At 43.6% G+C, this 57,671-nt stretch carries 56 protein-coding genes, 1 tRNA gene, 2 pseudogenes and 2 riboswitches; of the genes and pseudogenes, 40 read left to right on the top strand and 19 right to left on the bottom strand.

The features are described from left to right. Positions 1-114: 114 nt before the first annotated feature. The 3 genes from BFW96_RS18315 to BFW96_RS18305 form a co-directional block, all read right to left on the bottom strand. Positions 115-528 carry a thiol-disulfide oxidoreductase DCC family protein gene (locus tag BFW96_RS18315; protein WP_069840234.1) on the bottom strand — a complete coding sequence of 138 codons (414 nt, stop codon included), beginning with the start codon at positions 526-528 and terminating at the stop codon, positions 115-117. 20 nt (positions 529-548) lie between these two features. After that, entirely contained in the window at positions 549-2,423 is a 1,875-nt protein-coding gene (locus tag BFW96_RS18310; RefSeq protein WP_080478269.1) for a transglycosylase domain-containing protein, read from the bottom strand. Between the two features lie 92 nt (positions 2,424-2,515). Next, a complete protein-coding gene (locus BFW96_RS18305) occupies positions 2,516-3,724 on the bottom strand; it encodes a multidrug efflux MFS transporter (RefSeq protein WP_080488053.1) in 1,209 nt (402 codons plus the stop codon). Between BFW96_RS18305 and BFW96_RS21980 the strand changes: the two genes are divergently transcribed. Together BFW96_RS21980 and kapD are read left to right on the top strand one after the other, a co-directional pair. Further along, entirely contained in the window at positions 3,627-3,830 is a 204-nt protein-coding gene (locus BFW96_RS21980; protein ID WP_069840233.1) for a hypothetical protein, read from the top strand. The genes BFW96_RS18305 and BFW96_RS21980 overlap by 98 nt on opposite strands. Positions 3,831-3,905: 75 nt before the next feature. After that, entirely contained in the window at positions 3,906-4,523 is a 618-nt protein-coding gene (gene kapD / locus BFW96_RS18295) for a 3'-5' exonuclease KapD (protein ID WP_014665171.1), read from the top strand. A gap of 26 nt (positions 4,524-4,549) precedes the next feature. On the opposite strand, the gene kapB is transcribed toward kapD, so the two are convergent. From kapB to patB, 3 genes are all read right to left on the bottom strand, one after another. Beyond that, positions 4,550-4,936 carry a kinase-associated lipoprotein KapB gene (kapB, locus tag BFW96_RS18290; protein WP_069840232.1) on the bottom strand — a complete coding sequence of 129 codons (387 nt, stop codon included), beginning with the start codon at positions 4,934-4,936 and terminating at the stop codon, positions 4,550-4,552. Positions 4,937-4,981: 45 nt separating this feature from the next. Beyond that, positions 4,982-6,268, bottom strand: coding sequence for a sporulation sensor histidine kinase KinB (gene kinB, locus BFW96_RS18285; protein ID WP_069840231.1), 1,287 nt, complete (start codon positions 6,266-6,268; stop codon positions 4,982-4,984). Positions 6,269-6,394: 126 nt separating this feature from the next. Beyond that, a complete protein-coding gene (gene patB, locus BFW96_RS18280; protein ID WP_069840230.1) occupies positions 6,395-7,558 on the bottom strand; it encodes a cystathionine beta-lyase PatB in 1,164 nt (387 codons plus the stop codon). An 86-nt stretch (positions 7,559-7,644) separates the two neighbouring features. Here patB and BFW96_RS18275 point away from each other — a divergent pair, with 86 nt between their 5' ends. Continuing rightward, positions 7,645-7,905 (top strand): YugE family protein, encoded by a 261-nt coding sequence (locus tag BFW96_RS18275; protein ID WP_014665167.1) that lies wholly within the window; start codon positions 7,645-7,647, stop codon positions 7,903-7,905. 26 nt (positions 7,906-7,931) lie between these two features. Here BFW96_RS18275 and BFW96_RS18270 read toward each other — a convergent pair whose 3' ends face one another. Then, positions 7,932-8,753: an alpha/beta fold hydrolase gene (locus BFW96_RS18270; protein ID WP_040081982.1), complete on the bottom strand. Its 822-nt coding sequence runs from the start codon at positions 8,751-8,753 to the stop codon at positions 7,932-7,934. A gap of 147 nt (positions 8,754-8,900) precedes the next feature. Between BFW96_RS18270 and BFW96_RS18265 the strand changes: the two genes are divergently transcribed. The 3 genes from BFW96_RS18265 to yugI all read left to right on the top strand — a co-directional run bounded on the left by BFW96_RS18265 (position 8,901) and on the right by yugI (position 11,167). Next, entirely contained in the window at positions 8,901-9,401 is a 501-nt protein-coding gene (locus tag BFW96_RS18265; RefSeq protein ID WP_009968070.1) for an Lrp/AsnC family transcriptional regulator, read from the top strand. Then, the gene (locus BFW96_RS18260) at positions 9,402-10,562 is read left to right on the top strand and encodes an aminotransferase (RefSeq protein WP_014665165.1); all 1,161 of its coding nucleotides are present in this window, start codon (positions 9,402-9,404) and stop codon (positions 10,560-10,562) included. A 212-nt stretch (positions 10,563-10,774) separates the two neighbouring features. Beyond that, a complete protein-coding gene (gene yugI / locus BFW96_RS18255; protein WP_003228864.1) occupies positions 10,775-11,167 on the top strand; it encodes a S1 domain-containing post-transcriptional regulator GSP13 in 393 nt (130 codons plus the stop codon). A 76-nt stretch (positions 11,168-11,243) separates the two neighbouring features. Here the strand turns inward: yugI and BFW96_RS18250 are convergent, their stop codons facing one another. Next, positions 11,244-11,480, bottom strand: coding sequence for a DUF378 domain-containing protein (locus BFW96_RS18250; RefSeq protein WP_003220771.1), 237 nt, complete (start codon positions 11,478-11,480; stop codon positions 11,244-11,246). Between the two features lie 230 nt (positions 11,481-11,710). Between BFW96_RS18250 and BFW96_RS18245 the strand changes: the two genes are divergently transcribed. The 5 genes from BFW96_RS18245 to BFW96_RS18225 all read left to right on the top strand — a co-directional run bounded on the left by BFW96_RS18245 (position 11,711) and on the right by BFW96_RS18225 (position 16,507). Continuing rightward, the gene (locus BFW96_RS18245) at positions 11,711-12,874 is read left to right on the top strand and encodes an iron-containing alcohol dehydrogenase (protein ID WP_014665164.1); all 1,164 of its coding nucleotides are present in this window, start codon (positions 11,711-11,713) and stop codon (positions 12,872-12,874) included. Positions 12,875-12,978: 104 nt separating this feature from the next. Continuing rightward, positions 12,979-14,151 carry an iron-containing alcohol dehydrogenase gene (locus tag BFW96_RS18240; protein ID WP_014665163.1) on the top strand — a complete coding sequence of 391 codons (1,173 nt, stop codon included), beginning with the start codon at positions 12,979-12,981 and terminating at the stop codon, positions 14,149-14,151. A gap of 110 nt (positions 14,152-14,261) precedes the next feature. Continuing rightward, positions 14,262-15,614: a glucose-6-phosphate isomerase gene (locus BFW96_RS18235; RefSeq protein WP_069840229.1), complete on the top strand. Its 1,353-nt coding sequence runs from the start codon at positions 14,262-14,264 to the stop codon at positions 15,612-15,614. Positions 15,615-15,672: 58 nt separating this feature from the next. Next, positions 15,673-16,044: a hypothetical protein gene (locus BFW96_RS18230; RefSeq protein ID WP_014665161.1), complete on the top strand. Its 372-nt coding sequence runs from the start codon at positions 15,673-15,675 to the stop codon at positions 16,042-16,044. Positions 16,045-16,102: 58 nt separating this feature from the next. Beyond that, positions 16,103-16,507 (top strand): YugN-like family protein, encoded by a 405-nt coding sequence (locus BFW96_RS18225; protein ID WP_069840227.1) that lies wholly within the window; start codon positions 16,103-16,105, stop codon positions 16,505-16,507. On the opposite strand, the gene kbfO is transcribed toward BFW96_RS18225, so the two are convergent. Together kbfO and mstX are read right to left on the bottom strand one after the other, a co-directional pair. Next, a complete protein-coding gene (gene kbfO / locus BFW96_RS18220) occupies positions 16,504-17,490 on the bottom strand; it encodes a potassium channel protein KbfO (protein ID WP_040081990.1) in 987 nt (328 codons plus the stop codon). The genes BFW96_RS18225 and kbfO overlap by 4 nt on opposite strands. After that, on the bottom strand, positions 17,487-17,819 hold the full coding sequence (mstX, locus tag BFW96_RS18215) for a biofilm formation protein MstX (protein ID WP_014665158.1): 333 nt from the start codon (positions 17,817-17,819) through the stop codon (positions 17,487-17,489). Before mstX ends, kbfO begins: the two co-directional genes overlap by 4 nt. Before the next feature lie 46 nt (positions 17,820-17,865). Here mstX and BFW96_RS18210 point away from each other — a divergent pair, with 46 nt between their 5' ends. The 7 genes and pseudogenes from BFW96_RS18210 (at position 17,866) to BFW96_RS18185 (ending at position 22,975) form a co-directional block, all read left to right on the top strand. Continuing rightward, the gene (locus tag BFW96_RS18210) at positions 17,866-18,129 is read left to right on the top strand and encodes a YuzI family membrane protein (protein WP_014665157.1); all 264 of its coding nucleotides are present in this window, start codon (positions 17,866-17,868) and stop codon (positions 18,127-18,129) included. A gap of 40 nt (positions 18,130-18,169) precedes the next feature. Then, entirely contained in the window at positions 18,170-18,847 is a 678-nt protein-coding gene (locus BFW96_RS18205; RefSeq protein WP_014477803.1) for a zinc metallopeptidase, read from the top strand. 43 nt (positions 18,848-18,890) lie between these two features. Then, positions 18,891-20,180, top strand: coding sequence for a hemolysin family protein (locus BFW96_RS18200; RefSeq protein WP_069840226.1), 1,290 nt, complete (start codon positions 18,891-18,893; stop codon positions 20,178-20,180). 125 nt (positions 20,181-20,305) lie between these two features. Beyond that, entirely contained in the window at positions 20,306-21,970 is a 1,665-nt protein-coding gene (locus BFW96_RS18195; protein WP_069840225.1) for a glycoside hydrolase family 13 protein, read from the top strand. Between the two features lie 24 nt (positions 21,971-21,994). Further along, positions 21,995-22,128, top strand: a pseudogene (locus BFW96_RS21595) (hypothetical protein). Further along, complete coding sequence (locus tag BFW96_RS18190; protein WP_014665154.1) at positions 22,088-22,486, top strand: secondary thiamine-phosphate synthase enzyme YjbQ; 399 nt, start codon at positions 22,088-22,090, stop codon at positions 22,484-22,486. The pseudogene BFW96_RS21595 and the gene BFW96_RS18190 overlap by 41 nt, the downstream one beginning before the upstream one ends. Positions 22,487-22,720: 234 nt before the next feature. Further along, positions 22,721-22,975, top strand: coding sequence for a hypothetical protein (locus BFW96_RS18185; protein ID WP_069840224.1), 255 nt, complete (start codon positions 22,721-22,723; stop codon positions 22,973-22,975). 13 nt (positions 22,976-22,988) lie between these two features. On the opposite strand, the gene BFW96_RS18180 is transcribed toward BFW96_RS18185, so the two are convergent. Further along, entirely contained in the window at positions 22,989-23,726 is a 738-nt protein-coding gene (locus BFW96_RS18180; RefSeq protein ID WP_014665152.1) for a protein-glutamine gamma-glutamyltransferase, read from the bottom strand. A gap of 158 nt (positions 23,727-23,884) precedes the next feature. On the opposite strand from BFW96_RS18180, the gene mcpB reads away from it, so the two are divergent. The 10 genes and pseudogenes from mcpB to rhaA all read left to right on the top strand — a co-directional run bounded on the left by mcpB (position 23,885) and on the right by rhaA (position 38,393). Further along, positions 23,885-25,873, top strand: a complete 1,989-nt coding sequence (gene mcpB / locus BFW96_RS18175; RefSeq protein ID WP_014665151.1) for a methyl-accepting chemotaxis protein McpB — start codon at positions 23,885-23,887, stop codon at positions 25,871-25,873. A 177-nt stretch (positions 25,874-26,050) separates the two neighbouring features. Next, a complete protein-coding gene (gene tlpA, locus BFW96_RS18170; RefSeq protein WP_069840223.1) occupies positions 26,051-28,048 on the top strand; it encodes a methyl-accepting chemotaxis protein TlpA in 1,998 nt (665 codons plus the stop codon). Positions 28,049-28,167: 119 nt separating this feature from the next. Next, positions 28,168-29,211, top strand: a pseudogene (mcpA, locus tag BFW96_RS22135) (methyl-accepting chemotaxis protein); the annotation flags it as partial. Next, positions 29,206-30,156, top strand: coding sequence for a methyl-accepting chemotaxis protein (locus tag BFW96_RS22130; protein WP_370881213.1), 951 nt, complete (start codon positions 29,206-29,208; stop codon positions 30,154-30,156). The pseudogene mcpA and the gene BFW96_RS22130, both read left to right, overlap by 6 nt. Positions 30,157-30,268: 112 nt before the next feature. Next, positions 30,269-32,257, top strand: coding sequence for a methyl-accepting chemotaxis protein (locus tag BFW96_RS18160; protein WP_069840221.1), 1,989 nt, complete (start codon positions 30,269-30,271; stop codon positions 32,255-32,257). A gap of 137 nt (positions 32,258-32,394) precedes the next feature. Next, entirely contained in the window at positions 32,395-34,464 is a 2,070-nt protein-coding gene (locus BFW96_RS18155) for a bifunctional aldolase/short-chain dehydrogenase (protein WP_069840220.1), read from the top strand. 57 nt (positions 34,465-34,521) lie between these two features. After that, the gene (gene rhaR / locus BFW96_RS18150) at positions 34,522-35,298 is read left to right on the top strand and encodes a rhamnose catabolism operon transcriptional regulator RhaR (RefSeq protein ID WP_069840219.1); all 777 of its coding nucleotides are present in this window, start codon (positions 34,522-34,524) and stop codon (positions 35,296-35,298) included. Positions 35,299-35,302: 4 nt separating this feature from the next. Beyond that, entirely contained in the window at positions 35,303-36,760 is a 1,458-nt protein-coding gene (rhaB, locus tag BFW96_RS18145; RefSeq protein ID WP_069840218.1) for a rhamnulokinase, read from the top strand. Between the two features lie 17 nt (positions 36,761-36,777). Continuing rightward, positions 36,778-37,092: an L-rhamnose mutarotase gene (rhaM, locus tag BFW96_RS18140; RefSeq protein WP_069840217.1), complete on the top strand. Its 315-nt coding sequence runs from the start codon at positions 36,778-36,780 to the stop codon at positions 37,090-37,092. Positions 37,093-37,118: 26 nt separating this feature from the next. Then, positions 37,119-38,393 carry an L-rhamnose isomerase gene (rhaA, locus tag BFW96_RS18135; protein WP_069840216.1) on the top strand — a complete coding sequence of 425 codons (1,275 nt, stop codon included), beginning with the start codon at positions 37,119-37,121 and terminating at the stop codon, positions 38,391-38,393. Positions 38,394-38,433: 40 nt separating this feature from the next. On the opposite strand, the gene iolU is transcribed toward rhaA, so the two are convergent. Continuing rightward, positions 38,434-39,420, bottom strand: coding sequence for a scyllo-inositol 2-dehydrogenase (gene iolU / locus BFW96_RS18130; protein ID WP_069840215.1), 987 nt, complete (start codon positions 39,418-39,420; stop codon positions 38,434-38,436). A 181-nt stretch (positions 39,421-39,601) separates the two neighbouring features. On the opposite strand from iolU, the gene BFW96_RS18125 reads away from it, so the two are divergent. From BFW96_RS18125 to BFW96_RS18115, 3 genes are all read left to right on the top strand, one after another. After that, the gene (locus tag BFW96_RS18125) at positions 39,602-40,768 is read left to right on the top strand and encodes an AI-2E family transporter (protein WP_040082005.1); all 1,167 of its coding nucleotides are present in this window, start codon (positions 39,602-39,604) and stop codon (positions 40,766-40,768) included. Positions 40,769-40,860: 92 nt separating this feature from the next. Further along, positions 40,861-41,691: an undecaprenyl-diphosphate phosphatase gene (locus BFW96_RS18120; protein ID WP_014665140.1), complete on the top strand. Its 831-nt coding sequence runs from the start codon at positions 40,861-40,863 to the stop codon at positions 41,689-41,691. Positions 41,692-41,797: 106 nt separating this feature from the next. Continuing rightward, positions 41,798-41,870: transfer RNA gene (locus BFW96_RS18115), tRNA-Ala, on the top strand. Positions 41,871-41,951: 81 nt separating this feature from the next. Here the strand turns inward: BFW96_RS18115 and cdoA are convergent. Beyond that, on the bottom strand, positions 41,952-42,437 hold the full coding sequence (cdoA, locus tag BFW96_RS18110; protein ID WP_041521410.1) for a cysteine dioxygenase: 486 nt from the start codon (positions 42,435-42,437) through the stop codon (positions 41,952-41,954). 493 nt (positions 42,438-42,930) lie between these two features. Here cdoA and BFW96_RS18105 point away from each other — a divergent pair, with 493 nt between their 5' ends. From BFW96_RS18105 to BFW96_RS18095, 3 genes are all read left to right on the top strand, one after another. Next, a complete protein-coding gene (locus BFW96_RS18105; protein WP_069840302.1) occupies positions 42,931-44,463 on the top strand; it encodes an MFS transporter in 1,533 nt (510 codons plus the stop codon). Between the two features lie 160 nt (positions 44,464-44,623). Then, the gene (lytG, locus tag BFW96_RS18100; RefSeq protein ID WP_069840214.1) at positions 44,624-45,472 is read left to right on the top strand and encodes an exo-glucosaminidase LytG; all 849 of its coding nucleotides are present in this window, start codon (positions 44,624-44,626) and stop codon (positions 45,470-45,472) included. 108 nt (positions 45,473-45,580) lie between these two features. After that, positions 45,581-45,844: a YiaA/YiaB family inner membrane protein gene (locus BFW96_RS18095; RefSeq protein WP_003222348.1), complete on the top strand. Its 264-nt coding sequence runs from the start codon at positions 45,581-45,583 to the stop codon at positions 45,842-45,844. Positions 45,845-45,880: 36 nt separating this feature from the next. Here BFW96_RS18095 and ktrB read toward each other — a convergent pair whose 3' ends face one another. The 4 genes from ktrB to gbsR all read right to left on the bottom strand — a co-directional run bounded on the left by ktrB (position 45,881) and on the right by gbsR (position 49,547). Next, on the bottom strand, positions 45,881-47,218 hold the full coding sequence (ktrB, locus tag BFW96_RS18090; protein WP_069840213.1) for a Ktr system potassium transporter KtrB: 1,338 nt from the start codon (positions 47,216-47,218) through the stop codon (positions 45,881-45,883). A 6-nt stretch (positions 47,219-47,224) separates the two neighbouring features. Continuing rightward, positions 47,225-47,893 (bottom strand): potassium uptake protein KtrA, encoded by a 669-nt coding sequence (ktrA, locus tag BFW96_RS18085; RefSeq protein WP_014665134.1) that lies wholly within the window; start codon positions 47,891-47,893, stop codon positions 47,225-47,227. A gap of 73 nt (positions 47,894-47,966) precedes the next feature. After that, a riboswitch (cyclic di-AMP (ydaO/yuaA leader) is annotated at positions 47,967-48,115 on the bottom strand. A gap of 146 nt (positions 48,116-48,261) precedes the next feature. Beyond that, the gene (bslA, locus tag BFW96_RS18080) at positions 48,262-48,807 is read right to left on the bottom strand and encodes a biofilm surface layer hydrophobin BslA (protein ID WP_014665133.1); all 546 of its coding nucleotides are present in this window, start codon (positions 48,805-48,807) and stop codon (positions 48,262-48,264) included. Positions 48,808-49,004: 197 nt separating this feature from the next. Further along, positions 49,005-49,547 carry a transcriptional regulator GbsR gene (gene gbsR, locus BFW96_RS18075; protein ID WP_069840212.1) on the bottom strand — a complete coding sequence of 181 codons (543 nt, stop codon included), beginning with the start codon at positions 49,545-49,547 and terminating at the stop codon, positions 49,005-49,007. A 198-nt stretch (positions 49,548-49,745) separates the two neighbouring features. Between gbsR and betB the strand changes: the two genes are divergently transcribed. The 3 genes from betB (at position 49,746) to BFW96_RS18060 (ending at position 53,109) form a co-directional block, all read left to right on the top strand. Continuing rightward, positions 49,746-51,218, top strand: coding sequence for a betaine-aldehyde dehydrogenase (gene betB, locus BFW96_RS18070; protein ID WP_069840211.1), 1,473 nt, complete (start codon positions 49,746-49,748; stop codon positions 51,216-51,218). 16 nt (positions 51,219-51,234) lie between these two features. Then, positions 51,235-52,443 (top strand): choline dehydrogenase, encoded by a 1,209-nt coding sequence (gbsB, locus tag BFW96_RS18065; RefSeq protein ID WP_041521528.1) that lies wholly within the window; start codon positions 51,235-51,237, stop codon positions 52,441-52,443. Between the two features lie 87 nt (positions 52,444-52,530). Further along, a complete protein-coding gene (locus tag BFW96_RS18060; protein WP_069840210.1) occupies positions 52,531-53,109 on the top strand; it encodes an MOSC domain-containing protein in 579 nt (192 codons plus the stop codon). A 5-nt stretch (positions 53,110-53,114) separates the two neighbouring features. On the opposite strand, the gene BFW96_RS18055 is transcribed toward BFW96_RS18060, so the two are convergent. Next, positions 53,115-53,603, bottom strand: a complete 489-nt coding sequence (locus tag BFW96_RS18055; RefSeq protein ID WP_069840209.1) for a DinB family protein — start codon at positions 53,601-53,603, stop codon at positions 53,115-53,117. Between the two features lie 168 nt (positions 53,604-53,771). Here BFW96_RS18055 and BFW96_RS18050 point away from each other — a divergent pair, with 168 nt between their 5' ends. From BFW96_RS18050 to BFW96_RS18040, 3 genes are read left to right on the top strand one after another with little or no spacing between them, the layout of a single operon-like run. After that, positions 53,772-54,296: an NfeD family protein gene (locus tag BFW96_RS18050; RefSeq protein ID WP_083252923.1), complete on the top strand. Its 525-nt coding sequence runs from the start codon at positions 53,772-53,774 to the stop codon at positions 54,294-54,296. A gap of 20 nt (positions 54,297-54,316) precedes the next feature. Further along, entirely contained in the window at positions 54,317-55,846 is a 1,530-nt protein-coding gene (gene floT, locus BFW96_RS18045) for a flotillin lipid rafts scaffold protein FloT (protein WP_014665126.1), read from the top strand. 17 nt (positions 55,847-55,863) lie between these two features. Beyond that, positions 55,864-56,385 (top strand): GNAT family N-acetyltransferase, encoded by a 522-nt coding sequence (locus BFW96_RS18040; RefSeq protein ID WP_069840207.1) that lies wholly within the window; start codon positions 55,864-55,866, stop codon positions 56,383-56,385. A gap of 40 nt (positions 56,386-56,425) precedes the next feature. Here BFW96_RS18040 and thiT read toward each other — a convergent pair whose 3' ends face one another. After that, positions 56,426-57,004: an energy-coupled thiamine transporter ThiT gene (gene thiT / locus BFW96_RS18035; protein ID WP_069840206.1), complete on the bottom strand. Its 579-nt coding sequence runs from the start codon at positions 57,002-57,004 to the stop codon at positions 56,426-56,428. A 99-nt stretch (positions 57,005-57,103) separates the two neighbouring features. Further along, positions 57,104-57,205, bottom strand: a riboswitch (TPP riboswitch). Positions 57,206-57,671: the final 466 nt, after the last annotated feature.

Genomic DNA, 57,671 nt, shown 5'->3' with positions numbered 1-57,671 from the left:
CATCCTGTGAAAATCTGCTCCGATCTCGCTGATAAGATGACAAAAACCTAAAACGAACCGTTTTAGGTTTTTGTCGACAATCTGTGATGGCTAGCTTCCTAGCCATTTTTTTATTTACGGTAAAAATCTTTTTTTAATAGAAGGGGAGGGGAGCATACATTCATTTTTTTTGCCAAACCACTTATAGCGGTTTTTGGCAATGAAAGAATAGACCATATCTCTGACAGGCTTCGGCACGGCGAAAAACAGGACGAAGAGCCGCCATGTGCCCCGCAGATGCCTGAAAACCTTAATGGCTGCAGTTGATTTTGTGTACACTTGGCCATCTTCAATAAAGACAAAGCTGTCAAACCGATCAGTCGGAAGCCCGCTTTTTTTCAGCAGGTTTTGTCCTGTTTCCGACTGCAGCGATGTGAAAGAAATCAATCCGTCCGGATCACGTTTAATGATAAATTGCACGGCGCCATTGCATAAATTGCAGACGCCGTCAAACAGCAAAACGCGATTTGGAATTTGTTCTGAAGTCACCCGAGATCCCCTCCGATCCTTTAATATGCCGCTTGCAGCGTTCCTTTCCAGATGGAAAGCTGAGGGCTGATGCTGTGAAGATATTCAACGCTGGTCGGTGTATCCTTTCCGACCCAAACCCCCATTGTATACGTATCTGTCAGGCCGACAAACCACATATCGTGATAATCATTTGACGTACCGGTTTTACCGCCGATGTAAGGCGCATTGAAATATGCTTTTTTCCCTGTTCCGCTTTTCACAACGGAAGACATCAGTTTTTTCAGCTGCATGTTCGTGCGTACGCTGAATATTTGAGTCGCTTTATCATTCCATTTATAAAGCGTTTTTCCTTTAAGGTCTGTCACCTTTGTAATCGCATGGCTCGGCGTATAGCTTCCGCTGTTGCCAAATGTCGTATAAGCCTTTGTCATCTCAAGAGGCGTCATGCCGTTTGTAAATCCGCCAAGCGCCGCCGGAAGAAGATAGTCGCTGTTGACAAGTTTGGCAAAATGATACGGCTCAATATAACTGAATGCCTTTTGGATGCCGACGCGGTCGAGCATTCTAATGGCCGGTGTATTATAAGAATTTTTAAACGCCGTATCAAGCGTTACTGTGCCGTACGTGCGGTTATTGTAGTTTTGCGGACAGTAATCTTTGCTGCAAAACTTGCTGGCATCAATGGTGCTGCTTGCTGTCGCTCCGGTCTGTTCAATATAAGGGCCGTAATCAAGAAGCGGCTTAATGGATGAACCCGGCTGTCTGTATGCCTGGTAGGCACGGTTAAAATCATATTTTTGATAGTTTTTCCCGCCGGACAGAGCAATGATTTGATGCGTCTGGTGATTAATCACAGCCGCTCCGCCCTGCACGCCCGCATACGGGAGCTTAGAATTCATTTGTGCCACAACTTGATTTTGCATGTACGGATTAAGTGCAGTATAAATTTTCACGCCGTCTTTCATCAGAGTGCTGACTCTTGCGGACAGCTCATTCTCGATTTTTTCTTTTTGTTTTCCTGACGCTTTCTGAAGGCGTTTATCAAAGCCTTCTGATTCAGACACCAGCTGAGTGAATTCATCGTTAACGTAGGAAACGTAGTCAGGATATTTGTCTTCTCTTTTTTCAACATCCAGTTTGATTTTTTGTTTGACGGCTTTTTTCAGCTCTTTGTCTGTAATGACCCCGGCATCTTTTAGCCCTTTAAGCAAACGTTCTTGACGGCTTTTCGTGTAGTCAAAATGCTTGAGAGGATCATATAATGTAGGGTTATTAGGTATAGCACAGATAAAAGCCATTTCTCCCACTGTGAGAGATTTCAACGGTTTGCTGAAATAGAATTGAGCCGCTGAACCGACGCCGTAAACACCATTGTTGAAATAAATAGTATTTAAGTAAGCTTCAAGAATTTCATTTTTCGTGTACTTTTTCTCAAGCTGATAGGAATACGCGAGCTCTGTCAGCTTGCGGCTGAAGGAGCGTTCGTGGCTCAAATACAAGTTTCTTGAAAGCTGCTGTGTAATGGTGCTGGCACCCTGGTCAATTTTCTTGTCTTTTACGTTAGAAGCAGTTGCCCGCACCATTCCCATAAAGTCAAAGCCTTTATGCTCGTAAAAATGTTTGTCCTCAGATGTTAAGAAAATCTGTTTGACTTCCTCGGGAATCTTGTCAAATGGAACGAGCACGCGGTTTTCGTGGTCGCTGACGATTTCCGAGACAAGGGAGCCGTCCCTGTCATACATGTAGCTGTTCTGAACAAGGCTGATATCTTTCAGATTAATATTTTTATCAAGCACCTGATCCAGGGACTTCATTTGTTTGACTTCTTTTCCGGAAGCGATAACTGTAAATGCAAACAATGGGATTATGCAAAGGAGCAAAATCCATCCGATTATTTTTCGTAACATGGTCACTCTCTTTTCTCCTAAATTCTAGCCATATCGTACCATTCTTTTGAGATTACGAGAAGGTTAAATTTAGAAGATTCCTCAGTTTTTTATCGGAATCAGCTTGCTTTGGCATAGGAATCCTTCTGGAGTTTCGGCATGATCCAAAGCATACAGGCGCCGGCGAAAAAGAGAAACGCTGTGACATAAAAGGTGGCTGATATCGTAAAATGGCTCGATATGATTCCGCCGAGAAGAGGCCCGAGCACGTTTCCTAAAAAGCGAAAGCTGACATTGTAGCCGAGAACTTCTCCTTGAATGCTGCCGGGGGCCTGAACGCGGATCGCTGCCGTGATGCATGGCAGCAAACCGCCCATCGCCATTCCAAACAAAAATCTGAAAACAAGGAGAACGCTGAGTGAGGACGCGAGCGCCTGCGGAATAAAAAAGAAAGAAGCGGCAAGCAAGAGTCCGATTAAAATGCGGCGGTGGCCGTAGCGGTCGCCAAGATCACCCCATTTTCTAGCCAGAAGCAAACTTCCGAGTCCCGTTGCTGAAAATGCCATGCCGGAGAAAAAGGCAAGATTGACAGGCCCGTGCAGCTCATTTACATATAAAGCGAGCAGCGGCTGGATACTGAAATTGCCAGTTTGGATCAGCATGGTTAACAGCATCATGACCCACAGCGCCGGCTGGTGAAAAATATAGGAGAGCACTTCTTTTCTCGAGTAAGACGTACGTTTGGCTGTTTTCTCTGCAAGAGGTTTTTCTTTGACGCCAAATAATACGAGAAGAACAGATGAGAAAATCACAAAGGATGTGATAAAAAAGGTATACGTAAAGCCGAAACGATCAGCAAGCATGCCTCCCAAAAGCGGGCCGAACAAGCTTCCGGACACTTGCCCCATTTGCAGCGTGCCAAGTGTTTTGCCGGCTGAGCTCTTCGGAGTCTGTGCCGAAATCATCGCAAGAGATGTCGGGATGAATCCGGTTACAAGACCCATTGCCATACGCAGAAAAAACAATTGGTACACCGATGTAACAAAGCCCATTAAGAAAATGCTGAGGGCAATGCCTGTTCCGGTTGCCATAAGGATTTTCTTGTATCCGCGTTTGTCTCCGAACCGTCCCCAAAACGGGGATACCAAAAACGCCATGAGAAATGTAATGCCGAACACATAGCCGCTCCATCTTTGCACAAAGCCGTTTGAAAAAGAGCTGAGCGACTCAATGTATAAGGAGAGAAAAGGAACGATCATCGTAGTGCTAGCGGAAACAAAAAAGTTCGCCAGCCACACAATGACAAAGTTTTTCTTACGGGTAGAAATAACATCACCTTCTTATTATTTCGGGTTCCTTACTAATTATAAAGAAACGATTCATATTTTAAAAGAAACAAAGCGGCTGGGAAAATTCATTATTTTTAGAAAATGAAGAAATGTCGAGAAGGGGAATTGATATACTATAAAGATAGCATTTTCTGATCGGAGGAAAGGCAGGTGTAAAAAGGTGACGACAAACAGCTTACTCATTATTGACTTCGAATTTACAATGCCCGACGGAAAGTACAGTCCGCAAAACTTCTTCCCGGAAATCATTGAAGCCGGAATTGTAAAGTCGATTGATGATGAAGTAGTTGAGACGTTTTCTAGCTATGTGAGACCGAAAAAGTTCCCGAAGCTTACGAAACGCTGCAAGACATTTTTAAAAATCACCCAAAAACAGGTAGACGAAGGAATAAGATTCGAGGATCTCATCCGTAAACTAAACGAGCTTGATCCTGAGAAAAACAGCACAATTATTACGTGGGGAAACATGGATATGAAAGTGCTGAAGCAAAACTGTATGTTTAACCATATCCCATTCCCGTTTAAGGGAGAAATGAGAGATTTATCGCTTGAATACAAAAACTTTTTTGGAGACCGAACATTGACGGGTTTATGGAAAGCTGCTGAAGAGTATGGAGATTCCGGAACCGGCACCCATCATAAAGCGCTTGATGATGCTCTCACAGCATATAAACTTTTTAAGCTTGTTGAGCAGGATAAGCAGTATCTCGAAAAGCCAAAACCGCCCACAATTGGCGAAAGAATCGATTTAACCGAACTGTTCAAGCGCGCGACGTAAAAAACCCAATCTTTTGTCAGACTGGGTTATGGCCGATTGAAATATTCTTTTTCTAAAGTGTCCAGATTATGTAGGGAGCGCTTTGCCCACTCCGAACCATCCTCATTCAATTTGGCTCTCAGCTGTGCTGTCGCCTCCCGCAGAGATTTTGTATAATCCGGCACTTCACCATCATATGGCTTCACCATATGGTGGGGGATATTGGTCTGTTCACCATTTGCGAGCGCTTTTCTCTCATGAAAAAACGGCACATCCGCCTGTTTTGGATGATGAAGGTCTCCTTGGGCGGGGTGGGTAAGAACCGCTTTTACTTTCACTAAATAATGCTGCGGCCTGCAAGCCGTAATTTCTCCTATGTATACACCTGTTTTGTAAAATCCTTTAACAATAGAGCCTGTCTCAAACGTGCTCATCTGTCATCACCTCGCATTTATTCTATTAAAGTTCCAAGCGATTTGCTAGTGAGGAAGATCAGCGGGAAGCTTAATTGTCACCGTAGTGCCTTTTTGAAAGCTGCTGTTAAATGAAATGGTCCCGTGATGATGTTCAATAATGGAAAAGGTTACGGTAAGGCCGAGTCCCGTTCCGTTTGTTTTTAAGGAATAATAAGGTTCGCCGAGTTTTTGCATTTGATGGTCTGTCATCCCGACCCCATTATCTGTGATGTTAATCATGATCGTATGGCCGTTTCTTTTGGCCGATATGCGGATCATCCCCTTCCCGTGAGGAACCGCTTCAATACTGTTTTTCATCAGGTTGATGACAGCTTGCTTTAGCTTTGTTGCGTCCCCGTATATCAAAAGGTCCGGTTCTGTTTCAGCCTCGACGGTTACTGACTTGTAATTGGCATACGACACCATAAGGTTGCTTGTCTCTTTAATAAGGGCAGATAAATCAAAAACCTCTTTTTCATATAATTGCTGTTTCGCCATATCGAGATAGTTTGTGATAATGCCTTGTGCCCGGTCAAGCTCTGACAGTACAAGCTGTTTGTAATCCGCACTCGACTTGTTTTGCAGGGTTTCGTCATTAAAAAGCAGCTGGATAAACCCGCGGACAACTGTCAAAGGATTCCTGACCTCATGAGCGACGCTCGCTGCCAGTTCGCTCACAATCGTCATTTTTTCAGAATGGATAAGCTGTGAGCGCAAGGCGATATTTTCGGCGATGCTTTCGATAATATAGATGCTTAATAGAAGAACACTGGAGCGGAAAAGCCCTGAGACTACCGCCTCGTAAACGAAAATTCCTGATTTTTGAAAATTTAAAATATTTAAGGCGGAAAGAATCCAGCTGGAGGCGAAAAATAGGAAAATCTCCAAGCAGCTGATCAATAAAGACAGCAGTAGTTTTTTCGCTTTGGACATAAATGGCCATTTTTTCTGAAATAGGATTGGGATAATGATAAGAAAAGGCAGCAAAGTGAAAACAAATATTGCGGAAGGTTCGTAAAAAAGCAGTTCAAAACATAGGACAGATGCGGCGACTGTGAGTCCGGAAGCGGTGCTAATGTAAAATAAACAAATGATAACGGGAATCATCTGAAGGCCGTATTGTATGTAGTCCATTTCATGAATCGGGAAAAGAATGCATAAAACGGAGGCGCCGCAGGCGAAGAGCGTGACCAAACCGCTGTTTATTTTTGGCACAAGAATCGCAGGTTTTCCAAGCCAAAACACTTGGTAAAGAAGAATAGGAAACAAAATAAAGCAGATATGCAGGAGATAGTCTTTTAGAATTTCCATTCGTGTGAAATCCTTTCGTATAAAATATGAATCTATTATAACACTAAATATTAGAAGTAAAATATAAAATTCCTTTATTAAGAACGCCTTTACGAATGAAGACGTAAAGGCGTTTCAGAGCTATATTTATGATAATGCGGTTTTGATGCGGCGCAGGCCGTCCTGCAGGGTTGCGAGAGAACATCCCGCGTTTAGGCGCATAAATCCTTCTCCGCCAGGCCCGTATTTCGTCCCGGGCTCTAGAATAACCTTTCCCTTTTTTAGCATTCTTTGCTGAAGGTCTGTGTCGGACAAGCCGTAAGCGCTAAAGTCGAGCCAGATCAGGTATGATGCATCCGGTTTCATCATTTTGACCTTCGGCATCTCGGAGCTCAAAAAGGCTTCCGCTTCGGTCATGTTTTTCTCAAGGTAAGAGATCAATTCATCAAGCCACGGCCCGCCTTTTGAGTATGCGGCTTCGATTGCAGTGACGGCAAACGCGTTTAATCCGCCTAAACCATTGCGCTGCAGGCTTGCAGAAAACTTGGCGCGCTTCAGGCGATCGGGAATCATGATTGCCGAAGCCTGCAATCCGGCGATATTGAATGTTTTGCTTGGCGCAACACATGTCACGGAAAGATCAGCGAAATCGTCAGAGAGCGAAGCAAACGGCGTGTGTTTGTGTCCGTACAGCATTAAATCGGAATGGATTTCATCGGATACAACTGTGACGCCATGCTTAAGACACAATTCGCCCAGCTTCAGCAAATCTTCACGGCCCCATGAACGACCTGAAGGGTTATGAGGATTGCATAAAATAAACAATGTAACGCTTGGGTCACTAAGCTTCGTTTCCAAATCGTCAAAATCCATTGCATATGAGCCGTCTTTTTCTAGCAAAGGATTATGTAAAATGTGCCGGCCGTTTTTCTCAACCATATGGTAAAAAGGCGTATAAACTGGAGGCTGTACAACGACTTGATCGCCAGGCTCCGTGAAAGCTTGTACCGCCATGCTCAAAGCCGTTACAATGCCCGGGCTGAATGTGATGCTTTCCGGATTCACCTTCCAGCCGTGCCTGTTTTGCATCCATGCGCACACCGCATCCTTCGTTTTTTGATCCGGAGCTGTATAACCGAAAATTCCGTGTTCAAGGCGCTCTTTTAATGCTTCAGTTATCGCTTCCGGCGCGCGAAAATCCATATCCGCCACCCACATCGGGAGTGCGTCTGTCACGCCGAATAATTCGCCTGTTTTGTCCCATTTGACCGATTGGGTGCCAAGGCGTTCTTCTCGTTTATCAAAGTTCATTCTGTTACCTCCTCATGTATGTTTATTTTTCTAAGCTTCACTATGATAAGATAGAACTGCAAATTTTATTATAAGCGGTGATGAATATGGAAGAAAGTCAAGCGGTGGGGGAAATGATCAAGATCATTGCCAAATGGGACCCGTTTAAATATGGTGAAGAGTTTTACGAAACGGAGGCAGTTGATGTCGTGCAGGCGGTCTATGATGAAGACGACCCCGCCCTGCTGGCGAAACGCATTCAGCATATATTTGAAACTTCTTTTGAACAAACGCTGCCGATCGACAGCTGCCGGGAAGTGGCTGGCCAGCTTTTATACATTAAAAACAGCAGCTCCTGCACACTTTAAAAAACCGGTTCAGCACCGGTTTTTTTCTATTTGATAAAATCAGCAATGTGTTCGGAAACAAGCTCAGGCCGTTCTTCAGGCACCAGATGTCCGGTTTGGCTAAATGAGTATAGCACGGAATTAGGCAAATCCGCGTGCAGCCGTTTACCGATCTCCATTGGGACAATTCGATCCTCCTCGCCCCAAATCAATAATGCAGGCTTGTTCATTCTCTTCAATTGTTCGGGTTCTAAATCTCCTTCTCTGTGGCGGATAAACCTTGTCATGGCTTTGAAAATCTGCTCGTCCTGAAACGGTCTGCCATAGCCGTCAATCATCTCCTCATCAATCAGCGATTTGTCATGCACAACATTTAATAAATTTTTCATCACGCCTTCTTTCGAGAGCCAGCGCTTGATATATAGATGAAAATACGGAATATGGGTCCCGAAAATGATCGTTGGATGTGAGCGTTTTAAATATCCTGAACTGCAAAGCAGCACAACCTTTGAAAAAAGCTCCGGCTTTTGGAGAGCAGCAGACAATGATATTTGTCCGCCCATAGAATGTCCGATAAGCACAGCTTGTTTCACTTGCAAGTGCTCCAAAATCCCAATGACAAGCTTTGCGAGGTTTTGATAGGTATAGATAAACGTTCTTGATTTTTCAGATTGGCCGAAAGGAGGCAAATCAAGCGCGATGATATCGTACTTGTCCCGAAGGAGAGGGATTACTTTTCTGAAGCTGAAAGCAGACGATAAAAAACCGTGTACGCAGACCAGCGTTTGCCTGCCAGGATTTTGATAATGTTCGTAGTATACATTGACTCCATCGACCGTAAACCGCCTTATTGGTGAAACCGCCTCCATTCTGTGTCACTCCCTTTTTTTGATGTTTGTATTGTGCCCTGAAATTGTCAATTCTAGAGGAAGTTTCTCCTCGTTTTTTCTTAGCATTCGTCAAAAAACGTGATATAATGTCATGAGATTTCTTGACATTGCAAAGGTGTGAATCAAATGAAGTTGACAGAAAAAGAAACAGAAATATTAGAAATTTTAGACGAAAACAGCCGCGCCGATTTAGAAACCATTGCGAAGATGGCGGGCATCCCTGTAAATGAAGTAAAAACGATTATTGACAAACTGGAGAAAGAAAAGGTTATTATCGATTATTCCGCTATGATTGACTGGCGAAAAGTAGACGGACATGAGGGCGTAACGGCCATGATTGACGTCAAAGTAACGCCGAAGCGGGGAGTCGGTTTTGATGAAGTGGCGGAACGTATTTACCGATTCCAAGAGGTTGAATCAGTTTACCTGATGTCAGGCGTGTACGATTTGTCTGTCGTGATTCGCGGCAATTCGATGTCTGACGTAGCGCGTTTTGTTTCAGATAAACTGTCAACGCTTGATTCCGTTGTATCTACGACAACCCATTTTATCCTGAAAAAATACAAGCATGACGGCAAAGTGTTTGAAACAGGAGACGACGACAAAAGAATCGTGGTGTCCCCGTAAATGACTTCGTATTTATCAGACTATGTACAACAAATAAAACCATCAGGCATCCGCAAATTCTTTGATTTGGCGGCAACGATGGAAGGCGTCATTTCTTTAGGTGTCGGAGAGCCTGATTTTGTTACCGCGTGGAATGTCCGTGAAGCAAGCATTCTCTCTCTTGAACAAGGATATACGTCATACACGGCCAATGCCGGTTTATACTCATTGCGAGAGGAAATCAGCCGTTATTTGAGCAACAGGTTTGACCTTAGCTACTCGCCAGATAATGAGCTGATTGTGACAGTAGGGGCAAGTCAGGCTTTGGATATTGCGATCCGTGCCCTTGTGAATCCAGGTGAGGAAGTCATCATACCTGAGCCATGTTTTGTGGCGTACGATGCGCTTGTTTCTTTGGCAGGCGGTATCCCGGTTCATGTTCATACAACAGCAGACAAAGGGTTTAAAGCAACGGCCGCTGATTTTGAAGCGGCAGTCACTGAAAAAACAAAGGCCATTCTCATCTGCTCACCATCGAATCCGACAGGTTCGGTTTATTCGAAGGAAGAGCTGAATGCGATTGCTGAGTTTGCCAAAAAACATGATGTCATTGTCTTAGCCGACGAGATCTACGCGGAGCTGACATATGATGAGGAATTTACAAGTATAGCGGCATTACCGGGAATGAAGGAACGGACGGTAGTCATTTCAGGCTTTTCAAAAGCATTTGCGATGACGGGCTGGAGGCTTGGTTTTGCTGCAGCACCATCCATGCTTCGGGATGCAATGCTTAAAATTCATCAATATGCGATGATGTGCGCGCCCGCAATGGCGCAGTTTGCCGCCCTTGAAGGCCTGAAGAACGGCATGGAAGACGTAGAAAAAATGAAAAAAAGCTATCGAAGAAGACGGAATCTGTTTGTAGAATCTCTCAATGAAATTGGTCTCAGCTGCCATCACCCGGGCGGCGCTTTCTATGCTTTTCCATCCATTAAAAGCACGGGAATGAGCTCAGAACAGTTTGCAGAAGAGCTTCTGACGCAGGAAAAAGTGGCAGTTGTTCCGGGAAGCGTGTTTGGCCCGAGCGGTGAAGGATATATCCGCTGTTCATACGCAACCTCGATTGAACAGCTTCAAGAAGCGTTAGTCAGAATGAAACGCTTCCTCCACAAAACAACATAAAAACAACATAAAAAAAGATACGAACCTTTTGTTCGCATCCAATAAAAGGGGGGAATACTAGAAAGCCTTTGGTATTTTCAGTTTACCCCCTTTTTGCAGTGCGCAAACCTGATTTTTTATAAAAAAGATTTCTTTGCGAAAATAAGACATGTGTGATATAATTTTAAATTGCGTATAAACAGATATTTAATTTAACTTAGGAGTTGTTATGAATGGCAGCAAAATTTGAAGTGGGCAGTGTTTACACTGGTAAAGTTACAGGATTACAAGCGTATGGTGCGTTTGTTGCATTAGATGAAGAAACTCAAGGTTTAGTACACATTTCTGAAGTGACTCACGGTTTCGTAAAAGATATCAACGAGCACCTTTCAGTTGGCGACGAAGTACAAGTAAAAGTACTTGCTGTTGATGAAGAAAAAGGCAAAATCAGCCTTTCAATTCGTGCGACACAAGCTGCGCCTGAGAAAAAAGAAAGCAAACCAAGAAAACCTAAAGCTGCGCAAGTAAGCGAAGAAGCTTCTACACCACAAGGTTTCAACACATTAAAAGATAAGCTTGAAGAGTGGATCGAAATGTCCAACCGCAAAGACCTTATCAAAAAATAAGTATGAAAAAAGCACCGGACAGGAATGTTCGGTGCTTTTGCTTTCATGCAAAATCCTATTTCAGCGTATTGATATCCTATCGCATTTCAGGATTTGCTGCTTCTTCACGTGATCTTTCCTCGTTTGGCTTAAATAGCAGACCGAGGTTGATTAAGCCGGCGATTCCGACAAGTCCGTAAATGATTCGGGAAAGGGCTGACCCTTGGCCGCCGAAAATAGCCGCTACTAAGTCAAATTGGAAAAATCCGATCAGTCCCCAGTTAATAGCGCCAATGATGGTTAATACAAGACAAATTCTCTGAATGGTACTCATGTTTTGCAACCTCCTCCATGAATTATTAAAACAGTTATAGATTGTGACATATTGGAGAATCTATACATGCATTCTCCATATGAGGGGAAACTGGCCTGCCCTCGCTTATATCAGCTTCTTTCCCAGCGTCTTGCAAGATAAAACCATCAGATATGCTGGGCGGTGAGAGCTGATTGCTTTACATGTGGTGAGGACATTCTGCATAATAAAAAATCTAAGGAGGAGATGTCATGCAAAACTTTACATACTGGAATCCGACCAAATTAATTTTCGGGCGCGGCGAAGTGGAAAGACTTCCGGAGGAACTCAAACCTTACGGGAAAAACGTATTGCTTGTGTACGGAGGCGGCAGCATTAAACGCAGCGGCCTGTATGATCAAGTGATCGAACAGCTGAATAAAGCCGGAGCGACCGTGCATGAACTAGCAGGTGTGGAACCGAATCCGCGTGTGTCGACTGTTAATAAGGGTGTTGCCATCTGTAAAGAACACAACATTGATTTCTTACTGGCTGTCGGAGGCGGAAGCGTCATCGACTGTACAAAAGCGATTGCCGCAGGAGCAAAGTATGATGGTGATGCGTGGGATATCGTCACGAAAAAACATCAGCCAAAAGATGCTTTGCCATTCGGAACGGTATTGACTCTCGCTGCGACTGGTTCTGAAATGAACTCAGGCTCTGTTATTACAAACTGGGAAACAAAAGAAAAATACGGCTGGGGAAGCCCGCTCGTATTCCCTAAATTCTCGATTCTTGATCCGGTGAATACATTCACTGTACCTAAAAACCACACGATCTACGGGATGGTTGACATGATGAGCCATGTATTCGAACAATACTTCCATCATGTATCAAACACGCCGTATCAAGACCGCATGTGTGAATCACTTCTTCGTACAGTGATTGAAACAGCGCCTAAGCTGATCAATGACCTCGAAAATTACGAATTGCGTGAGACGATTCTGTACACAGGAACAATCGCATTAAACGGCATGCTTTCTATGGGTGCAAGAGGGGATTGGGCTACTCATAATATTGAACATGCAGTATCAGCCGTTTATGATATTCCGCATGCCGGGGGACTGGCAATTCTGTTCCCGAACTGGATGAGACACACATTGTCTGAAAACCCTGCCCGCATGAAACAGCTTGCAGTTCGTGTGTTTGGTGTTGAAGAAGCAGGTAAAACAGATGAAGAAATCGCACGTGAAGGTATCGATAAACTGTCTGCGTTCTGGACAAGCCTTGGCGCTCCGAACCGTCTTGCTGATTATGATATTAATGATGAGCAGCTTGACACAATCGCTGACAAGGCAATGGCTAACGGTACATTCGGCCAATTTAAATCACTCAACAAAGAAGATGTGCTGTCAATTCTGAAGGCATCTCTATAAAAAAAGGGGAAATAGCCGTTTGGCTGCTTCCCTTTTTCTTTTTGTCAAACTTATGTTACAATGGGAAATCTGTTTTTTAAGCCAGCATTATTGGAGGTTTTACTATGGAAAATTTCACTTATTATAATCCGACAAAGCTGATTTTTGGAAAAGGTCAGCTTGAACAGTTAAGAAAAGAATTAAAACGATACGGCAAAAATGTCCTGCTTGTTTATGGGGGTGGCAGCATTAAGCGCAACGGCCTTTATGATCAAGTCACAGGCATTTTAAAAGAAGAGGGCGCTGTTGTTCATGAGCTGTCAGGTGTTGAGCCGAACCCGCGACTTGCGACAGTGGAAAAAGGCATAGGCCTTTGCAGAGAACATAGCATTGATTTTCTGCTTGCTGTCGGCGGAGGCAGTGTCATTGACTGTACAAAAGCAATTGCAGCGGGCGTCAAATATGACGGTGACGCTTGGGATATTTTCAGCAAAAAAGTAACAGCGGAGGATGCACTGCCATTTGGCACTGTTTTAACGCTTGCTGCAACAGGCTCTGAAATGAACCCTGACTCCGTGATTACAAACTGGGAAACAAACGAGAAATATGTGTGGGGCAGCAATGTGACTCATCCGCGTTTCTCAATTTTAGATCCTGAAAATACGTTCACGGTTCCTGAAAATCAAACAGTATACGGCATGGTTGACATGATGAGCCATGTATTCGAACAATACTTCCACAATGTTGAAAACACGCCGCTTCAGGATAGAATGTGCTTTGCTGTTTTGCAGACGGTCATCGAAACAGCTCCTAAGCTTCTTGAAGATCTGGAAAACTACGAGCTTCGTGAAACGATTTTGTATGCTGGTACAATCGCTTTAAACGGCACGCTCCAAATGGGCTACTTTGGTGACTGGGCTTCTCATACAATGGAACACGCCGTTTCAGCTGTGTATGATATTCCGCATGCGGGCGGTTTGGCGATACTGTTCCCGAACTGGATGAGATATACACTTGATACAAACGTAGGCCGCTTCAAAAACCTCATGCTCAACATGTTTGACATTGATACGGAAGGCAAAACAGATAAAGAAATTGCGCTTGAAGGAATCGATAAACTGTCTGCTTTCTGGACAAGCCTTGGCGCGCCTTCCCGTCTTGCTGATTACAATATCGGAGAAGAAAAGCTTGAGCTGATTGCTGATATCGCAGCCAAGGAAATGGAACACGGCGGCTTCGGCAACTTCCAAAAACTGAACAAAGATGACGTGCTTGCCATCCTTCGCGCGTCTCTATAACCCCAAAGGGCGGAATCCAGTCATTCCGCCTTTCTTCTTGACTTGATTTCACAGATAAGTTCATATAAAGTGAAAGATGAAAACATTATACCGTTATGGAGGGACAAGCAATGACGCATGTACGCTTTGACTACTCAAAAGCGTTGACTTTCTTCAACGAACATGAACTTACATACCTGCGGGACTTTGTAAAAACTGCACACCATAATATCCATGAAAAAACAGGCGCGGGCAGCGATTTTCTAGGCTGGGTGGACCTCCCTGAACATTATGATAAAGAAGAATTCGGGCGCATTAAAAAAAGCGCGGAAAAAATCAAATCTGACTCTGATGTATTGCTTGTTGTCGGCATCGGCGGTTCTTACCTTGGGGCGCGGGCAGCGATTGAAGCCCTGAATCACGCGTTTTATAACACTTTGCCAAAAGCAAAACGCGGCAATCCGCAAGTCATTTTTATCGGAAACAACATTAGTTCATCTTATATGAGAGACGTCATGGATCTTCTTGAAGATGTTGACTTCTCTATTAATGTCATTTCTAAATCAGGTACGACAACTGAACCTGCAATCGCTTTCCGTATTTTCCGCAAGCTTCTTGAAGAGAAATACGGTAAAGAAGAAGCGAAAGCGCGGATTTATGCAACAACTGATAAAGAGCGCGGCGCATTAAAAACGCTTTCTAACGAAGAAGGCTTCGAATCATTCGTTATCCCTGACGATGTCGGCGGCCGTTACTCAGTCTTAACAGCTGTAGGCCTCTTGCCGATTGCTGTCAGCGGCGTCAACATTGACGACATGATGAAAGGCGCCTTGGATGCGAGCAAAGATTTTGCAACATCTGAACTGGAAGATAACCCTGCATACCAATATGCGGTTGTTCGCAATGTCCTTTATAACAAGGGCAAAACGATCGAAATGCTCATCAACTACGAACCAGCGCTTCAATATTTTGCGGAATGGTGGAAGCAGCTGTTCGGAGAAAGTGAAGGGAAAGATGAGAAGGGCATTTATCCTTCTTCAGCCAACTATTCAACAGACCTTCATTCTTTAGGCCAGTATGTACAAGAAGGCCGCAGAGATTTATTCGAAACGGTGCTGAACGTAGAGAAACCTAAACATGAACTGACAATCGAGGAAGCGGATAACGATCTTGACGGCTTGAACTATTTAGCCGGTAAAACGGTTGATTTCGTTAACAAGAAAGCATTCCAAGGCACAATGCTTGCCCATACTGACGGAAATGTTCCGAACTTAATCGTTAACATTCCTGAGCTGAATGCATATACTTTTGGATACCTTGTATATTTCTTCGAAAAAGCCTGCGCGATGAGCGGGTATCTCCTTGGCGTCAATCCGTTTGACCAGCCTGGTGTAGAAGCGTACAAAGTCAATATGTTTGCATTGCTTGGCAAACCTGGCTTTGAAGAGAAAAAAGCAGAGCTTGAAAAACGTCTGGAAGATTAATGTGAGAAAGCTGACTGGCAATTGCCGGTCGGCTTTTTATAAAATCAGAAAGGTGCTGATGTTCATGAAACAAGTGGTTAAACATCTCATCATTGCCGGCTTTTCTGCAGCTCTTTTAAGTATCCTTATCTCCTTTGATGCTGTGTATACAGATGTTTCTTCAAGCTTTGGCGGCACGCTGTCACATTTTTTCATCCACGCCTTTCTTCTCATTGGTTTGCCGCTTGCGCTTTTTACCGATGCGGTACATCGGATTTTGCATTTGAAACGAACCCATACTCTTTTCACTAAATTAGGACTCTATGCAACGGTTGTTTATGTGTCTTGGGATTCAGCTGCAGGGCTTGCTGCGGCAATGGCTGTTTACTTCTTAATTGAATGCGCTTTCTTTTTTGTTGGACGCGCGAAAGAAACAACGATTTCCATGTAGGTGCCTCTGAATGAAGTCTTGTTCGGCAGGACAGGATAAGTGAAAAAGGGGCATTTTGATGATACCGATACCTTCAGCGATAGATGGGCAGTCTTTTCAGCTTCAAGAACTGGAACAAGTGATGAAGCCGCTCGGTTATGTGATAAACGGCGGCTGGGAATACGATCATGGCTACTTTGATTATAAGATTGATGATAGAGACGGCTATTTATTTTTGAGAATTCCTGTCAATGCGGTACAGGGCAGTCTCGATGAACGCGGGGCGGCCGTCCGGATCGGAACGCCGTTTATGCTGAGACAGGTGTTTCAGACGGATGTTGATGATCAAGCCGAGGGAGGGCCTTTCCAATCACTGTTTAATCAATTTTCCGAACCGGAAAGGCGGGACGCGGAAATTGATCCGGCATTTTTGGATATCGGCGCCTCTCTCGTAAAAGAATTGGAGGATGTTCTGCTGCATTAGATGGCAAGGAATTGGTCTGTTTCGAGTACCGTGTATGTAAGAGGAGGGGAAATCATCGGCCCCTCCTCTTTTTGTACACCTATAATTGTTTTGTTATGATCCAGGAAATAGAGAACGCAGGTTTTGTAAGCCGCTCCCTTTAGTTCGTCAGGAACAGCAAGAAGCTCTACATGCTGGTCAAGTGGCAGCTTAATTCCGTTCTGCTGTTTCGACGGCCGTAATTTGACTTGGTAATGCTGCAGCATCGCCCGGCTGATAAATTCTGACGTTCCGATGATTTGGTTTGCGCCTGCCCGCTCCGCATTGGTGACAAAACGGTCAGTCAAAATCTCGACGATGCAGTAAGCAAGGGGATTAAGCCCTTTCACAGATAAAAGAGTCAGCACTGACAGCATATCTGCTTCAGTTTCACTTTTATACTGGTCGGCTGTAATCATCACTGATTCCGCTTCGGTAATATTGGCCCGTTTCAGTGTCTCATCATCGGCAGCGTGCCCGCGTATGAAGTGGACGTTTTCGATCAGCGGGCCTTCTGTTAAAGATTCATCGATTAGCACGACTGTTTTGGAAGGGGCCGCAAGCTGAAGGTCCTTCAAAAGCCGGTTTGTTTTTTCATTCCACCCGATCAGAATGATATGGTCCCGGCCTTTGTAAGCAACTTTTCCTTCGATATAGCGGTGCTGTCTGCTGAATGCGGCCGCTGATAACGTTGCGAAATATGCAGTGACAAAGCTTGCGCCGCTCAAAATCAGCAGAATTCCAGCTGCCTGACCCAGCGGCGTGTGCGGCACATAGTCTCCATAACCGACTGTCGAAACCGTAACGACAGCCCACCAAATGCCTTCAAATACCGAAGTAAACTGCTTCGGCTCAAGTATATAAATGATTTGGCCGAACAAAAGAATCAGACATAAAATAATAACCCCGATTCGGATAAATAACGGCCATCTAAGCCATGAAATAAATATCCGATTTGATTTCATTCTTTTTCTCCTTCTTCAGATACTGAAATGGATAAAATTTGTTTAATGATTGTATTTAATTTCTCATTTAGCTTTTCCTGGCCGTACATATCTCGGGCCTGCTTCATTAACTCGGCTGTATCGTCATCAAGCTGAATAAGCGGCTCATCAATTTCTGATTCATTATAAAGCTGAATAAACGCGTCCAATCCTTCATTCATCCGGTCGATTGCTGTGCTCAGCTGTTCCTTTTCCTCACTCGTCACTTTCATAGCTTCCATCACACCCGTGCTTTTTTCTAACAGTATGTCCCACTTACGATGATGTTTTTCAAAAAATGAACAAAACATATAAAAACGGATTTCTCCATAAACTAAAACAAAAAGGATGAAAAAGATGACGATCTTTCAAAGAACGATCGTGGTTTTGATCGGTACGCAGCTTGCGGCATCCGCGGTGATTTTGTTTATTTTCGATTTAAACTCATATAATCACTTTTCCGGCAGCTTCTCCTGGCTTCATTTTCTGAAAGAACTGGCCGGCAGTTTCGCCTTGTATTTGTTTTCAGCAGGTCTGTTCTTTTTGCTGATTGGATTGTGTGCTCCGAGCCGGAAGAAAAAGCGCATTTCTGTACACGGGAAAGAAAACTCATTAAAATAATCGTAATAGAGAAATGATCATGGAAAAAGGATGATGAAAAATGCTGTTTATATTTTTAACAATAGCCGCATTGGGATTGTCGTTTTGGGCACAATTTAAAGTGAAGAGCAACTTTGAAAAATATTCAAAAGTGGAAGCCTCAAGCGGACGTACAGGGGCAGAAACAGCAAGACGGATTTTAGATATAAACGGTCTTTACGACGTGCCGGTCGAACCGGTAAGAGGCACTTTAACAGACCATTACGACCCGACAAGACGGGTGGTGCGTTTATCTGAGCCGGTCTATTACGGCCGCTCAATTTCCGCCATATCCGTAGCTTCCCATGAAGTCGGACATGCCTTGCAGCATCAGGAGTCATATGGTGCGCTTGTGATAAGACATAAAATCTTCCCAGTCGTGAATTTTGCATCCGGTGTAGCCCCTTTGCTTTTCTTAGGAGGCATGCTTCTCGGAAGCCTGAATTTGATCGGGCTTGGCATCATATTATTTTCAGCGGCTGTCTTTTTCCAGCTGATTACATTGCCTGTCGAATTCAATGCAAGCTCACGCGCGAAGCAGATTATTGTGTCAGAAGGATTCATCCGAAACAATGAAGAAAATGGGGTAAATAAAGTGCTGAGCGCTGCTGCCTTAACGTATGTGGCCGCGGCCCTGGTTTCCCTGTTTGAACTTCTTCGTTTTGTGATGATCTTCTTAAACGGTCGTGATGAGAATTAACGTTAAGGAGGTGGCCCCTTACCATTTATGGTAAGGGCTTTTTTTGCTTATTTTACAATTGATCGCCATTTTTGTTTTGATTGGCATTACGGCTGTTTTCGTTGCAGCGGAATTTGCGATCGTCAAAATCAGAGGTTCAAAAATCAATCAGCTCATCGAAAGCGGTGACAGCCGGGCGCTGGCCGCACATAAAATCATCTCCAATCTTGACGAGTATTTATCAGCCTGCCAGCTCGGGATTACGATTACAGCACTCGGCCTTGGATGGCTAGGTGAACCTACATTTGAACGTTTTCTTCATCCCTTATTTACAATGACAGGCATGCCGGAACCGTTTAATCACATTGTCACATTTGTAGTTGCATTTATTATCGTCACTTTTTTGCATGTGGTGATGGGGGAGCTTGCCCCGAAAACGGTTTCTATTCAAAAAGCTGAAGCTGTAAGCTTATGGATTGCAAAGCCGCTCATCTGGTTTTATAAAATCACGTACCCGTTTATTAAGGCATTAAACGGCTCTGCAAGCTTTCTTGTGAAGTTGTTTGGCTTTCATTCAGTAAAGGAGCATGAGGTTGTCATCAGCGAAGAGGAACTAAGGCTGATTCTTTCAGAAAGCTATGAAAAGGGAGAAATCAATCAGTCTGAATTCCGCTATGTAAATAAAATTTTTGAATTCGACAACCGGGTAGCGAGAGAGATTATGATTCCGCGGACAGAAATCGCCGTCATCTCTCTTGAGCAGTCGCTTGAAGAGGCGATTCATCACATTATTAATGAACGATATACACGCTACCCTGTCATCAAAGATGACAAGGATCATATTTTAGGGATCATCAACAGCAAAGATATGTTTAAAGCTTATTTTCTCGGTCAGCCGATAAAGCTGGAGCAAATCATGAGGCCCGTTATCAGGGTCATTGAAAGCATTCCTGTTCAGCAGCTGTTAATCCGCATGCAGAAGGAGCGGATTCACATGGCGATTCTCGTAGATGAATATGGGGGAACGGCGGGGCTTGTCACTGTCGAGGATATTATCGAGGAAATCGTCGGGGAAATTCGCGATGAGTATGATCAGGATGAAACACCGCACATCCTGAAAAAGGGCGAGCATCATTATGTGATGGATGGAAAGGCGTTAATAGACGAAGTAAATGACCTGCTCGACATTGCGATTGAAAATGAAGAGATTGATACGATTGCAGGCTGGCTCTTAACGCAAAAAATGGAGCTGAAAGCAGGAGACGTCATACACGCGGAAGGCTGTGAATTTACAATCCTCGACGCCGAAGATCATCACATCCGTTTTGTCGAGATAAAAAAAACCGATTTTTGATAAAAAACAGCCGGGAACGAACGGCTGTTTTTTGTGTGATCAAGTCATTTCTTAAAAAGCAATGCTGTGAAGCCTTTTTTCTACATAGGATATATAAGACCGGTACACTGGGAAGGAGTGGCTGTATGAAAAAGGCTTGGTGGAAGGAAGCGGTTGTTTACCAAATTTACCCCCGCAGTTTTAAAGATTCAAATGGCGACGGAATCGGGGATATTCAAGGAATCAGATCTAAACTTTCTTACATAAAAGAGCTGGGCGCTGACGTCCTTTGGATTTGCCCGCTGTATGATTCACCGAATGCCGATAATGGCTATGATATTAGGGATTATCAAAACATATTAAACGATTTTGGCACCATGACAGATTTTGACGAGCTTCTTGGTGACATTCATGATCTGGGCATGAAGCTGATTATGGATCTCGTTGTGAACCATACAAGCGACGAACATCCATGGTTCATAGAATCCCGTTCATCTATACACTCGGAAAAGCGCGACTGGTATATTTGGAAAGACGGCAAAAACGGAAAAGCACCGAACAATTGGGAAAGCATTTTCGGCGGGCCGGCTTGGGAGTATGATCAAAAGACAGGCCAGTACTATCTTCACCTTTTTGATAAAAAACAGCCTGATTTGAATTGGGAAAATGAAAAGGTGAGGAATGCCGTTTATGACATGATCAATTGGTGGCTTGATAAAGGAATTGACGGATTTCGGGTGGATGCCATTACGCATATTAAGAAAAAAGAAGGGCTTCCCAACATGCCGAATCCAAAGGGACTGGACTATGTTCCTTCCTTTCCTTATCATATGAATGCTGACGGCATTATGGATTTGTTAACAGAGCTGAAGGAAAACACATTTTCCCGCTATCCGATTATGACGGTCGGCGAGGCAAACGGCGTCTCTGCAAAGGAAGCTGCTGATTGGGCTGGAGAAAAAAACGGCATATTCAACATGATTTTTCAATTTGAGCATCTTGGCCTGTGGGATGTAGAGATCGATGAAAGCATTGATATTGCCTCATTTAAACGAATTTTAACTGACTGGCAGGACAGTCTTGAAGGAATTGGCTGGAATGCTTTGTTTATGGAGAATCACGACCAGCCCCGTTCAGTTTCTGTCTGGGGAGACGACGGAGTGTACCTGAAAGAAAGTGCAAAAGCGCTGGCTGCTGTTTACTTTCTTATGAAAGGCACGCCGTTTATTTATCAAGGACAGGAACTCGGAATGACGAACGTGGCATTTCCGTCTATTGAGGACTATGATGATGTCGCAATGAAACGCCTCTATGAAACAAAAATAGCGAAAGGCGCATCACACGAGGACGCGATGAAGGTTGTCTGGAAAAAGGGAAGAGACAATTCACGAACACCTATGCAATGGAACGCAGATCCATACGCCGGATTTTCTGAGGCCAAGCCGTGGATCGGAGTCAATGAGAATTACAAATGGCTGAATGCTGAGGCGCAAAAAAACGATAATACATCCGTTTACCATTTTTACAAAAGCTTGATCAAGCTGCGCCAAACATATGATGTTTTTATCAACGGGACATACGAGCTCATTTTACCGGAAGATCAGCAAATCTTTGCATATCTTCGAAATAACGAGAGCCATACTGCACTGATTGCAGCCAACCTGACAAGAACACCGGCGTTATTCAAGCACTCTGGATTGCCATTGTCATCAGATGCCCTTGCCTTGTCAAATATTGAAACAGAGCCGCACAAGCATATGACATCAATACTCTTAAAGCCGTATGAGGCAAGAATATATCTATGGCGCTAAACTCCAGCCTTAGACTGGAGTTTTTTGTTTTATCAGGTTTATGAGAGCGGTTTAACAGGAAAAAAAGAACACAGAACGAATTAAGCAAATAGAGCGGACAAACGAAAGGAGAAACAAATGCTGAAAACACTGCAAATCAAGACTTCCAAACGAGATGAAATGATTGATATCACCCGTGAGGTGGATGCGTTTCTTCAAGAAACAGGTGTAACGAGCGGCGCAGCGCTGATTTACTGTCCACATACGACGGCGGGCATTACAATTAATGAAAATGCCGACCCGGACGTCAAAAAAGATATGCTCAGAAGGTTTGATGAGGTATATCCGTGGGAACATGAGCTGGACCGCCACATGGAGGGCAATACAGCTGCACACATGAAGTCGAGTACGGTCGGCGCTTCACAGCATGTCATTGTGGAAAACGGCCGGCTCATTCTTGGAACGTGGCAGGGCATTTATTTCTGCGAATTTGACGGCCCTCGCACCCGGACATGTTATATCAAAATCATGGGGTAGCAGGTTGTTTTTTATGACGAAACATTTTCGCTGACATAAGCGCTGAAAGCCGGAGGGCTTGTCTCACGTAATGAAGGCGCGCTTGACATTCGAATATCTCAGTCCCGACATCTCAAAAAGCAAATCCAGATGTAGATTTAAAAATTGAAGGGAGCAGACACGGATGCTTTACGGGCCTGCTGACGTGAAGACACTGTTTTGCGAATGTAACTTGATAAAACTGAGGTGACAGATATGAACATTCTTCAATACTCTTATAAAAAAAGAGGGAAAATTGAGTTTGTATTTGAAGATTGGCCTCACTCAAAAGTTACAATGGCTCCTATCAAAGGCTACTATTTTGTCCGCTTTATCAAATGGAGCAGCCTAGATCCAATCGTGACAAGAAATGACCTTGAAAAAATGGAGTGGGCTGCGAACCAATATTTAGGCACAGCCCCTTTCTATCGAAAACGGAAGGCATTTGAAACCCCATCGTCCCGAAAATAGGAGATGGGGCTTTTTAGCGGACGATGCGGAAAAGAGACGGAACATCCAGTCTGGTCGCCTGAGACAGAAGATAGGCTGACTGTAAGGCTCCTCTTCTCCTAAATGAATTCAGCTTATCAATAATTTGCTGTCCGTTTAAGATTCCAAGACCATGGGCAAAATATTTATCCTCCCCCAGTAAAATCACATTTTCGCCTCTCCATTGGGCTTTTTGCGGATCAAATTCAGGATTCTTAAAATACAAACAATCGCCAAGGAAAAAATGATGTCCTGTTTCTGTATATATCGGCAGTTTCTCATAATGCCAATCATATAAAATAATTCTGTCAAAGCTGGCATCGAATTTGTCTTCCCCGATTGTATCGATTAAGGCCAAGTAATAAATAACAACGATTGCGGTTGCGCATTCAAATGCGTAAAAAGGGCCGTTCTCTGCAATGTCCCGAATCGCTTTTGAAGGCGGCATTCTGTATTTCAGCTCTAAGGCACCCTCTGGTGAAACCCTCCAATACGCTGTATTCCCATATGTTTTCAAAAAAGTGGCAAACTTCGCCCCGCTTTTGTGCAGTGTCTTTGCCGCTGCGACAATATTCATCCGCAGTTTCAGCTCAAACATCAGTTCAGCAATTGAATGATAATCAAACTGAACAGGCGTCTCAATCATCTCTTTTAAGAGCGGATTCAGATTTTGATCAATCTGCCAATTTTCAATATCCTGGGGACGGAGCAATTGTCCTGATACAATAATCATGTTTAGCCCCCCTTGTTTTTTATAAGATATGCAAAGGGCTTGGGCAATGAAAGCTAAAAAGACTGAAGACTGCCAAAAAGAACTTCTTCCATTTTTTATTTTAAAACTTTTTTAAGCAGCCGATATATACTGTATCAAACCTGAAGGAGCAAGTAGACATGAAGACTTTTATCAATTGGCTGAAGAAACCGTCTATTTCAAAGAAATTAATCGTCTCATTTATTGCGATTCTCATTATCCCTATTCTGATATTAGAATTTAGTTCTTACCGAAGCGCCAGCGGAAAGCTGGATGAGGAAATGATGGGGAATGCGAAAAACAGTGTCGATACATTTAATACAACCGTTACAAATGATCTGGGAGAAAAAGCGAAAGCAGTTACCTTTTTCAGTGAATCTCTTAAAAGATCCGCATTCAAAGGAAAATCGAATCAAGAAGAGATCAAAGCTAAATTTTCACAATACGTATCTATTAATCAAGGCGTAGCCAGAATTTATGGAGGCGCAGATAACGGCACTTACGTACAAGCGCCAAAAGAGACATTGCCGGACGGATACGACCCTAGACAACGCCCTTGGTACCAGGATGCGATGAAGGCCGGCGGTGAAATTGTCGTGACAGATCCTTACGTGGCTGCGAGTGACGGAAGCATGGTCATTACCATTGCACAAGAGCTGAAGGACGGATCAGGCGTTGTCGCCATGGATATTACCATTGATAAATTGTTAGAACAGATGAAACAAATCAAGGTCGGAAAAGAAGGCTATGCTTTCATTGCAACAAAAAACAAAACCTACGTCGCACACAAGAACCATAAGGCTGGAGAAAAGCTGTCAGGCGACTGGGTAGCCAAAATGTATGCGAATGACAGCGGTGAGCTCAAGTACACTCTGAATAACGAAGATAAAAAGCTGACCTATACTACAAATGAACTGACTGGTTGGAAAATAGCCGGCACTATGTATATGGATGAAATTAAGGATGCCTCAAAGTCTGTGCTGGTAACGGGCATGATCGTGCTGATTGCCTCCATTGTGGCAGGCGGGATTTTAATTCTGTTTATTGTTCGTTCGATTACAAAACCGTTAAAACGTCTTGTTCAATCATCGAAAACGATCAGCAGAGGGGATTTGACCGAAACGATCGAAATTCATTCAAAGGATGAGCTAGGGGAGCTAGGAGAAAGCTTCAACGAAATGGGACAATCCCTCCGCTCTCTAATCAGCGCAATTCAGGACTCGGTGAACAATGTGGCCGCATCTTCCGAACAGCTTACCGCATCTGCCGGACAGACGAGTAAAGCCACCGAGCATATTACGATGGCGATTGAGCAGTTCTCAAACGGAAACGAAGAGCAAAGCGAAAAGGTTGAATCCAGCTCTCATCAGTTGAACTTAATGAATGAAGGACTCCAGCAAGTCTCGCAAACATCGTCAGATATTACAAAGGCGTCTATCCAATCAACGGAAATCGCCGGAACAGGTGAAAAGTTTGTGCAGCAGACAGTCGGCCAAATGAACTCGATTAATCAATCTGTTCAGCAGGCTGAAGCTGTAGTCAAAGGCTTAGAAGGAAAATCAAAAGACATTACAAGCATTTTGAGAGTCATCAACGGCATCGCTGACCAAACAAATTTGCTTGCACTAAACGCTGCTATTGAAGCGGCGCGTGCAGGAGAATCAGGCCGCGGTTTCTCTGTCGTAGCGGAGGAAGTGCGCAAGCTGGCTGTTCAATCAGCCGATTCAGCAAAAGAAATCGAAAAGCTGATCCAAGAAATCGTCGCAGAGATTGAAACCTCCCTTCACATGTTTAAAGAGGTTAATCAGGAAGTGCAATCGGGACTTGTTGTCACAGACAATACAAAAGAAAGCTTCCAGAGCATTTTCAGCATGACAAACGAAATCGCGGGCAAGCTGCAGACGATGAATTCCACCGTCGAGCAGCTGTCAGGCCGTTCACAGCATGTTTCAGCAGCAGTCAGCGGCATTGCAGACGTGTCGAAAGAAAGCTCGGCAAGCATCCAGGACATTGCCGCATCAGCTGAGGAACAGCTTGCTTCCATGGAAGAAATCAGTTCATCAGCGACCACTCTTGCGCAGATGGCAGAAGAGCTTCGCGATCTGACGAAACAATTTAAAATCGAGTAAAAACCGAAAAACAGCGCTGATCAAGGCGCTGTTTTTTCATGTGGTAAACATTAACAAAGTCCTAGTCTATACGGTGAGTTTTGAACTATTTTTCATTTTTACCTCTATTTTCAATGTAATTTAAAGGAAGTTCTGTCGATATAATTTGTAAATTATTGAAAGAAGGTTCAAAAGGAAATGAAAAAAACACTTACCACTATTCGCAGATCATCAATTGCAAGGAGACTTATCATTTCTTTCCTGCTGATCTTAATTGTCCCGATAACCGCCCTTTCGGTAAGCGCTTATCAATCAGCAGTTTCCTCACTTGATGTACAGATGACGCAAAGCGCCAAGGAAAACATTCAAATATTAGATCACATTATTGATGATAAAATCAGAACGACTGAAAAAAACCTCGCGTATTTTAGCGATTGGGCGACAGCAGATAAGTTTCAGGATAAAAAGAAAACAGAGCTGAAACAGGAATTTAAACAATTTATCCAAATGAATGATAATGTCGCTGCGGTATTTTCCAGCAGCAAAGACGGGGAATTCACACGTTATCCGTACGCTGACATGCCAAGTGACTTTAATGCTTTGGAAAGAGATTGGTACAAAGAAGCAATGGCTAATAAAGGCAAAACAATTGTCACTGAGCCTTATGAATCGATTTCATCAGGAAAAATGGTCGTCACCATCGCCCGTCAAACAGTGGATGGATCAGGCGTTGTCGCCATTGATATGAAAATTGACGACTTAGTCACTACCGCGAAAGGAATCAATATTGGAAAAGAAGGCTATGCTTTTATCTTGAGCCAAAACAAGAAAGTCATCGCCTACTCTGGAGAAAAAGCAGGAACAGAGCTAAAAGGGGACTGGGTTGATAAGCTTTACAAGGATAAAAGCGGAGACTTTGAATATTCGTACAAAGGCAAAAAGAAAAAAATGGCGTTTGCCACTAGCGAAACAACAGGCTGGAAAATCAGCGGCACGATGTATGCAAACGAGATTCACGATGCTGCAAGCAGGGTTCTGATCATGGCTTCAGTCGTTCTGGCGATTGCCATCGCAGCCGGAATGACGGCGATTTATTTTGTGATTCGATCCATCACAAAGCCATTGGGACGCATTGTCGCATCAGCTGAAAAAATCAGTGAAGGCGATCTGACCGAAACGATTGAAATCAATTCAAAAGATGAACTTGGCGTTCTGAGCGAGAGCTTCAATCATATGGCACACTCGCTTCGCTCGCTCATTCACGGAATCAAAGACTCAGTAGAACACGTTGCCTCATCGTCCGAGGAGCTGACTGCATCGGCAGACCAGACAAGCAAAGCCACTGAGCACATTACGATGGCTATCGAGCAATTTTCAAACGGGAGCGAAAGCCAAAGCGAGAAAATAGAAACGACAACTGAACAAATTAATGAAATGAATGACGGATTGGCAGAGCTGGCGCGGGCGGCCGCAGTGATTACAGAGACATCAGCAGATTCAACCGAAGTGTCAAGTAAAGGGGAGACACTCGTCCAGAAAACAGCCGGCCAAATGAACACAATTGACCATTCTGTAAAAGCAGCGGAACAAGTGGTGAAAGGGCTGGAGATCAAATCAAAGGATATCACAAATATTTTGCGTGTTATCAACGGTATTGCGGATCAAACCAATCTTTTGGCCTTAAATGCCGCTATTGAAGCTGCCAGAGCGGGTGAATATGGCCGGGGCTTCTCAGTCGTCGCTGAGGAAGTGAGAAAGCTCGCGGTACAGTCGGCTGACTCGGCAAAAGAAATTGAATCGCTGATCAGTGAGATAGTAAAAGAAATCCACACATCATTGAACGTGCTTCAGTCCGTAAACAAAGAAGTTGAAACAGGGCTTGTCATGACGGATGAAACAAAGCAGAGCTTCAAACATATCTCGCAAATGACCAATCAGATTGCTTCCGAGCTGCAAAACATGAATGCGACGGTTGAGGAGCTGTCGGCGGGAGCACAAGAAATTTCCGCAGCTTCAAATGATATCACAGCCATTTCTAAGGCAAGCTCGGACGGTATCCAAGATATCGCCGCTTCAGCTGAGGAACAGCTGGCATCCATGGAGGAGATCAGTTCATCAGCACTGACGCTTGAAAGAATGTCTGAAGAACTCCGTGATCTGACAAAACGATTTAAGGTAGATGCAGATAAAGAATAGGTCTAAAAGACTATCTATTTATGGGAAATTAGTTACTTTTGTTAAATTTCTTCTTTTTTGCTGTATATATTTACCCATTTCCAGCCGATATGAAGGGTAGCATAAAAAAGGAGAAATGAATGATGAAAAAAATACTCCAACTCATAAAACAAAGATCAATTACACGGAAGCTTCTCGTTTCCTTTCTGTCGATCCTCATCATACCGGTTGTCATATTGGCGATCTTTGCGTATCAATCGGCTAGCAGCTCGCTCGACAGACAGATGATGGGGAGCGCATTAGAAAATGTACAGCAATTAAACGAAATCATTACCACCAGCATCGGCGAAAAAGAAAACAGCGCTGCTTACTTCAGCGAATGGCTGACAAAAGAGAGATATAAAGCAAAAAGCAATGCAAGCATTGAAGAGAAATTCTCACAATATATCAGCATTAATAAAGATGTAGAGTCCATTTATACAAGTGACGAAAACGGACGATTTACCCGCTACCCGGATCTCCCGATGCCGAGCGGCTACAATCCAGTTGAACGCGACTGGTACAAAAAAGCGGTTGCGAATAAAGGAAAAGTCGTTGTGACAGATCCTTATAAAACCGCGTCTACAAATACGATGGTTGTGACAATCGCCCAGCAGACAAAAGATGGTTCAGGCGTTATCGCAATCAACATGACCATTGAAAATCTGTTGAAAACAACCAAAAAAGTCAACATCGGCACACAAGGCTACGCATTTATCATGACGAAGGACAAAAAAGTTGTCGCTCATCCTAATGAAAAATCAGGAACTGAATTAAAAGGCGACTGGCTCGATAAGATGCTGAATGCTGATAAAGGCGATTTTCAATACACCATGGACGGCGATAAGAAAAAAATGGCCTTTGACACAAACAAGTTAACGGGATGGAAGATCGGCGGCACCATGTATTTAGACGAAATCCACGAGGCAGCCCAGCCTGTCCTTCACCTTGCTTTAATTGTCTTGGCCGCAGCTATTATCATAGGGATTATCGTCATGACTTTGATCATTCGGTCGATTACAACACCGCTGAAACAGCTTGTCGGTTCCTCTAAGCGGATCAGCGAGGGAGATTTGACGGAAACCATTGATATTCGTTCAAAAGATGAATTGGGCGAGCTCGGCAAAAGCTTTAACAATATGGCGTCGTCACTTCGTTCTCTCATACACGCCATCCAGGATTCGGTAGACAATGTTGCCGCTTCCTCTGAGGAGCTGACCGCATCAGCTGCGCAAACGAGCAAGGCAACAGAGCATATTACATTGGCGATTGAACAATTTTCTAACGGCAATGAAAAACAAAACGAAAATATTGAAACGGCAGCAGAGCATATTTATCAAATGAATGACGGGTTGACGAATATGGCTCAAGCTTCTGAAGTCATCACAGATTCATCTGTTCAATCGACGGAAATTGCAAGTGAAGGCGGCAAGCTTGTTCACCAAACCGTCGGCCAAATGAACGTCATTGACAAGTCCGTTAAAGAAGCGGAGCAAGTTGTACGCGGATTGGAAACGAAATCGAAAGACATTACAAACATTTTGCGTGTGATTAACGGCATCGCAGACCAGACAAACCTGCTTGCCTTAAACGCGGCAATTGAAGCAGCCCGTGCAGGCGAGTACGGCCGAGGCTTCTCTGTTGTAGCGGAAGAAGTAAGAAAACTGGCAGTACAGTCAGCAGATTCAGCAAAAGAGATTGAAGGATTAATCATCGAAATTGTGAAGGAAATTAATACATCTCTCGGCATGTTCCAGTCTGTCAATCAAGAGGTGCAGACAGGACTTGATATCACAGATAAAACAGAAATGAGCTTTAAGCGCATTTCTGAAATGACGAACCAAATCGCCGGCGAACTGCAAAATATGAGTGCGACGGTTCAGCAGCTTTCAGCCAGCTCCGAGGAAGTATCGGGAGCGTCTGAGCATATTGCATCGATTTCCAAAGAAAGCTCAGCACATATTCAAGATATCGCTGCGTCAGCTGAAGAGCAGCTTGCTTCCATGGAAGAAATCAGCTCGTCTGCAGAAACCCTTTCGTCTATGGCGGAAGAGCTTCGCGATATGACTAACCGATTCAAAATCGAATAATAAGCCTTAACACCCAAGCATGTTGCGCTTGGGTGTTTTTTTTAGTTTTTTTATTAAACCTTTTATCCTAGTTGACGATATTAGATTTAGCTTAAAGGAGGAGTCAACAGGAATGGGAAAATTCATACAATGGATCAAACAGCCATCGATCAGCAAACCGCTAATCGCTGCGTTTCTGGCAGTGCTTATTTTGCCGGTTGGGGTTTTAGCATATTTCAGTTATCAATCAGCTTGGAACGCACTGGACAGGGAACTAACCAATAGTGCAGTGGGAAACGTTGAGGAACTCAATAGCACCCTGCAAAACAAATTGAATAATAAAGTGAAAGCAGTAGATTATTATAGTGAGACAATCGATAAAGACCTATTGCTAGGCAAAAACAAAACCTTACTGAAAGAGAAATTTAAGCAGTACACGACACTTAACGATGATGTAGGCGCGATCTATGCTGCTTCAGAAGATAAGAAGCTTTACAAATATCCGGACAGCGGTGTTCCGAAAGGCTTCGATCCGACAGGACGTGACTGGTACAAACAGGCCGTTGCGGAAAAAGGACAGGCTGTTTTCTCAGAACCGTATACTGATGAAGCAACAGGGAATACCGTTGTCACAATTTCAAAACAATTAAAAGACGGGTCAGGGGTTATAGCGCTTGATTTAAACCTGGATGAGGTGCTTACTGCATCACAGAGAATCAAAATCGGAAAAGAAGGCTATGCATTTATTACGACAGGCAACAAAAAATATATCGCCCATCCGACGATTAAGCCTGGGACAACCGGCTCCGGCGATTGGACAAACCAAGTATATTCCAAAAATGACGGCTCCTTTGAATATACATTCGAAGGCAAAGAAAAGAAAATGGCCTTTACGACAAATAAATTGACTGGCTGGAAAATCGCGGGCACTTATTTTGTCAGTGAATTGCAAGATGCTTCAAGCCCGGTGCTGAACACTGCGATTATCATTCTATGCGTGTCTATTGTAATCGGCGGCATACTCATACTCTATATTATTCGTGCCATCACCAAGCCATTAAGAAAACTTGTCTCGACGTCTGCAAAAATCAGCAGCGGCGATCTCACAGAAGTCATTGATATTCACTCGAAAAACGAGTTTGGCCAGCTTGGCGAGAGCTTTAATGAAATGTCTGCATCATTGCGTTCTGTAATCGGCGTTATTCAAGCGTCTGTCGAAAACGTCGCCTCATCTTCTGAGGAACTGACGGCAAGCGCAGCTCAAACGAGTAAGGCAACTGAACATATTACACTCGCCATCGAACAGTTCTCAGATGGCAACGAGGCACAAAGCGAGAAACTGGAAACAAGCTCAAACCACCTTTCTCAAATGAATCACGGGATTTCAAAAGTGGCACAAGCCTCTTCAACCATTACGAAATCATCGATTCAGTCCTCTGAGGCAGCGGGCAGCGGCGAGAAACTGGTGGAACACACAGTCGGCCAAATGAAAACAATCGACCAATCCGTTCAACAAGCGGAAGCGGTTGTGAAGGGCCTTGAAACAAAATCGCAAGACATCAACAGCATCTTGAATGTGATCAATGGCATCGCTGATCAAACCAACCTGCTGGCATTAAATGCTGCGATTGAGGCGGCAAGAGCGGGAGAATACGGAAGAGGCTTCTCAGTAGTTGCGGAAGAGGTCAGAAAACTTGCCGTGCAATCAGCAGACTCCGCCAAGGAAATTGAAGGATTAATTCAAGAGATTGTCAGAGAAATCAGCACTTCCCTTTCGATGTTCCAATCTGTGAATCATGAAGTGAAGGAAGGCTTGCAGATTACTGACAAAACAGCGGAAAGCTTTAAACAAATCTATGAGATGACAACCCAAATTTCCGGCGAATTGCAAAACTTGAACGCGACGGTTGAACAACTATCAGCCGGATCACATGAAGTGTCAAGTGCTGTTGAAGACATTTCTGCAGTGGCGAAAGAAAGCTCGGCAGGCATTCAGGATATCGCGGCTTCGGCTGAAGAACAGCTTGCGTCCATGGAAGAAATCAGCTCTTCAGCGGAAACGTTGGCAAACATGGCGGAAGAACTTCAGGACATTACGAAAAAATTTAAAATTGAATCATAATGAAACGAGAAAGCGGCATATTCTGCTGCTTTCTTTTTTTATTGAAAACAAAAATAAACAAAAATAATTCAAAAACAAACGAAGATCATATATAATGAAAACGGATACAAATAAAAGGGTATGGAGGAATATCAAATATGGTGAAGCATATATGGGATTCAGACCGAGCTGCAAAGCTGCCTAAAGGTGTAGAGGAATTGGTGTACAGGTCCAATTTGATCGGATCAGACCGCACTGTTTGCAACTGGGGCGGGGGGAATACATCTATGAAAACAACGGAAAAAGATTTTAGAGGCCGTGAAATAGAAGTCATGTGGGTAAAAGGAAGCGGTTCAGATTTGGCAACAATGAAAGCGCATAACTTTACCGGTTTGAAATTAGATGATATCCGCCCACTGATTGAAAGGGACCAAATGTCAGATGAAGAAATGGTAGATTACCTGTCTCATTGTATGATTGACAGCAAACATCCCCGCCCTTCAATTGAAACACTATTACACGCTTTTCTGCCATACAAGCATGTTGACCATACCCATCCAGATGCGATTATCAGCATATGCTGCGCAGATAATGGAAAACAGATCGCTGAAGACATTTACGGAAACCGGTTTGTATGGGTGCCATACGTCCGCCCTGGATTTGCTTTGTCTAAAATAATCGCTGAAGGCGTAGCGAACAACCCTCACGCCGAGCTTGTGTTAATGGAGAAACATGGCTTAGTCACTTGGGGAGAGACGTCTGAAACATGTTATCAAAAAACGATATCCATCATTCAAGAAGCCGAGCAGTATATTAACGACCGTATCAATCAGCAGGAGGTATTCGGAGGCAAAAGATATCAGCCGCTGCCGGAAGATCGCAGAAAACAAATATTGGCTGAGATCATGCCTGTGATCAGAGGAACTGTAAGTGAAGAAAAGAAACAGATCCTTTCCTATGATGATCATGACGACGTCTTGGAATTTGTAAACAGTGTTCAAGCGCCAGCACTTTCGCAAATCGGTGCGGCATGCCCGGATCACCTTGTTCACACAAAAAGGGTTCCGCTGTACATTGATTGGAATCCGGAAACTCAAGATGTTCACAAGCTTGCGGATCTGCTCAAGTCAGGAGTCGAGCGCTTTACGTCAGAGTATCAGGCTTACTTTACACGCAATCAGCAGGATGGGGATCAAATCTTTGAATCCGCTCCGCGGGTGATATTGATTCCTGGAATCGGAATGGTGAATACAGGAAAAAGCTATACCATGTCTAAAGTAAGCGGGGCCTTATATCGGAGGGCCATCGCCGTTATGAAAGGAGCAACAGCTCTGGGGCAATTTGTTTCTTTAAATGAAAATGAATCCTACCATGTCGAATATTGGCCGCTCGAACTATATAAACTTACGCTTGCCCCGCGGGAAGCAGAATTTTCCCGAAAAGTAGCGCTGATAACTGGAGGGGCTGGCGGAATCGGCAGTGCAGCATGCCGCCGATTTGCAGCTGAGGGAGGGCACGTAATCGCAGCTGATCTGAATATAGAAGGTGCACAGAAAATTGCCGGGGAAATAAACGATGCGTACGGAGAAGGGCGTGCAATGGCTATCAAAATGGATGTGACAAAGGAAAAAGACGTACAGTCAGCTTTTGAACAAGCGGCACTTGCTTACGGCGGCATTGATATCGTCATCAATAATGCCGGGCTGGCCACATCAAGCCCATTTGACGAAACAAGTCTAAAAGAATGGAATCTTAATATGAATGTTTTAGGAACAGGCTATTTCCTTGTAGCCCGTGAAGCGTTTAAACAGATGAAACAGCAAAATAGAGGCGGAAGCATGGTATTTGTCGGATCGAAAAATTCGGTTTATGCGGGGAAAAACGCCTCTGCCTACAGCTCGGTTAAGGCGCTTGAAACCCATTTAGCAAGATGCATTGCTGCAGAAGGCGGAGAATTCGGCATTAGGGTCAACTCCGTTTTGCCGGACGCGGTTCTTCAAGGATCGGCAATCTGGGGTTCAAGCTGGCGTGAGGAACGAGCCGCGGCGTACGGGATTGAACCGGATCAGCTGGAAGAACATTACCGGAAACGGACTGCATTGCTCGTCAATATTTACCCGGAGGATATTGCCGAAGCCATTGCATTTTTCGCTTCTTCTAAAGCCGAAAAAACAACGGGCTGCATGATTACGGTAGACGGCGGCGTCCCTGCTGCTTTTACGCGTTAGAAATATGCTATGATAAAAAATATAAGATGGACTACGATATGAGGAAGGGCGTTACTGATGCTAGTAGCAGAACGGCAGCAAAAAATAGTGGAAATAGTGAATGCGCGTTCAAGCATCCGCGTTGCCGAATTAAGTGACATATTTTCAGTCACAGAGGAAACCATTCGGCGTGATCTTGAAAAGCTTGAAAAAGAACATAAACTGAGCCGGAGTCATGGAGGAGCGGTCAGTATTCAGCAGAAGGAATCAGAAATTCATTTTTCTGAACGGGAAATCACAAATGTCATCGAAAAAAAAGCCATTGCTCACGAAGCGGCCAAATATGTAAAAAACGGAGACCGAATTATTCTCGATGCAAGCACAACCGCCTGGTACATGGCGAAAATACTCCCTGACATTGAACTCACCGTGATTACAAATTCAATGAAAGCAGCCATTGAACTCAGCAATAAAAAAAACATATCAGTCATTTCAACAGGCGGCATTTTGCTGGAAAAATCATTATCATTTGCCGGCCCGTTAGCAGAACGTTCACTTGAGACCTATCATGTCAATAAAACCTTTCTGTCATGTAAAGGATTTGATGTAAACAACGGGATGAGTGACTCAAATGAGTGGCAGGCGCTGCTCAAAAAACGGATGATCGAAAGGTCGGACCAGACCATTTTGATGGCCGATTCAAGCAAATGGGGGAACCGCGAGTTTTCACATATCGCCTCGCTGCAAGATATCAGCCGCGTTATTACAGATTCTGGACTTGATCCGGCATCGGTAAAAGCTCTTGAGGACAAAAAGGTGAAGGTGACAGCTGTTCCTCTTCCGAAGAGAGGGTGAAAGAATGATTTATACTGCCATTGATATAGGCGCATCAAGCGGGAGAATCATGGTAGGTGAACTAAAGGAAGGGAAGCTTGACATACAAGAGATTCACAGATTTGCTAACGGTTTTAGTCAAAGAGACGGGCATTGCTTTTGGGATATTGATCATTTGCTAAAACAAATCCTGCAAGGACTGCAAAAAGTAAAAACGCTTGGATATGAACACTGCACCATTGGCATCGATACATGGGCAGTTGATTATGTCTTGCTGGATGAAAAAGGAAATCGGTTGCGCGAAGCAATATCCTATCGTGATAGAAGAACAGATCATACAATAGACAAACTGGAACATACCCTCTCGAAGGCTAAAATTTATCAAAAAACAGGAATACAATTTCAGCCTTTCAACACGATCTATCAATTGTATGAAGAAGACCGTGAGCTGCTCAAAAAGACAGATAAAATTGTGATGGTTCCTGATTATTTAGGCTATTGTTTAACCGGAAAAGCTGTAACAGAAATCACGAATGCGTCCACAACACAGCTTTTAAACGTCTCAACGGGAAAGTTTGATCCTGAATTGCTTGAAGCCGTGTCTGTTTACGAACAGCAATTTGCCCCGTTGACTGAACCGGGGTATGAGCTCGGGAAGCTAAGAAATGACTGGTTTCCGGATTATGATCTCCCGGCGTGCAAGGTGATGACAGTCGCAACACATGATACGGCCTCGGCCGTCATCGCGGCGCCTGGTGTAAGTGATGGCTGGGCGTACATCAGCAGCGGAACATGGTCGTTAATCGGGATTGAAAACAAAACACCGATAATAACTGATCTGGCTTTGAAAAACAACTATACAAATGAACGCGGCGCAAACAACACCATTCGCTTTCTCAAAAACATTATCGGCATGTGGGTGATACAAGAAGTAAGACAGCAATTACAAGCAGATTACTCTTTCCAGCAGCTTGCAGAAGAAGCCGAAAAAACAGAACCATTCCAGCAATTTATAAACTTAAATGATAAACGCTTCCTCAATCCAGAAAACATGATAATGGAAATACAGCATTATTGCAGAGAAACCCGCCAAAAGATTCCCCGCACTGCAGGTGAACTTGCCTGCTGCATCTACAGCAATTTAGCCATCATCTATGCGATAGCCATCAAAGAGCTGGAAACGATCACAGAAAAACCGATCGAGCAGTTTCATATCATCGGCGGCGGAGCCCGGAATGATTTCTTAAATCAATTAACGGCAGACATGAGCGAAAAAGCAGTATACGCAGGGCCCGTAGAGGCAACCGCCATAGGAAATCTGCTGATGCAAATGATTGCTGCCAAAGAAGTCAAAGACATAAAAGAAGCCCGGCAAGTCGTCAGAAATTCCTTTCCGATCAAAGTGTTTACACCCAAAGACATTGACAGAAGCACGATCATTCAGTCATTTCAGCAAACTGTTTTGAAAGCGCTATCTAAATAATGAAGAGGTGACAAAGTTTGAAAAGAAAAGCCAGTATCATGTTTGTCCATCAAGACAAGTACGAAGAATACAAGCAGCGGCATGATGACATTTGGCCTGAAATGGCAGAAGCACTCAAAGCTCATGGAGCCCACCATTATTCCATTTTTCTAGACGAGGAAACAGGCCGGCTTTTTGCATATTTAGAAATAGAGGATGAAGAGAAATGGAGAAAGATGGCGGACACGGAAGTTTGCCGGAGATGGTGGAAAACGATGGCGCCCTTAATGAAAACAAATTCGGATTTCAGTCCTGTTTCGATAGATCTAAAGGAAGTTTTTTATTTGGATTAAAAAACTGAAATAAGGGAGAGAGCTGCATGACCATAAAAGCCAATTATGACAGTGCAAAACAGGCATATGAAAAATGGGGAATTGATGTTGAAGAGGCGCTTCGGCAATTAGAGCAAGTGCCCATTTCAATCCACTGCTGGCAGGGGGACGACATTGAGGGCTTTGAAGTAAATAAAAGCGAGCTTTCAGGCGGAATTGATGTGACCGGCAATTATCCCGGAAAAGCGCAAACGCCTGAAGAATTAAGAAGAGATTTGGAGAAGGCTCTTTCCCTCATTCCCGGAAAGCACCGTGTGAACCTGCATGCGATTTACGCAGAAACTAACGGGGAAGAGACAGCACGTGACGAGTTGAAGCCGCAGCATTTTGAAAACTGGGTAAAATGGGCAAAAGATTTAGGGCTAGGTTTAGATTTCAATCCGACCTTGTTTTCGCATGAGAAAGCGGCTGATGGACTCACCCTTTCACACCCCGATCCGGATATCAGAGAATTTTGGATCAGGCATTGCATCGCGTGCCGCCGTATCGGAGAATACTTCGGGAAAGAATTAGGCACCCCTTGCTTGACGAATATTTGGATTCCCGACGGCTATAAGGATGTCCCGAGTGACAGGCTGACACCGCGTAAAAGATTAAAAGAATCACTGGATCAGATTTTCGCAGAAGAGATCAGTGAACAACACAATCTCGATTCAGTTGAAAGCAAGCTGTTCGGGCTTGGTTCTGAATCATATGTTGTCGGATCTCATGAATTTTATTTCGCCTATGCTCTGACGAATCATAAGCTTTGTTTACTTGATACAGGCCATTTTCATCCGACTGAGACGGTATCAAACAAGATCTCGTCCATGCTGCTATATACAGACAAGCTTGCTTTGCACGTATCTCGGCCAGTTCGCTGGGACAGCGACCATGTAGTGGTTTTGGATGATGAATTGAGAGAAATCGCTCTTGAAATTGTGCGTAATCAGGCTCTTGAGAAGGTCGCTATCGGTTTGGATTTTTTCGATGCCAGCATTAACCGTGTAGCGGCCTGGACCATCGGAACGAGAAATATGATCAAAGCTTTATTGTATGCCTTGCTCCTCCCGACCGGCTATTTAAAACAATTGCAGGAAGAGGGCCGCTATACAGAAAGGCTGGCCCTGATGGAGGAATTCAAAACATATCCTTTCGGAGCCATCTGGGATTCCTACTGTGAACAAATGGGCGTGCCGGTAAAAGAGGCATGGCTGCATGACATCAAAGAGTATGAACAAGAGGTGCTTTTAAAAAGGAAGGCGTCTTCTCCGATTGCCTAATAAAAAATCCGCCGCGTCATTTGTACGCGGGCGGATTTTTTTAAGCATGATCAGCAGGGTACACAATCCCCATTTGCTTTCTTGCTTCTTCCATAATTTTTGCGGTGATCAAAGACCGTTCAAATGTATTTTCTTCAGATTCCTGCTTATTCTCTTTTATGAGCGTGACAAATTCTTCTGCTTCGTAGAACATCGCCGGTTTAGGATCAGGGATCGCAATGTTTTCAAGGCGGCCGTCGCGGTAGCGGATTTCAACACGTTCAGGCCGGTGAATCATATCAATTACAATCGTTCCGTCTTCACCTTGGATTTCCGCCGGGGCATAGGAAGTAGAGATTTTAGAATGCAACAGAACAGCTTCGAACCCATCGTAAGACAGAATGACAGTTCCCTCTCCGTCCACTCCGGAAGATAACGCATATCCGTTTGCTTTTACATCCTTCGGCTCGCCAAACAGCACAACAGCCGGATAAATACAATAGACGCCAATATCCATTAATGACCCATTGGAAAGCTCAGGCTGAAACGCATTCAAAACAGTTCCGTTTCTGAACGCGTCATACCGTGAGGAGTATTGACAGTAGCTTGCGGTAAATCTGCGGACAGTGCCGATTTTATGCAGATGTTTTTTCAGCTCTTTGAAATTCGGCAGGAAAGTGGTCTTCATCGCTTCCATGAGGACAACGCCGTTTGCCTTAGCCGCTGAGATCATCTCTTCTGTTTCTCTTGTATTTGAAGCAAACGGCTTCTCACAAAGCACATGCTTGCCGTGGTTCATAAAGAGTACGGCTTGTTCCTTGTGAAGAGCGTTCGGGCTGGCTATGTATACGGCATCAAAACAATTGCTCTCCGCCATTTCCTGAAGGTCTGAGAAGGTATGCGCAGCATTGTGTTTAGCAGCAAACTCAGCAGCGCGTTCAGCCGATCTTGAATAAACGGCAGTCAGCTGAAAATCTTCTATATCCGCTGCTGACTCAAGAAAGCGGTCTGTAATCCAGTTGGTTCCTATTATCGCAAAACGTATCACTCGTATCGCTCCTTTTGCATGATATAGCTAAATTATAGCTTAAAAAGAACAAAATCACATGATAGAGATAAATAGAATGTGACAACAGAGAAAGCTTTTCCAGCAATTAACGGTTTTTATTTTTCATTATAGGGACGATAGTGTACAATTTAATTAAACTATGTATGACGGAGGAACGATAGTGGAGACGTTGCAAACATGGAGCGGCAGATTCAAGCGATTCTTCTTGGACAATAAGTTTGTTTTATTTTTGCTTGTGCTGCTGCTGATTGGTTTAAATATTCTTGTATTTACAAAAACATCATTTATTTTCACCCCGATTATTGTTCTGCTCAAAACAATTTCACTTCCGATTATTTTGACAGGCATTGTTTTTTATCTGTTAAATCCAGTCGTCGATTTCCTGGAGAGAAGAAGAATAAGAAGAATCTATTCTATATTGCTGTTATATCTATTGATTATCGGGCTGATCACGATCACAATCGTGTCCATCATCCCCTTTTTAAAAGAACAAATTATGAGTTTGATTGACAATATCCCGAGATATGTCGACGTCGTAGAAGACCAGACGAAACAGCTGATCGGCAGCAACTTCGTCAATCAGGCCCAGCAAACGATGAACATTAATATATCTGATCTCGCGACAAAGGTTTCGGACCAGGCAGCGACAATCGTAAACAGCACCTTTACCGGTGTTGGGAATTTTATCGGCGCGCTGACTGAGATTATCATTTCGATCGTCACGGTTCCGTTTATTCTTTTCTATTTGCTAAAAGACGGAAAAAAATTACCGGTCTACATACTGAAGTTTGTGCCGACTCGATTGAAAGAACAGACATATACAGTCTTAAGTGAAATGAATCATCGGTTAAGCTCTTATATCAGAGGCCAGATCATTGTCAGCTTCTGTATCGGGTTTTTGCTGTTTATCGGTTATTTGATTATCGGCTTGGATTATGCTTCATTGCTCGCAGTCATTGCGGCTTGTACAAGCATTGTTCCATATTTAGGGCCAACGATTGCCATTACGCCTGCAATTATCATCGCCATAGTGACATCGCCGCTCATGCTGCTTAAGCTGGTGATCGTTTGGACCATTGTTCAGCTGATTGAAGGGAAGCTGATCTCTCCGCAAATTATGGGGAAAAACCTTCACATCCACCCGATCACGATTATATTTCTGCTGTTAACAGCCGGCAAACTGTTTGGTGTTGTTGGAATCATTCTTGCCATTCCGGGCTATGCAGTCGCCAAAGTCATTACCACACATTTATTTGACTGGTTTAAAATGCGGTCACATTTATACGACGAAGAAAAAAATGAAAATATGCCGGGTCATAAAGTGTGATTTTCGTTTATAGTTATATAAGACGGGCTTTCCATTTATGGGAAGCTCCCGTTATGTAAAAAAATAAATGTCTAATGGGGAGAATCAAAATCATGACTCTATGGGAATTGTTTGTAGCCGCCATTTTAGGAATCGTAGAAGGATTAACAGAGTACGCGCCGGTTTCTTCGACAGGACATATGATCATAGTAGACGACATCTGGCTTAAATCAAGTAATCTGATGTCAGAAGAAGCTGCTAATTCATTCAAAGTAGTTATTCAGCTAGGCTCCATTTTAGCAGTAGCTATCGTGTTTAAAGACCGTATTTTAAATTTACTCGGCTTGAAAAAAAATATTACAAGCGACCAGAAGCAGGGACATAAATTAAGCATTGCCCAAATTGCTGTCGGGCTCGTTCCAGCTGCTGTTCTTGGCTTTTTGTTTGAAGATTACATTGATGAATATTTATTTTCCGTTAAAACTGTGGCCTTCGGTTTAATCGCCGGGGCAATCCTGATGCTTTTTGCTGACTGGGTGAATAAGCGGAAAGCAGCGACAGACACCCTCGACCGCATTTCCTATAAACAGGCGATAGCAGTCGGCTTATTCCAATGTCTTGCCCTTTGGCCGGGTTTCTCACGTTCAGGTTCAACCATTTCCGGAGGTGTTATTCTCGGGTTAAACCACCGAGCGGCAGCCGATTTTACGTTTATTATGGCGATGCCGATCATGATGGGGGCAAGTTTTCTGAGCCTTGTGAAGCATTGGGACAGCTTAAGCTCGGATTTGATGCCGTTTTTCATCGTCGGCTTTATCTGTGCCTTTGTTGTCGCTTTGTTTGTCGTCCGTTTCTTCTTAAGACTGATTAATAAAATCAAACTCGTCCCATTTGCAATCTATCGAATTATTCTCGGTGTGATTTTACTTTTAATCATGATGTAAGTCGAAAAATAAGGCTCATCCCGAGCCTTATTTTTTCTGTCAATTCAAGAGGAAACAGCTTGTTTTTCAAAAAAAAATCATCTATAATAAACATGACGTTACATACGGGGCCATAGCTCAGCTGGGAGAGCGCTACGCTGGCAGCGTAGAGGTCAGGGGTTCGAGCCCCCTTGGCTCCATACCTGTAAACCCTTATTCGATAAGGGTTTTTTTATTTTGTTCATTCTCTGAATCCTCCAGTTGAACAGTTCATCTGTCAATCATGAATTTTCCAAGACACCCCTTTGTTCTTCAAAGACCGTCATGTCTTTCAAAGGGGGTGAGTAGACATGAAGAGACACCATTCGTTCGGACGTCGGATTGGACATTTTGTGAATTAAACCTTTAGTTGAAATAAGGCATTCTCCTTCGTGGACGAAGTATGAATTGGAGAGTTCTGCGTGTTCGCCGGTTGAGCGATAGATAGAATTAAGGAGTTTTCCTTCTAGCACCATTGCACAACCAATAGATTGGCCATGATCGTGGACGGTTGTCTCCTCGTTAGGCGGAATGTGAATTACGATAATCTCCAACTCATTGTTACGATAGATGGCATTTCGGCCGTAGGCGTATTGGTCTGGCTCCTTAATATACGGTTGACTCAATTGTGCTGCGTTTGGAATTTGTTTTAATGATGTTGCTAAATCTTTAACCGATGGATTTTTCAAGCCGCCAAAAATATCTTGGATACACTCATACAGTTCCATTCGTTTTGCCTCCCGGAAAAAATAAAAATTTCCTAACATTGGTATTTCACAGATTAATTCATGGTATTTACCTATATACAAATTAGAGGCGGCAAACGCCCAGTGAACACAAAAAAATGTGCGGTCAACACGTTGGCTTATCACCAACCTATTCGAGCTTATTAGTTGGAATAGGGGGATGAAAGGATTCAAGCTGCCTGCTTTGATTCACTTGAAGGAACAAGCGAGGAGTTTTAGGCTCTTATACACAATATCGGGGCAAAAACTGTTTATGTTGGAGCTTGAAATTTGCGCCATTGACAAAACACAGTCGGTTTGAAATAATATTTGAGTATATGCTCATTTGTTCACATAGTTATAATAAAATAATATCATTTCCCCTGAAAGGGAGAATATTAGAATGAAAGCTAATGGTATGCGAAAATCTATTAGCTTCTTTTATTTTCAAAAAATGATGGGTTTCGCATGTATTCATATAGGAAGGAATGACAACATGAAGACAAAACACTATTGGGTGATTTCTTTGCTCGCCGTTTTAGCGGTCGGGCCGGGATTGATGTCTAACACGGCATTGTCGTCAGTTCAAAGCCTTGTTCAGAAAGCGGTTGGAACAAGTGTCTTCACATCAGTAAATCCAATATTGATCGGAAATATGGCCTTTGCCTTGTTAGTTCCGACAGGACCGTTGCTGAGGAAAAAATTCGGTGCTCGTCCCGTCTACCTTGCTTCATTACCTGTTTTTATACTAGGCTCACTGCTCTTCGCATTTTCAAACGATATTGCATGGATGGCGGCAGGACGCTTTTTACAGGGAGCGGCAACAGGTGTCATGCTGATGATTATGATTCCAATGCTTGTACTGTCATTCCCGATTGAACGCAGGAACTATGCCCTGCTTGTGCTGATTGGGGGATTTTATGGTTCTGTTATCATCGGCACGATCCTGGGAACGATAGCAACAAGCTGCGGGCATTGGAGATGGCTGTTTTTCACCTTTGGCACATTGTCACTGATCGGTGTCGCGGTGAGCTATTTCTTTCTCCATGACGAACATCACGGAGCAGCGGCTCAAGAACAGCCCCTTGATCGTGCGGGAATTCTTTTATCTGTTCTCCTTGCCGCAGCCTCAGCGGTTTCATTCATTTTTCTGCAAAAATGGGGGATTTCATCGGGTTATGTATGGACAGGTTTCGGTATGACGTTATGTTTGTTCATTGTTCTATTAATAGTAGAATATAAAGTGAAAAATCCCTTCATTTCAATTAAACTAATGCTTCTGCCAAAACCGGTGCTCGGGTTATTGATCATAGCTGCAGGGACGATAACGGTAGCTGTCAGCCTGTCTGCTTTTCAAGGCTTGCTCCGTCAAATGTATGATATTTCTCAGGAGCATCTCATTCTTTTAAACTTGACTCTTTTAATCGGAGTGGCGATCGCGGCCATTTTGAGCGCTCTGTTTTATGATAAAGTCGGACCAGGGATGCTCGGTATTATCGGCGGACTTATTCTCGTCTTTGTAAATTTTCAATGGCTGCATATGCAGGATCAATCGTCTCTCTATATGTTCGCAGCACTGTTTATCATGCTGGCAGCGGGAACAGGCCTGACAGTCGCCGCAGGGCTGATGGGAGCTGCCATGGGAGGCCCGCTGCCTGATTTGGTCAAGAGAATGACAGCTGTCCAGTTTTTAAGGTTATTTGTCTATATGGGGGTTCCCATTCTCATCGGTTTTTTCACGAAAAAAGATGCTGCCAGACAAAACGGTTCGGTACAGGATTCTATGATGACTGCTTATCATGATCTCTTTTTCATTTCTTTTATCCTCAGCGTTCTGCTCGTCTGCCTGTCATTTTGTATGAATGCTACAGGAATGGGGCACAAGCTTGCACATAAACCACATGACCAAGCAAAAACAGCTCCGGAACCGGCCGTTTCAGGACAGGGATTGTCGAATGCAACTGTCAAATCACATCAAGTAATCAATGATACAGAATATCGGAATGCACTCAGAAATTTGCAAAAGTAGAAACGTGATAAAAACCTTTTCCTTTCACGAAAAGGTTTTTATTATGCAATCTTTTCCCAACTTTATCCCTAAAGAATTGAAAAATATTAGAAGTGCAAGTAAAATTCTAAAAGGTAGATTCTTTTACATTCGTAATCTCTTAATTCGAAGGAAGGTTTTCATGGCCCGTAAAAAATTGAAAAAACGTAAACTCTTCATTTCACTATTTTTCATTGTATCGATTCCGCTAGCTCTGTTTGTTTTAGCGACAACTTTATCAAAACCGATTGAAACATCTAAAGAAACTGAAGAAATTGATGAACAGCAAGTATTTATAGACAGCTTGTCCGGGCATGCCCAAATTTTGTATGAAAAATATCATGTCCTCCCCAGCATCACAATCGCTCAGGCCATTCTCGAATCCGACTGGGGGAACAGCGAGCTGGCTGCTAAGGCGAACAACCTTTTTGGCGTGAAAGGAAATTATAAAGGCCATCACGTTACGATGGAAACGGACGAAGTTGAAAAAGGGAAAAGAAAAACCATTCGTGCGAAGTTTCGAAAATACAGCACGTTTTTTGAATCGATGGATGATCATGCCCAATTGTTCGTCCGCGGCACATCGTGGAATAAAAAGAAGTATAAACCTGTGCTTGAGGCTGGAGATTATAAGGAAGCTGCTACTGCACTACAAACAGCAGGATATGCTACAGACCCTGACTACGCTCATAAAATCAGCGCTATTGTGGAAAAATACGATTTGGATGAGTACGATAAGGTAAACCCATCCCTCAAATCAGTGGATTTACATGCTTCCATTAAAGATAGTGCCGTCCAAGACGTATGGTCCAAGCCTTCTACTGATGATCGGTCTATAAGGCTTACCTCTGCCCAATCTTACGTCGGCAAAGATATAAAGGTTGTGTCTAAAAAACAGAAAGGCCAGTCTGTATGGTACCAATTTCAAATCAATAATAAACTCATCGGCTGGATTGATGATTCAGCTATTGAAATAAAGGAAGCAACCTAAGTCCTTTTTACTGGTATTTTTAATTCTTTGTTCCATTCTGGGGAATTTGAGGTATAATATTCCACGACAGTTAACACATATTAACTATGCTTTTGGGAGGGAACAAAGGTGCAGAAATATAGACGCAGAAATACGGTTGCCTTTACCGTATTGGCTTATTTCACTTTTTTTGCGGGAGTATTTTTGTTTAGTATCGGACTCTATAATGCTGATAACCTGGAACTCAATGAAAAAGGTTATTACATCGCTGTTATGATACTCGTAGCTGTTGGCGCGATTCTTACACAAAAAGTGACCCGTGACAACGCAGAGGACAACGAGATCATCGCAGAACAAGAAAAAAGACAAAATCAATCTCATATCGAATCATAAAAAAATCCGGCGATTGCACGCCGGATTTTTTTGATATCACCCTGTAAACACTTCGCCGTCAGGGTATCGAATATTTGATTGCTCTGTTTTTGCGAATGAAAACACGAACGTTAAAGGACCAATTCTTCCGATGAACATGATGACAATGATGATACACTTTCCAGCTGTTGTCAGTTCAGGAGTAAGCCCCATCGATAGACCGACAGTTCCGAAAGCGGAAAAGGTTTCAAACACAATTTGAATAAACGGCGCTTGTTCTGTGATCGTCAGGGCGAATATCCCTAAAAACACGATGAACAAACCGGTGACGCTCACAGCTAAAGCCTTAATGATTATCGGATATTTGATGGAGCGGCGGAAAATCACCGTTTCTTTTTTACCTCTCAAGTAAGCAATAACAGATGTTAAAATCACGATGAACGTAGTCAGCTTAATGCCGCTCGCCGTAGAAGCGCTGCCTGCTCCGATAAACATCAATAATAAAGTAAATACAATGGTTCCTTCTCTCATACTTCCAAAATCAAGGGAGTTGAAGCCTGCGGTTCTCGGCGTCACTGCCTGAAAATAAGAAGCCCATAGTTTATCCCCTATATGCAGGTGGCCAAGCGTGCCAGGGTTGCTGTACTCTAGAATAAAGATCACAAGCATAGCAATCGCATTCAACATCAGCGTTCCTGTAAGCATAAGCTTTGTATGTAAGGAAAAAGCTTTGAAACGCCGATTTTTCATAATGTCAAACAGAACCGTAAATCCGATCCCCCCTGTAATAAATAAGAAAGTAATCACAAGGTTCACTGTAGGGTCCCCAACGTAGCTCATCAAATTATCAGGCCACAGCGAAAACCCGGCATTGTTAAAAGCAGAAATCGCGTGAAACAGACTGGCAAACAAGCCAGATGACCAGCCATACTGAGGCACAAGCCGGATGGATAGGATGAGTGCTGCTATCAATTCAATACTGATCGAGAACAGAAACAGGACTTTGACAAGGCCAATGACGCCGCCGATTGTCGGCTGGTTTAAGGCTTCCTGAACCAGCATTCGTTCTTTCAACCCGATTTTTTTCCCTAATATCATGACGATCAAAACAGCAAACGTCATAAATCCAAGCCCGCCGATCTGAATCAGCCCCATGATGACAGTTTGCCCGAAAAGTGTAAATTCTGTACCGGTATCGACAACTGCAAGCCCTGTAACGGTTGTAGCGGAAGCTGCAGTAAAAAGGGCATCGATCCATGACAATGGCTTCAGTGTAGAAATCGGAAGCTTTAACAGCACAGCCCCGATGATAATGGTTAGGAAAAAACCAATTGCAAGCACTTGAGGCGGTGTAAACCGAACCCATTTGATCACTTTATCCTTTTGAAGTGTCACCTTTGTCTACATCCCTTCGTTTTCAAAACGTTTAATATCCTTTTTGTGCCCCATGATCACCAGGCAATCCTGCTCGTGAATGATGTCTTCAGGTGCGGGAGAAAGACGGATATCTCCATGATGTTTAATGGCCAGGATCGTGCAGCCGTACTTTGCTCTCACATTCAGGTCAATAATTGATTTTGAATCAAGCTTTCGCGTTGCCAGCAGCTCGACAATACTGTAATCATCAGATAAATCAATGTAATTCAAAACGTTTTCGTCAGAAAGGCTTTGTGCGATCTTGACACCCATGTCCTTTTCAGGGTGGATAATACGATCCGCGCCGATTTTTTCAAGCACCTTATGATGATAATAGTTTTGAGCCTTCACCCAAATATTTGGAATATCAAACTCCTTTAATAATAAGGTGGTCAGCGTACTCGCTTGAATATTCGCTCCGATGGCAACAATCACATATTCAAAATTGCGTATTCCTAATGAAAGCAATTCGTTTTCTTCGGTGGCGTTGGCAATTACCGCATGAGTGGCGTAAGAAGCATAAGCATTGACCTTTTCTTCGTTGATATCAACTGCAAGGACTTCGTGTCCCATTCTGTGCAGTTCTTTGCAAATGCTGCCGCCAAACCGGCCCAGCCCGATCACGGCAAATTGCTTATTTTTTATTCTTCCCAATGTTCATAACTCCCTTAGTAAAATTAACGTTTTTTTAAGAAAAAAAGACCATTTCGAAGAATGGTCGCAATAGACCTCCTCTCTGTATACGCCTACGAGGTTAGCTGTCGGGTTAGGGATTCAGAGTACCCCCTCTTACTTAGTAAGATTCACCCCAAGGCTGTTAATAAAACAGCCAATCGTTGGTTCCCCCGTTCGTGTTTGATTAAGCGGTAAAAGAGACTGTATGAAATTGAACACTCAAGAATTTACTCCTGTTTCTAGTGTTTGTCAATTTAAATTTTAAACCAGAAAAAAGATAACGGAAATGAGAGAAAAAAGGGGAGGGGAAAAAGCAAAAAAAGACCGGTGTTAACCGGTCTTTTACATTAGTTGCAGCCGCATGGCTGAGTCGGAGGAGTACTGCGCTTAGCCACGTCAATGCTGGCTTCTGCGTAAAATTTATTTCCGATGCTCAATGATTTATTCTCCGCGCGGAAAGTATATGTACCAGCGGCAGGAAGTGTTTTGTTATTCAGTTTTAATTTGAATTCGCCAGCTCCTAACAAATCAAGTGCCAAAGGAATTCTCACTGTTTTCCCATTATTGAGGATCTGTGTTTCACGCAAGGCATTACCGTTCATTGTGTCCTTCGTATTTGCAGTAAATCCGCTTGGTAACGTAAATTCCATCACGCCAAGGCTGAGAAGCGTGTTTGGACGGTAAGTCAATTCGATATCTGAGAAAGACCATTCCGTTTTGCTGGCGCCAGTGATTGTTGCGAACAATGACGCTGTAGACTGTGTTCTCATAGTAGATTCAGTATGAGCTTTAGTTGATGTAGATTCAGCCGCGAAAGAAGCTGTTGGTGCAGAAACGAGTAACCCGAGACTTAGTGCACTAATTGCCAAAGAAGATAATAATTTGCGTTTCATAATAAAATTCCCCCTAAAAATTGATAAATTAAACAGGCCTGCCCGCTTTTCACCTCCTCTGAAAGGCCAAATACAAATTTTACCTACATAAAATTACCATCAAATATTTTGGAAGTAAATGGGGTGTTTTTCCCGTATTTTTCAAATTTGTAGTAGTTACACTAAAAAAACGCCTGGTTTCCCAGGCGTTTGCTGTTTTACTTTGTTTCGATCGGTATAAATTTAAAAATTTCTCCGCTCTGCACCGCTTCAGCAAGCCGCTTCAGCCAGTCGTAGTAAGCTTTAGAGCTTTCCAGCTGATCATATAACTGCAGCGCTTCATTTTTGATATCCTCATCGAGATCTTCCTTGCTTAAAATCTTTTGTAAATCAGCCTGAGCTTCTTCGATCGCTGTTACATTCACTTGAACCTCCCGCTCCCATTTAGGGGGAAAGAAATTTGTGAAAAATTTAAAGAAATCTTTTTCAGCCACAAATGTATGCTTGCGGATGCCCCGGTGAAATGTTTTTTTCACTACGTTTAAGTCTTGAAGCTTTTTGACGCCTGTGCTCATGCTTGGTTTGCTCATTTGCAACTCCTCTCGCATTTCGTCAAGCGTCATCTCATCCCTCATATACATCGTCCCATATAAAATCCCGACACTGCGGGTAATTCCGTAAAGATCCATCGTTTCAGCAATGGAGTCAATAACAAGATCCCGAGCCTGTTCTATAGCTGCAAATTCTGGATTTTCATCCATACTGACCCTCTTTTCCTTTAGAAAGTTAAATTCGTTAAGTTATTTCTTTATGTTCTTTATCTTAACGAAACATAAGGAAAAGTCAAAAAGAAAAATCGAAAAGGGGCTTTGACAGTTTAAAAACCGTATGTTAGATTAAGGTTGTTAAAAACATTAAATTTTTATTTAACAAACTTTATTTACGTCAAGGAGGCTTATATGAGTCAAACATTTTACATTGACGGAGAATGGATCAGTGCCGAAAAAGGACAGATCCGGAGCATTATCAATCCATTTAATCAAGAAGAAATTGCAACTGTAAGCGAGGGAGGGCGAGAGGACGCCATCAAGGCAATCGCAGCCGCGCGCAGAGCATTTGACAAAGGAGAATGGTCTTCATTATCCGGGCTTGAACGCGGGAAGATTGTTCTGAAAATTGCGGAATTAATCAGACGCGATCTTGAGGAGCTGGCAGAGCTTGAATCTCTTGATACAGGAAAAACACTCGAAGAAAGCAAAGCCGATATGGACGATATCGCCAATGTTTTTCAATATTACGCCGGCTTGGCTGACAAAGATGGCGGAGAAATCATTTCATCTCCGATTCCTGATTCAGAAAGCAAAATCATTAGGGAGCCGATCGGGGTTTGCGGCCAGATCACTCCATGGAATTATCCGCTCCTTCAAGCGAGCTGGAAAATCGCACCTGCACTGGCTGCAGGAAACACAATCGTCATGAAGCCGAGTGAGATTACGCCGCTGACGACAATCAAAGTCTTTAAGCTGATGGAAGAAGCCGGTGTTCCAAAAGGTGTCGCCAATCTCGTCCTTGGACCGGGAGCTACAGTGGGCGATGAGCTTGCCGCAAACAAAGACGTCGATTTGATTTCGTTTACAGGCGGAATCGAAACAGGCAAAAAAATCATGCGGGCGGCAAGCGGAAATGTCAAAAAAATCGCCCTTGAACTTGGCGGGAAAAACCCAAATATCGTTTTCAAGGACGCGGATTTAGAAGTTGCGGTTGATCAGGCATTAAACGCTGTATTTTTCCACGCTGGCCAAGTATGCTCTGCAGGCTCCCGCTTGCTTGTTGAGGACGCCATTCATGATCAATTTTTGGCGGAGCTGGTCAAACGGGCAAAACGCATAAAACTCGGAAACGGTTTTCACGCAGAGACAGAAAGCGGTCCGCTTATTTCGGCGGAGCACAGGGCAAAGGTAGAAAAATATGTAGAGATCGGAATAGAAGAAGGCGCGAAGCTTGAGACAGGAGGCAAACGCCCGGAAGACCCAGCGCTTCAAAATGGCTTTTTCTATGAACCTACTATTTTTTCAAACTGTAAATCTGACATGAGAATCGTACAGGAAGAGGTTTTCGGTCCTGTTTTGACAGTCGAAACCTTTAGCTCTGAAGAAGAGGTAATTGAGCTTGCGAATGATACCATCTACGGCTTGGCCGGAGCGGTATGGTCAAAAGATATTGAAAAATGTGAACGGGTAGCAGCCCGTTTGAGAATGGGAACTGTTTGGATCAACGATTTTCATCCGTACTTTGCACAGGCGCCATGGGGCGGCTATAAGCAATCCGGGTTCGGACGCGAGCTTGGAAAAATAGGCCTTGAAGAATACACAGAAGTCAAGCACGTATATCGCAATACAAAACCGGCAGCGGTTAACTGGTTCAATTCATAAGAGGGGGAGATTGATGATGACATTAAATATGAAGGTAGAAAGTATGCAGAAATTCCACACATTTGAAATTCCGACTGTCATTAAGCACGGAATCGGAGCAATCAAGCATACGGGTGAGGAAGTAGCTGCACTGGGCGTTTCAAAAGCGCTCCTTGTCACAGACCCAGGGATTTACAAAGCGGGCGTAGCTGATCCTGTTATCGAATCACTTAAAGAAGCAGGCATTGAAGTGGTGCTCTTTAATAAAGTGGAGCCAAACCCGCCTGTCCGTCTGGTGAATGAAGGATCTGAGCTTTACAAAAAAGAGAACTGTAATGGCTTGGTGGCAGTTGGAGGCGGAAGCTCCATGGATACAGCAAAAGCAATCGGAGTAGAAGCAACTCACGAAGGAAGCGTGCTTGATTATGAAGCGGCAGATGGGAAAAAACCGCTGGAAAACCGCATTCCTCCACTGACGACAATTCCCACTACGGCTGGAACAGGATCAGAAGTAACGCAATGGGCGGTGATTACAGATGAAGAAAGAGAATTCAAATTCAACACGGGCGGTCCGCTGATTGCAGCGCACTTGACCATCATTGATCCTGAGCTTCATATTTCGATGCCTCCGCATGTAACAGCCATGACGGGAATTGATGCGCTTGCTCATGCCATTGAGTGCTATACAATGAAGTTTGCGCAGCCAATCACGGATGCAGTTGCCTTAATGGCAATTGAATATGCCGCTCATTACATTAAAAGGGCATTTGCTGACGGAGAGGATCTGGAGGCAAGATACGGAATGGCACAGGCTGCAATGCTTGCCGGTCTTTCTTACGGCAGTGAATCAGCTGGCGCGGCTCACGCGATGAGCCAAACGCTTGGCGGTATTATCCCAGTCGCTCACGGCCAATGTGTGGCGGCGATGATGGGCCCTGTCATGGAATACAACTGGAAGGGCTATCCTGAGAAGTTTGCACGGATTGCGAAAGCCTTCGGTATTGATACAAGCAAGATGACAACAGAAGAAGCTGCGAAAGCATCTGTCAATTGGATGTATGATCTGGTCAAAGAATTAGAAGTGCCGACTTTAGAAGAGCAGGGAGTGTCACCTGACATGATCGAACGCTTGTCTAAAGAAGCAATGAAAGACCCGCAAACCTTCGGAAATCCTAGAGATTTAAATGAAAAAGCATACAACTGGATCTACAAGCGCTGCTTTAACCTTACGCCTAAAACGGTATAATCAAAATCCCGCTCCTTTACAGAGCGGGATTTTTTGGGATAATGAAACATAGATGGAAATTTTAGATGAGAAGGAAGGTGCCAGCTGATGTGGAAGCGTATGACCGCAAAAGCGGAAGGCTTATATATCGCAGATACAGAAAGCTTCGTAACAAAGCAAATGGACAAGCTTGATTTTGATTATGGCGGCATCCCAGGAGACTTGCATTTTGGCCTGACCAAAAAAGCGGGAGCCAGAGAACCAATGTTTTCAAGAGGGACTGAAATTTTCAACCGAAGACAAATTTCAATTGTTTCTATAGAGGAATGCAACGAAATCGCTTTAAAAATGGGAGTGCCGAGGATTTTGCCGGAATGGCTCGGGGCGAATGTGGCAGTCAGCGGTATGCCAGATCTTACTACATTAAAAGAAGGAAGCCGGATTCTTTTTCCGAGCGGAGCCGCTCTGCTGTGCGAGGGCGAAAATGATCCGTGCATTCAGCCTGGAGAAGTCATTCAGTCTTATTATCCGGAGCAACCGAAGCTGGCGCCGGCTTTTGTCCGTCACGCACTGGGCATAAGAGGGATTGTGTGCATTGTTGAGAGACCCGGAGCTGTTTACGCAGGTGATGAAATAGAAGTTCATTCCTATCAGCGAAAAGTTAAACGAAAAGCAGAAAGGGTCTGATCAAATCAGGCCCTTTCTATCTTTTCTTTAATTTCTTTCATTTGGCTGAGGTGCCGTTTTTCATGATGGCCGATAAAATCGATCCACTGTCTGACAGTCAGCTCTTGAAACACAGGATGCGGAAGCACTCTTTCAAAATCTTCTTCTTTCAGAGCGGCAATCGTGGCTGTCAGCTGCTCTCTTACCACATCAAGCTCGCGTTTCATTTGGCTGCCTGAAATAAAATCATGCGCAGGTTCAAGATGACTCGGAGCTTTCCGTTTATTATTTCTGTTCTGTGCCACCTCAAGCGGTTTTTCTTCAATTTCTTTGATCGGAGCGTCCTTTACACGTTCCTTCAGCATTTTTTGTGCTGTCATATCGATTTTTTTCAAATGGTCAAGAACTTCCCGTATACTCCATTCATCAGCAGAAGGCTTTTGGTTCAGCTTTTCGTCAGAAAGTCCTTTCAATTCGTTCCACGTTTCTAATCTGGCTTCATTAAAGATACTCATCATATCTCCTCCTAAAATGACATTACCATATATATAAGCAATTATCATTTATAAAGCACTTCAAAATGGGTTATTTGTCTTAAAATTTTGAAACCTTTCCTGCGGTGTCTCGTATAAATGGTAACGGCAGCCGTTCATCAATGCATTGATGAAGAAAGGATGAGGGAATTGGAGTTATTTGGTATACCTATACAAACGATTTATCTTTATACGCTTATGATTGCCGGCAGTCTTACGCTGTTATTTCTGTTTTTCGGAGATGTATTTGCAGGACTGTCAGAAGGTATTCCGTTTCTAAATCCGACATTAGTGCTCTCATTTTTCACATGTTTTTCAGCAGGAGGATATATAGGCGAGCTCGTATTGCCGCTGTCAAGCTTGCTGATTGCGCTTTTATCTTGCATCCTTTCAATCATGCTGGTGATATTGCTTCACATCTTTGTGCTGGTTCCATTATCATCCGCGGAAGAATCATTGGCATATAGAGAAGATGATCTAAGAGGGAGAGTCGGTAAAGTCATTACAGCTGTTCCAGTTGACGGGTTTGGCGAAGTGGTCATTGAAGGAATAGGCGGCACCATTTCAAAGTCAGCGGTCAGTTTTGATAATCAGCAGATCAGTTACGGGACAACGGTGTTGGTCGTAGATATTAGCAATGGAGTTCTTTCTGTTACTCCGCATGAATCCATTTAAAACACAAGGAGGAATTTGATATGACAATGCCGATTATAATGATCATCGGAGTTGTATTCTTTTTATTAATTGCACTAATAGCTGTGTTTATTACAAAGTATCGTACAGCAGGGCCTGATGAAGCGTTAATCGTAACGGGGAGTTATCTGGGCAATAAAAATGTTCATGTCGATGAAGGCGGCAACCGTCTCAAAATCGTCCGCGGCGGAGGAACCTTTGTCCTTCCCGTCTTCCAGCAGGCTGAGCCGCTAAGCTTATTGTCAAGCAAACTTGATGTTTCGACACCTGAAGTCTATACAGAGCAAGGAGTGCCTGTAATGGCTGATGGAACTGCGATTATTAAAATCGGCGGTTCTATAGGAGAAATCGCTACAGCAGCCGAACAATTTTTAGGAAAATCAAAAGACGACCGTGAGCAGGAAGCGCGGGAGGTTTTAGAAGGCCACCTTCGTTCCATTCTCGGCTCAATGACAGTAGAAGAAATCTATAAAAATAGAGAAAAATTCTCTCAAGAGGTGCAGCGTGTCGCTTCACAGGATCTCGCGAAAATGGGGCTTGTAATCGTCTCGTTTACCATTAAAGATGTACGTGATAAAAACGGTTATCTTGAATCATTAGGGAAACCGAGAATTGCCCAAGTAAAACGCGATGCTGATATCGCAACAGCAGAGGCTGATAAAGAAACCCGGATTAAGCGGGCAGAAGCCGATAAAGATGCAAAGAAATCTGAACTTGAACGGGCGACGGAAATCGCTGAAGCTGAAAAAATCAATCAGCTCAAAATGGCTGAATTCCGCAGAGACCAAGATACGGCAAAAGCGAATGCTGACCAAGCATATGATTTAGAGACAGCCAGAGCGCGCCAGCAAGTCACAGAACAGGAAATGCAGGTTAAAATTATCGAACGCCAAAAGCAAATAGAACTAGAAGAAAAAGAAATTCTTCGCCGTGAACGTCAATACGACTCAGAGGTGAAGAAAAAAGCCGATGCAGACCGTTATTCTGTTGAGCAGTCCGCAGCAGCTGAAAAAGCCAAACAGCTAGCGGAAGCCGATGCCAAGAAGTACAGTATAGAAGCAATGGCAAAGGCTGAGGCGGAAAAAGTAAGAATTGACGGGCTAGCCAAAGCAGAAGCTGAAAAGGCAAAAGGAGAAACAGAGGCTGAGGTTATCCGCCTGAAAGGTCTTGCGGAAGCGGAAGCAAAAGAGAAAATTGCGGCTGCCTTTGAACAGTACGGGCAGGCGGCGATTTTCGATATGATCGTCAAAATGCTTCCGGAATACGCGAAACAAGCAGCGGCTCCTCTTTCAAATATTGATAAAATCACCGTTGTAGATACAGGAGGAAGCGGTGAATCAAGCGGCGCAAACAAAGTAACCAGCTATGCGACGAACCTAATGTCAAGTCTGCAAGAAAGTTTAAAAGCATCCTCAGGAATTGACGTAAAAGAAATGATTGAGAACTTTTCAGGAAAAGGAAACGTAAAACAAAGCATTAATGAATTAACAAATGAAATCAAAGAAGCCAAAACGGTCCAAAAATCAGAGTAAGGAAGGGACAGAACGGGATGGTAACTGTACGTGAAGCGAGATTAGATGATATAAAGGACATTGCAAAGGTGCATGTAGACAGCTGGAGGACAACATACCACGAAATTATCCCGGCTGATTATTTAAACAGCCTGAACTATAAGGAATTTGAAGACAAATGGAAAAGCCGCTCGTTAAAGGGAGTATTTGTTGCCCAGGATGAAAAGGGTTCAGTATTCGGCTTTGCTTCATTTGGACCTATTCGCTCTGAACAAGAAGGCTATGACGGCGAGCTATATGCTATTTATCTTCTGGAAGAGCACCAGCGGCAAGGTGCAGGGAGGGCGCTCTTAACAAAAGGAGCAGAGTTTTTGCTTCAACATGGCTTTTCGAGCATGTTTGTTTGGGTCATTGAGCAGAACCCCTCGATTATATTTTATCAGTCCTATTCTCCTGAAAGAGTATCGGAGGACAGCTTTGAAATTGCCGGAGTAGGGCTGAAAGAAGCGGGCCTTGGCTGGTCGGATCTTTCTGCTTTAAAAACACTTCTTAACAGATAACAAAAATCCCCCAGCGGAATTCGCTGGGGGATTGTCACTTTTAAGCTTTGTCAGCTTTGAGTAAACGCGGTGCTGTCATAAATAATAAACATAGGACAATGGCGCAAATAATGAATGAAGGAACCATATAAGTCGCATTATAAGTTAAAGAATAAATCCATACCGGCGTTCCTTTTGGAGCGAAGCTGCCGAAAAACACAGCTCCTGAAATGACATGCGCGGCATAGCGCAGGAGACTGCCTATAAAAACTGCGCTGACCACTGAAACAATCAATTTCCCTTTTGTTTTTGCTACAGCGGCTTTACGGACAGAAGAAGCGAAACAGCCGCTTATGCCGATTGCTGCGAACGCGACAATGTAATCTAATAATAGCTGTACAGGATGTTGTGCAAACAGGTTTCCGATCGCTATTTGTACGAGGCCTGTCAACAAACCGGTAGTAAGGCCCGCTTTGACCCCCCAGCGAAACGAAATCAAAAAGATCGGAATCATCATGATGGAGACCGAGCCTCCTTGAGGCATGCTAAGAAACATTCCCGAGACAATGTCTAAAATAACGGCTGCTGCTGTCATAATGGCAATTTCAATAAGGCGAACCAGTTGCTTAGATTGATCCATAAATATCTCCTTCCATTGACAGACAACCAAAAGGACAACAAAAAAGCAGCACGCGGAAGGATGAGAAAAGTTCCACGCACTGCTTTACGATCTGCAATTCATTTGACTTTGCCACATCCCTACGCCAGCGTTAACTAACAGGTTCAAAGGGTCAGAACGAAACCGCTCACTCTCAGCTTTAATGCTCCCCTTGTGGTCATCAGTATTTAGTTCGTTTCTACTATACAAGAAAACGAAAAAAACAACAAGATCACATGACTGATATATATGTTCTTTTAAGAAAATTATATGATACACACGCTTTAGAAATCATGGCGAGGATTATAGTTTATTTGTTTTATAGATTTTTTTAAAAAAACTATTGCAATAAATAAACACAGGTGTTATATTATTAAACGTCGCTGATGCACAGCGGACACAAACAAAAAGCTTCAACAATAACGCAAAAAAAGTTGTTGACAAAAAAGAAGCTGAATGTTATATTAGTAAAGCTGCTTCATTAAGAAGTGGCGAAATGATCTTTGAAAACTAAACAAGACAAAACGTACCTGTTAATTCATTTTTATAAATCGCACAGCGATGTGCATAGTCAGTCAAACTAGGGCCTGCACGATGCAGGTCACACAGGTGTCGCCGCAGGATGCGGTGAACTTAACCTGTGATCCAC

This window comes from Bacillus sp. F56 (assembly GCF_001748205.1).
Taxonomy (GTDB): Bacteria; Bacillota; Bacilli; order Bacillales; family Bacillaceae; genus Bacillus; species Bacillus stercoris.
Note: the sequence above shows the minus strand (reverse complement) of the source record. Positions and strands in the feature narration are given on the sequence as shown.

Coding starts and splice junctions, on each gene's coding strand:
- BFW96_RS21980 (WP_069840233.1), top strand. CDS start 3,627: ATGTATAAGGAGAGAAAAGGAACGATCATCGTAGTGCTAGCGGAAACA.
- kapB (WP_069840232.1), bottom strand. CDS start 4,936: ATGAGCACGTTTGAGACAGGCTCTATTGTTAAAGGATTTTACAAAACA.
- kinB (WP_069840231.1), bottom strand. CDS start 6,268: ATGGAAATTCTAAAAGACTATCTCCTGCATATCTGCTTTATTTTGTTT.
- patB (WP_069840230.1), bottom strand. CDS start 7,558: ATGAACTTTGATAAACGAGAAGAACGCCTTGGCACCCAATCGGTCAAA.
- BFW96_RS18275 (WP_014665167.1), top strand. CDS start 7,645: ATGGAAGAAAGTCAAGCGGTGGGGGAAATGATCAAGATCATTGCCAAA.
- BFW96_RS18270 (WP_040081982.1), bottom strand. CDS start 8,753: ATGGAGGCGGTTTCACCAATAAGGCGGTTTACGGTCGATGGAGTCAAT.
- BFW96_RS18265 (WP_009968070.1), top strand. CDS start 8,901: ATGAAGTTGACAGAAAAAGAAACAGAAATATTAGAAATTTTAGACGAA.
- BFW96_RS18260 (WP_014665165.1), top strand. CDS start 9,402: ATGACTTCGTATTTATCAGACTATGTACAACAAATAAAACCATCAGGC.
- yugI (WP_003228864.1), top strand. CDS start 10,775: ATGGCAGCAAAATTTGAAGTGGGCAGTGTTTACACTGGTAAAGTTACA.
- BFW96_RS18250 (WP_003220771.1), bottom strand. CDS start 11,480: ATGAGTACCATTCAGAGAATTTGTCTTGTATTAACCATCATTGGCGCT.
- BFW96_RS18245 (WP_014665164.1), top strand. CDS start 11,711: ATGCAAAACTTTACATACTGGAATCCGACCAAATTAATTTTCGGGCGC.
- BFW96_RS18240 (WP_014665163.1), top strand. CDS start 12,979: ATGGAAAATTTCACTTATTATAATCCGACAAAGCTGATTTTTGGAAAA.
- BFW96_RS18235 (WP_069840229.1), top strand. CDS start 14,262: ATGACGCATGTACGCTTTGACTACTCAAAAGCGTTGACTTTCTTCAAC.
- BFW96_RS18230 (WP_014665161.1), top strand. CDS start 15,673: ATGTTCATGAAACAAGTGGTTAAACATCTCATCATTGCCGGCTTTTCT.
- BFW96_RS18225 (WP_069840227.1), top strand. CDS start 16,103: ATGATACCGATACCTTCAGCGATAGATGGGCAGTCTTTTCAGCTTCAA.
- kbfO (WP_040081990.1), bottom strand. CDS start 17,490: ATGAAATCAAATCGGATATTTATTTCATGGCTTAGATGGCCGTTATTT.
- mstX (WP_014665158.1), bottom strand. CDS start 17,819: ATGTTTTGTTCATTTTTTGAAAAACATCATCGTAAGTGGGACATACTG.
- BFW96_RS18210 (WP_014665157.1), top strand. CDS start 17,866: ATGACGATCTTTCAAAGAACGATCGTGGTTTTGATCGGTACGCAGCTT.
- BFW96_RS18205 (WP_014477803.1), top strand. CDS start 18,170: ATGCTGTTTATATTTTTAACAATAGCCGCATTGGGATTGTCGTTTTGG.
- BFW96_RS18195 (WP_069840225.1), top strand. CDS start 20,306: ATGAAAAAGGCTTGGTGGAAGGAAGCGGTTGTTTACCAAATTTACCCC.
- BFW96_RS18190 (WP_014665154.1), top strand. CDS start 22,088: ATGCTGAAAACACTGCAAATCAAGACTTCCAAACGAGATGAAATGATT.
- BFW96_RS18185 (WP_069840224.1), top strand. CDS start 22,721: ATGAACATTCTTCAATACTCTTATAAAAAAAGAGGGAAAATTGAGTTT.
- BFW96_RS18180 (WP_014665152.1), bottom strand. CDS start 23,726: ATGATTATTGTATCAGGACAATTGCTCCGTCCCCAGGATATTGAAAAT.
- mcpB (WP_014665151.1), top strand. CDS start 23,885: ATGAAGACTTTTATCAATTGGCTGAAGAAACCGTCTATTTCAAAGAAA.
- tlpA (WP_069840223.1), top strand. CDS start 26,051: ATGAAAAAAACACTTACCACTATTCGCAGATCATCAATTGCAAGGAGA.
- BFW96_RS22130 (WP_370881213.1), top strand. CDS start 29,206: ATGGCGTCGTCACTTCGTTCTCTCATACACGCCATCCAGGATTCGGTA.
- BFW96_RS18160 (WP_069840221.1), top strand. CDS start 30,269: ATGGGAAAATTCATACAATGGATCAAACAGCCATCGATCAGCAAACCG.
- BFW96_RS18155 (WP_069840220.1), top strand. CDS start 32,395: ATGGTGAAGCATATATGGGATTCAGACCGAGCTGCAAAGCTGCCTAAA.
- rhaR (WP_069840219.1), top strand. CDS start 34,522: ATGCTAGTAGCAGAACGGCAGCAAAAAATAGTGGAAATAGTGAATGCG.
- rhaB (WP_069840218.1), top strand. CDS start 35,303: ATGATTTATACTGCCATTGATATAGGCGCATCAAGCGGGAGAATCATG.
- rhaA (WP_069840216.1), top strand. CDS start 37,119: ATGACCATAAAAGCCAATTATGACAGTGCAAAACAGGCATATGAAAAA.
- BFW96_RS18120 (WP_014665140.1), top strand. CDS start 40,861: ATGACTCTATGGGAATTGTTTGTAGCCGCCATTTTAGGAATCGTAGAA.
- cdoA (WP_041521410.1), bottom strand. CDS start 42,437: ATGGAACTGTATGAGTGTATCCAAGATATTTTTGGCGGCTTGAAAAAT.
- BFW96_RS18105 (WP_069840302.1), top strand. CDS start 42,931: ATGAAGACAAAACACTATTGGGTGATTTCTTTGCTCGCCGTTTTAGCG.
- lytG (WP_069840214.1), top strand. CDS start 44,624: ATGGCCCGTAAAAAATTGAAAAAACGTAAACTCTTCATTTCACTATTT.
- bslA (WP_014665133.1), bottom strand. CDS start 48,807: ATGAAACGCAAATTATTATCTTCTTTGGCAATTAGTGCACTAAGTCTC.
- gbsR (WP_069840212.1), bottom strand. CDS start 49,547: ATGGATGAAAATCCAGAATTTGCAGCTATAGAACAGGCTCGGGATCTT.
- betB (WP_069840211.1), top strand. CDS start 49,746: ATGAGTCAAACATTTTACATTGACGGAGAATGGATCAGTGCCGAAAAA.
- gbsB (WP_041521528.1), top strand. CDS start 51,235: ATGACATTAAATATGAAGGTAGAAAGTATGCAGAAATTCCACACATTT.
- BFW96_RS18060 (WP_069840210.1), top strand. CDS start 52,531: ATGTGGAAGCGTATGACCGCAAAAGCGGAAGGCTTATATATCGCAGAT.
- BFW96_RS18055 (WP_069840209.1), bottom strand. CDS start 53,603: ATGAGTATCTTTAATGAAGCCAGATTAGAAACGTGGAACGAATTGAAA.
- floT (WP_014665126.1), top strand. CDS start 54,317: ATGACAATGCCGATTATAATGATCATCGGAGTTGTATTCTTTTTATTA.
- BFW96_RS18040 (WP_069840207.1), top strand. CDS start 55,864: ATGGTAACTGTACGTGAAGCGAGATTAGATGATATAAAGGACATTGCA.
- thiT (WP_069840206.1), bottom strand. CDS start 57,004: ATGGATCAATCTAAGCAACTGGTTCGCCTTATTGAAATTGCCATTATG.